Genomic DNA, 56,824 nt, shown 5'->3' with positions numbered 1-56,824 from the left:
ACAGCCGTACGGCCTGCTGCACGGGGGTGCCTCCGCGGTGCTGGCGGAGACCCTCGGGTCGGTCGGCTCGATGCTGCACGGGGGCGTCTCGAAGATCGCCGTGGGTGTCGACCTCAACTGCACCCATCACCGCGGCGTGCGCTCCGGCCTGGTCACGGGCGTGGCCACGCCCGTGCACCGGGGCCGGTCCACGGCCACGTACGAGATCGTGATCAGCGACGAGGAGGGGCGGCGGGTGTGCAGTGCGCGGCTGACCTGTCTGCTGCGCGACGCCGGCCCCCAGGCCCCCCAGGACGCCGAGCGGGCGGGCTCCGCCGGCTGAGGCGTCTCCGCGGCCGCACCCACGGGCCCCGCCCCTGCCGGGCGCCCGAAGCCTATTGGGCCTCCCGGGCCTTCCGGGTTCCCGACCTCCCGGGTTCCCGACCTCCCGGGTTCCCGGCCCTCTGGCTCCCCGGCCTTCAGGGTTCCCGGCCCTCGGGCTCCCCGGCCTTCAGGGTTCCCGGCCCTCGGGCTCCCCGGCCCTGCGGACCTCCCGGCGGGCGCCGGCCACCCCGCGTCCGGTGGTCGGCCGCAGCGCCGTCGCGGCGGGTCGCGCAGTGGCCCGCGCCCCTTCGAGGGCGCTGCCGGACCGCAGCGGACTCCGCCCGGCCCGCCCGGGCCGGGCGAAGCCGGCAGCGCGGGCCCGACACCGCCGGTTCCGGGGCCGGTCGACTCCGTGTCCCCCGGCCCCGAGCGCGGTTGATCCCGTACGCGCGGGGCCTTACCGTCGGGACATGAGTACGGGAGGGCACCTCTCGTGGGGGCACCGGCCTCGGACGACGGCCGGCACGGCGGCGGCCTGCACGGCGGCGGCCTGCACGGCGGCGGCCGATGCCGCGGCCCCCCGCGCGGCCCGCCACGAGGCGCCCGCTGCACGGGAGTCGACCTTGCCTCAGCCGCCGTACCGCGGCACGGGAATGCCGACCGGCCGGCGGCTCCCCGTCGGCGCCGGCAGTCCCGTCGGCGGCTCCGGGGCCGGTCCCGCCACATCCCGCGCCGCCGGCCGCCCCCGCCCGCCGCACCTCGTCGGCGTCGGCGTCGTCGTCGGCGGCGGCAACCCGGCCCGGGGACAACGGAGTTGAGCGGCATCGGCCCGGTGGAGCCGGGCGCGGGAACCCATGAGCACGACCCGCTGGAGGCACGCGCCGGCCGAGCGGGCGGGCCGGGGCGCCGCCCTCCGCGCCCCCTGCGCCCGCCGAGCCCCCGCAGGCGCCGGGCCGTGCTCGCGGGGACGGCCGCCGGGGCCCTGCTCGCCGCGGGCGGGGTGCTCCACGCGACGCGGCCGAAGCCACCCCCCGAGGCCCCTCCGCCCTACCCGTCGCAGGCGGTGGACGTCGGCTACCTCGGCCCCGCCCCCGCCGGCACCCCGGGGGGCGACGGCTTCCGCTTCCTGCTCTCCCTGACCGCGCTGACCGGCCCGCCGATCACGGTGACACGGATATCGCAGCCGTACGCCGGCCTTTCGCTGACCGCGATTCCCCGCCCCCCGTTCCGGACGAGGACCGGAATCCCCCACAAGATCGTCATCACGCTGCACGTCACGGAATGCGGGAAAGTGCCACGGAACGCCGGACTCCCTTTCCTGGACGTAACTCTGCGTAATGTGCGTGCAATGCAAACGCACAGTTTCATCCTCGGCACCCCGTATGCGCGAGACCTCTCGGAGGCGCTGCAGGTAGCCTGCAGCAACGAGTTCGCGACATCACCAAAACGCTAGAACACTACTGAACGCAACCGAGTCCACCCTGCGCGTCTCACGATGCAGACTGCGCGAATCGGCCAGAATTCCGCGCTTCCCCCCGGCAAGTACCGCTCTGCATTACGACGTGTCATAACAAGAGCGTCACAGCCTTCGTCAGACTCTCCTCGATGTTCCCCACCCGCGCTTAGAGTCACGGCCAGTCACCGCGCCACCGGAATCGAAGTCTCTTCGGCCCCAGCGCTCGACTCGGCCACTCCTACCGGGGAGGGCCGCGCCAGGGAAAGGACTGATCGTGCGTCAACGTTCGCTCATCGCCATGACCGCCGCTCTGGCGGCGGGAGCGCTCACCCTCACCGCCTGCGGCTCGCGCGACGACGACGGCGGCTCCGACAACGGCGGCTCGGGCACCACCAAGGTCGTCATCGGTATCGACGCCCCGCTCACGGGTGACCTGTCCGCGCTCGGTCTCGGCATCAAGAACTCCGTGGACCTCGCCGCCAAGACCGCCAACAAGGAGAAGTTCGTCGAGGGTGTGACCTTCGAGGTCCAGGCCCTGGACGACCAGGCCCAGCCGTCCTCGGGCCAGCAGAACGCCACCAAGTTCGTCGCCAACAAGGACGTCCTGGGCGTCGTCGGCCCGCTGAACTCCTCCGTCGCCGAGTCCATGCAGAAGGTCTTCGACGACGCCAAGCTCGTCCAGGTCTCCCCCGCCAACACCAACCCGGCCCTCACCCAGGGACCGGACTGGCAGAAGGAGCAGTCGCGCCCGTACAAGTCGTACTTCCGCACCGCGACCACGGACGCCATCCAGGGCCCGTTCGCCGCGCAGTACGTCTACAACGACGCCAAGAAGAGCAAGGTCTTCGTCATCGACGACAAGAAGACCTACGGCGCCGGCCTCGCGGCCACCTTCTCCGCGGAGTTCAAGAACCTCGGCGGCAAGATCGTGGGCACCGAGCACATCGACCCCGAGACCAAGGACTTCTCGGCGGTCGCCACCAAGGTCAAGAGCAGCGGCGCGGACGTCGTCTACTACGGCGGCGAGTACCCGCAGGCCGGCCCGCTCAGCAAGCAGATCAAGGCCGCGGGCGCCAAGATCCCGCTGGTCGGCGGCGACGGCATCTACAGCGCCGACTTCATCTCGCTGGCCGGTTCCTCCGGCACCGGCGACCTCTCCACCTCGGTCGGCGCGCCGGTCGAGCAGCTGCCCTCCGCCAAGGAGTTCATCGCGAACTACGACGCGGCCGGCTACAAGGAGGACTACGAGGCGTACGGCGGCTACTCCTACGACTCGGCCTGGGCGATCATCGAGGCCGTGAAGCAGGTCGTCGAGGCCAACGACGGCAAGCTCCCCGAGGACGCCCGCGCCAAGGTCACGGAGGCCATGCAGAACGTCTCCTTCGACGGAGTGACCGGAACGGTCTCCTTCGACGAGTTCGGTGACGCGACCAACAAGCAGCTCACCGTCTACTCGGTCGAGGGCGGCGACTGGAAGTCGGTCAAGTCCGGCACCTACACCGGCTGACCTCTTCACCCGCACACCCCCCTGAGCCGCGCGGGGCGCTGCACCACTGGCGCCCCGCGCGGACTCGCATCCGGTCACATCCGTCGATTCATCCGAAACGTCTCGGAGGACATGCGGTGAACGAACTGCCGCAGCAGCTGGTCAACGGCCTGCTCCTAGGATCCATGTACGGGCTGATCGCCATCGGCTACACAATGGTCTATGGCATTGTCCAGCTCATCAACTTCGCCCATGGCGAGATCTTCATGATGGGCGGCTTCGGAGCCCTCACTGTCTACCTCTACGTGCTGCCCGACGGCACGTCCATGTGGGTGGCTCTCCCCCTGATGATCGTCGGCGGCGTCATCGTCGCCGTTCTCGTCGCCATGGGAGCGGAACGATTCGCCTACCGCCCCCTCCGCGGCGGCCCCCGCCTCGCCCCGCTCATCACCGCCATCGGCCTCTCCCTCGCTCTCCAGCAGGCCGTGTGGGCCTGGTACCCCGACGCGCGCTCCGCGATCACCTTCCCGCAGATCGACGGCGGGCCCTTCGAGATCGGCAGCGTCACCATCCAGACCGGCGACGTGTTCCTGCTGCTCGCCGCCCCGCTCAGCATGGCGGTCCTCGCCTACTTCGTGATGAAGACCCGCACCGGCCGCGGCATGCAGGCCACCGCGCAGGACCCCGACACCGCCAAGCTCATGGGTATCAACACCGACCGCATCATCGTGGTCGCGTTCGCCCTCGGCGCGGCGTTCGCCGCCGTGGGAGCCGTCGCGTACGGCCTGAAGTACGGCGAGGTCCAGTTCCGCATGGGCTTCATCCTCGGCCTGAAGGCCTTCACCGCGGCCGTCCTCGGCGGCATCGGCAACATCTACGGTGCCATGCTCGGCGGTCTCGTCCTCGGTGTGGCGGAAGCCCTGTCGACGGCCTACATCTCGGACATCCCCGGCATGGAGCAGTTCGGCAGCCAGTCCTGGGCGAACGTCTGGGCCTTCGTACTCCTCATCCTCGTACTGCTGGTCAGGCCCCAGGGTCTGCTCGGCGAGCGCGTCTCGGACAGGGCGTGAGACCGATGACCACACAGACCACCGCACCCGAGACCCCGCGCGCGGCCGCACCGGCGAAGCACGCCGGCCTGATCGATCTGCCCGAGCCCGTCGCCCGGGCGCTGGCCACCGGGGGCGGCGCGCTCGCCGTCGTGTCCACCTTCATGGCCTGGACGTGGACGTCCGAGTTCCCCGGCAACCTCACCGTCTACGGCTACCCGGGCGGCCTTCAGGTGCTCGTCCTCGTCGGCGGCCTGCTCACGGTGCTGTTCGGCCTCTCGTCCTACGGCGTCAAGGGCCTGGGCTGGCTCACCCCCGCGGGTGCCGACAGCGCGCTGCGGCTCGCCGCCCTGGGCACGTTCGCCACCGCCTGGTACACGGTCCTCGCGATCAGCAACGAACTGGGCGGTCTGGTCAACCTCGAACCCGGTGGCTGGGTCGTGGCCGTCGCCACCCTCGCCGCCGTGACCGGCGCCCTCGCCGTCCCGTTCGACCGGCCGGAGCCGGAGCCGATCGACCCCGACGACTCGGCCGGCGCGCAGCTGCGCCACCGGCTGCGCGACCGGGGTGCGGTGCTGAAGGCCATGCTGGCCGGCGGCACCCCCGCTCCGGCCCGCAAGCTCCCGGCGTACGCCGAGATCCTGGTGATCATCGCGACCCTCGCGGTCGGTCTGACCGTCTTCACCTACGGCATCGGCACCGAGTACGACGAGCTGTTCATCGGCTTCATGATCACCGCCGGGTTCGGTTTCGCGGCGCTCGCCAAGGCCGGTCTCGTGGGCCGGGTCTCGGCGCTCACCGCAAAGCACCGCACGGTGACGATGGCCGGAGCGTTCGCGGCCGCCGCCGCGTTCCCCTTCACCCAGTCCGACGACCAGTACGCGACGATCGGCGTCTACATCCTGATCTTCGCCACGGTCGCCCTCGGCCTGAACATCGTGGTCGGCCTCGCGGGTCTCCTCGACCTCGGTTACGTCGCCTTCCTCGGCGTCGGCGCCTACACCGCGGCCATGGTGTCCGGCTCTCCCTCCTCGCCGTTCGACCTGCACCTGCCGTTCTGGGCGTCCGCCCTGGTCGGAGCGGCCGTCGCCATGGTGTTCGGAGTCATCATCGGCGCGCCGACCCTGCGTCTGCGCGGCGACTACCTCGCCATCGTGACGCTGGGCTTCGGTGAGATCTTCCGGATCACCGTCCTCAACCTGGACGGCACGTCCGGACCCGACGTCACCAACGGCTCCAACGGCATCTCGTCGATCCCCAACCTGAACATCCTGGGCTTCCACTTCGGCGAGGAGCACACGTTCCTCGGCTTCACCATCGCGCGGTTCGCCAACTACTTCCTGCTGATGCTGCTCATCACGCTGGTCGTCGTGGTGGTCTTCCGCCGCAGCAGCGACTCCCGCATCGGCCGCGCCTGGATCGCCATCCGCGAGGACGAGACCGCGGCGCTCGCCATGGGCATCAACGGCTTCCGCGTCAAGCTCATCGCGTTCGCCCTCGGTGCGGCGCTCGCCGGCCTGGCCGGCACCGTCCAGGCCCACGTCACGTACACCGTGACGCCGGAGCAGTACCAGTTCGCCCACGTGGTCCCGCCCAACTCGGCCTTCCTGCTGGCCGCGGTCGTCCTCGGCGGCATGGGCACCATCAGCGGACCCCTGGTCGGCGCCGCACTGCTCTACCTCATCCCCGCCAAGCTCCAGTTCCTGGGCGACTACCAGCTCTTCGCGTTCGGTCTGGCACTGGTGCTGCTGATGCGCTTCCGTCCGGAGGGCCTGATCCCCAACCGCCGCCGCCAGCTGGAGTTCCACGAAGGCGACGACGCTCCCGCAGTCCTCGGCAAGGCAGGGGCCTGAACCACATGACCACCGAAACCACCACCCAGGACGCCGTCGCCCCCGGCACGGCCGTGCTCGACGCCCGCGGCGTCACCATGCGCTTCGGCGGCCTCACCGCCGTACGAGGCGTCAACCTCCAGGTCAACAGCGGAGAGATCGTCGGGCTCATCGGCCCCAACGGCGCCGGCAAGACGACCTTCTTCAACTGCCTGACCGGGCTGTACATCCCCACCGAGGGCGAGGTCCGCTTCAAGGACCGGGTCCTGCCGCCGAAGTCCTTCAAGGTCACCGCGGCCGGCATCGCCCGCACCTTCCAGAACATCCGGCTGTTCGCCAACATGACCGTCCTGGAGAACGTCCTGGTCGGCCGGCACACCCGGACCAAGGAGGGCCTGTGGTCGGCGCTGCTGCGCGGCCCCGGCTTCCACAAGGCCGAGGCCGCCTCACGCGAACGCGCCATGGAGCTGCTGGAGTTCGTCGGGCTGGCGCCCAAGGCCGAACACCTCGCCCGCAACCTGCCCTACGGTGAGCAGCGCAAGCTGGAGATCGCCCGGGCCCTGGCCAGCGAGCCCGGTCTGCTGCTCCTCGACGAGCCGACGGCCGGAATGAACCCGCAGGAGACCCGGGCGACGGAGGAACTCGTCTTCGCCATCCGGGACAGGGGTATCGCCGTGCTCGTCATCGAGCACGACATGCGGTTCATCTTCAACCTGTGCGACCGCGTCGCGGTGCTCGTCCAGGGCGAGAAGCTCGTCGAGGGCGACCCGGCGACCGTGCAGGCCGACGAGCGGGTCGTCGCCGCCTACCTGGGCGAACCGTTCGAGGGCGCGCCCGGCACGTCCGAGGCCGCCGAGGTGGCGGCCGCCGAGGCCGAGGCGGCCGGCGCCAAGGCTGCTGCGGCCGAGGCGCCCGACACCGAGGCGCCCGGGGCCGGAGCCGCCGGCGAGGCCGACGAGGCCGAGACCGGGGCCGAGGACGCTGAGACCCAGGCCGGCGAGGCCGCCGAGGCAGGAGAGACCGCCGGGGTCGAGGCCGCCGAGGCCGGCTCCGAGGCCGGGGCCGCCGGCACCGAGGCTCCCGAGGCCGAGACAGCCGAGGCGTCCGCCGACACCCCGTCCGGCAAGGAGAACGACCGATGACCGCACTGCTCGAAGTCGAGGACCTCCGGGTCGCCTACGGCAAGATCGAAGCCGTCAAGGGCATCTCCTTCAAGGTCGACGCCGGCGAGGTCGTCACCCTCATCGGCACCAACGGCGCCGGCAAGACGACGACCCTGCGGACACTGTCCGGTCTGCTGAAGCCGGTCGGCGGGCAGATCAAGTTCGACGGCAAGTCGCTGAAGAAGTTCCCCGCCCACAAGGTCGTCTCGCTGGGGCTGGCCCACTCCCCCGAGGGGCGGCACATCTTCCCCCGCATGGCGATCGAGGACAACCTCCGTCTCGGTGCCTTCCTGCGCAACGACAAGGCGGGCATCGAGCAGGACATCCAGCACGCCTACGACCTGTTCCCCATCCTCGGGGAGCGCCGCAGGCAGGCCGCCGGCACGCTCTCCGGCGGTGAGCAGCAGATGCTCGCCATGGGCAGGGCGCTGATGTCCCGGCCGAAGCTCCTGATGCTGGACGAGCCCTCCATGGGCCTGTCGCCGATCATGATGCAGAAGATCATGGCGACCATCGCGGAGCTGAAGTCCCAGGGCACCACGATCCTGCTCGTGGAGCAGAACGCGCAGGCCGCGCTGTCCCTGGCCGACCACGGCCATGTGATGGAGGTCGGCAGCATCGTCCTGTCCGGTACCGGGCACGACCTGCTGCACGACGACTCGGTGCGCAAGGCGTACCTGGGCGAGGACTGAGGCTTTCGCCCGCTCCCCTCGCGAACGGCTGAGGCCCGCGCTCCGGTGATCCGGGGCGTGGGCCTCACGCACGTGCACCGCGGGCGGCCGCCTCCTCACGCCGCACGCGGCGGAAGCCCGCGGCGGGCCTCCGGCGATGCAGGGCGGGACCGGTCGGTATCCGGCGTCACGCAAGCGTCCGGGCGGGTGTCCGCACGGGTGTCCGCGCAAGCGTCCGGGCGAGTCTCCGCACGGGTCTCCGCACGGGTGTCCGAGAGAGCGCGTCCGGGCGGTGTCAGCCCTGGTCGCCCGCCTTGGCCGCCTTCTTCTCCTCGGCGTCCTGGATGACGGCCTCGGCGACCTGCTGCATCGACATGCGCCGGTCCATGGAGGTCTTCTGGATCCACCGGAACGCGGCCGGCTCGCTCAGCCCGTACTCCGTCTGCAGGATCGACTTGGCGCGGTCCACGAGCTTGCGCGTCTCCAGGCGCTGGGTGAGGTCGACGACCTCCTTCTCCAACTCCTTGAGCTGCGTGTACCGGGAGACGGCCATCTCGATCGCCGGGACGACGTCGCTCTTGCTGAACGGCTTCACCAGGTACGCCATGGCGCCGGCGTCACGGGCCCGCTCCACGAGGTCGCGCTGCGAGAACGCGGTGAGCATGAGGACCGGCGCGATCGACTCCTCGGTGATCTTCTCGGCGGCGGAGATGCCGTCGAGCCGGGGCATCTTGACGTCGAGGATGACGAGGTCGGGCCGGTGCTCGCGGGCCAGTTCGACGGCCTGCTCACCGTCTCCCGCCTCGCCCACGACCGTGTAGCCCTCCTCCTCCAGCATCTCTTTGAGATCGAGCCGGATCAGGGCTTCGTCCTCGGCGATGACGACACGGGTCGTCAGCGGAGGCACGTGCGACATGTCGTCGTCGGGCGCGTCTGCGGGCTGGGGCGACTCGGGCGCGGTCACGGGTGCTCCTTGTTCCGGGCAGGGGTGCTGCTGACAAGAGCCTACCCAGCTGCGGTATGGTGGTGACACAGCGGGTAACCGCTGACCTTCATATCGAAGGGGCCCCGGTAGCCCAGCGGTAGAGGCCATGGATTCAAAACCCATACAGCGTCGGTTCGAATCCGACCCGGGGTACTTTTCCTTGGATTTCAAGGTCACCATAAAGAGCGGATGTCCACCTTCTCGTGAACATCCGCTTTTTGCTGCGCGTCGTCGCGCATTCCGCGGCGGCCCTCCGAAGGGCGCACGGCGAATTCCGGGCATGCCCCATGCCTCAAGGCCCGCGCGCACGACACGGCACGGCGACTCGGTCGGCGGTCGGCGGTCGAGTGGCCGGCGTGGCATGCGGCCCGGCACACCGCCGGCATGCGCCACGACCGCGTACGCCCCGGAGCCGGGTCACCGCCCGGACCTGCCGGGTGCCCGGACCAGGGCACCGGCTTCCGCGCCCGCTACGCGGACGTCTCGCCGATGTGGTGCACCCGCACCAGGTTGGTCGTCCCGGAGACACCGGGGGGTGAACCGGCCGTGATGACGACGGTGTCCCCCGGCCGGCAGCGGCCGAACCTCAGCAGCAGCTCGTCCACCTGGGCGACCATCGCGTCCGTGGAGCCGACCCGGGGGCCGAGGAAGGTCTCCACGCCCCAGGTGAGGCTGAGTTGGGAGCGGGTCGCCGGGTCGGGCGTGAAGGCGAGCAGCGGGATCGGGGACCGGTAGCGGGACAGGCGGCGGGCGGTGTCGCCGGACTGGGTGAAGGCGACCAGGAACCTGGCCCCCAGGAAGTCGCCCATCTCGGCGGCGGCCCGCGCGACCGCTCCGCCCTGGGTGCGCGGCTTGTTGCGCTCGGTCAGCGGCGGCAGGCCCGTGGCCAGCATGTCCTCCTCGGCGGCCGCCACGATGCGGGCCATGGTCCGGACCGTCTCCACGGGGTACTTGCCGACGCTGGTCTCGCCGGACAGCATCACCGCGTCCGTGCCGTCCAGCACGGCGTTGGCGACGTCGCTGGCCTCGGCCCTGGTGGGGCGGGAGTTCTCGATCATCGAGTCGAGCATCTGCGTCGCCACGATCACCGGCTTGGCGTTCCGCCTGGCGAGCTTGACCGCCCGCTTCTGGACCATCGGCACCTGCTCCAGCGGCATCTCCACGCCGAGGTCGCCGCGGGCCACCATGATCCCGTCGAAGGCGGCGACGATGCCGTCGACGTCCTCCACGGCCTGGGGCTTCTCCACCTTGGCGATGACGGGAAGGCGGCGCCCCTCCTCGGCCATGATCCGGTGCACGTCCCGCACGTCGCGGCCGCTGCGGACGAAGGACAGGGCGACGACGTCGACACCGGTGCGCAGCGCCCAGCGCAGATCCTCCTCGTCCTTCCCGGACAGGGCGGGGACGGAGACCGCGACGCCGGGCAGGTTGAGGCCCTTGTGGTCGGAGATCACGCCGCCCTCGACGACGGTGGTGCGCACCCGGGGCCCGTCGACGGCCGTGACCTCCAGGCAGACCTTTCCGTCGTCGACGAGGATCCGCTCCCCCTCGGCGACGTCGGCGGCGAGGCCCGCATACGTCGTTCCGCACTGCAGGCGGTCGCCTTCGACGCCGTCCTCCACGGTGATGGTGAAGGCGTCGCCGCGTTCGAGGAGTACGGGTCCTTCGGTGAAGCGGCCGAGTCGGATCTTCGGGCCCTGAAGGTCGGCGAGGACGCCGACGCTGCGGCCGGTCTCGTCGGCGGCCTTGCGGACGCGCCGGTAGCGCTCCTCGTGATCGGCGTGGGTGCCGTGGCTGAGGTTGAGGCGGGCGACGTCCATTCCGGCGTCGACCAGCGCCTTGATCTGGTCGTACGAGTCGGTGGCGGGGCCCAGGGTACAGACGATCTTCGCTCGGCGCATACGTCGAGCCTATGCCTTACCGGCGGGTAGAGAATTGGCCCGGCATGACCACTCAACAACACTTGAGTGAAGGAGCGTTGACAACTGTTGAATTGTGCAGGCCCTCGCTCCGATGAGCATTCCGGAGTGCGTCGTCCTCCCTTTCGGACGGCCCCCGGTCCGCTTATTCGAATTCCGAAGCAGTGAATGGATCTCTACAGCCGGGGCGGGTTCATCGTAAAGCGGGCGTTGACGCCGGCGTAGACGTGCTGGCGCTCGGGTTCGAGGTCCAGGGGCGCCGCGGCGTCGGCCTCCGGGACACCGTAGGCGGCGGAGCGCATCCGGCCGGGCGGCGGCGGGTAGCCGCCCCGGTCCTCCGCGCCGACGTCGGCGAGTTCGACCAGGGCGGCCACGGTGGTGCCGAGGGCGTCGGCGTACTCGCGGGCGCGCTGGACCGCCTCCCGGACGGCACGGGTGCGGGCGTCGCGGTGGGCGGGTGAGCCGGGGCGCAGCGCCCACCACGGGCCGTCGACCCGGGTGAGGTCCTGGTCGGCGAGGCGGGTGGTGAGTTCTCCCAGGACGGTGAAGTCGGCGACCTCGACGGTGAGGCGTACGGCGCCGTGGTAGGTGCGGACGCGTTCGCCCCGCCCGTGCCGGGTCAGTTCGGGGGTGAGGGCGAAGGTGCCGGTCTCCAGCCGTTCGACGGCCTCGCCGTAGGACGTGACGAGGTCGAGGACGGCGGCGTTGCGGCGGGTGAGGTCGTCGAGCGCGGCGCGCCGGTCCCGGCCGCGGGCGGAGACGGTGACGCCGAGACGGGCGACCTCCGGGTCGACCTCCAGGTGGGCCTCGCCGCGGACGGCGATGCGGGGCGCGGCGGGGGTGCCGTAGGGCACGGGCGGCTCGGAGCCGGCGGGTTCGGTTGCGGTCATACGCCCCACTCTGTCACCGACCGGCCGGGGCAGGGGGGTTGACGCACACCCCGGGACACCCGATCGCAACCCGCAAGGCCTGTTCCGTTCCACCCCGCACGGGTCAGAATCTACGCGCGTTGTGAACGTCTGCCGTCTCCGAGGAGAGAACGAACATGGGGCTGGACCGCCGGAAGTTCCTGAAGAAGTCGGCCGTGACCGGGGCGGGGGTGGCACTGGCCGGCGGTGCGGTGGCACCGGCGGCCGAGGCCGCGCCGCACCGGCCCGGCCCCGCCCGGGGCCGGGAGAAGCGCTACGCGCTGACCGTGATGGGCACGACCGACCTGCACGGAAACATCTTCAACTGGGACTACTTCAAGGACACGGAGTACTCCGACGCCCAGGGCAACGCCAAGGGCCTGGCGCGGATCTCCACCCTGGTCGAGCAGGTGCGCGCGGAGAAGGGCCGCGCCAACACGCTGCTGCTGGACGCGGGCGACACCATCCAGGGCACGCCGCTGACGTACTACTACGCCAAGGTGGAGCCGATCACGGCCCGGCGCGGTCCGGTCCACCCGATGGCGCAGGCGATGAACCGGATCGGGTACGACGCGGTGGCGCTGGGCAACCACGAGTTCAACTACGGCATCGAGACCCTGCGCAAGTTCGAGGAGCAGTGCGACTTCCCGCTGCTGGGCGCGAACGCGGTGGACGCGAAGACCCTCCGGCCGGCCTTCCCGCCGTACTTCATGAAGACGTTCCGGGTGCGGGGGGCACGGCCGGTGAAGGTGGCGGTGCTGGGTCTGACCAACCCGGGCATCGCGATCTGGGACAAGGCCTACGTGCAGGGCCGCCTGAAGTTCCCGGGGCTCGAGGAGCAGGCCGCGAAGTGGGTGCCGAAGCTGAAGTCCATGGGCGCCGACGTGGTGATCGTGTCGGCGCACAGCGGCTCCTCGGGCACGTCGTCCTACGGCGACCAGCTGCCGTACGTGGAGAACGCGGCGGCCGACGTGGCCCGGCTGGTGCCGGACATCGACGCGATCCTGGTGGGGCACGCGCACGTGGAGATCCCGGAGCTGAAGGTCGTCAACGAGCGGACCGGCAGGACGGTCGTGCTGTCGGAGCCGCTGTGCTACGCGGAGCGGCTGACGCTGTTCGACATCGACCTGGTGTTCCGCAGGGGCCGCTGGCACGTCGAGTCGGTCAGGGCGTCGCTGCGCAACTCCAACACCGTCGCCGACGACCCGAAGATCTCCCGGCTGCTCGACGACGAGCACGACAGGGTCGTACGGTACGTCAACCAGGTGGTCGGTACGGCCACGGAGACGCTCACCACGGCCGAAGCGCGCTACAAGGACGCGCCGATCATCGATCTGATCACCAGGGTCCAGGAGGACGTCGTCAAGGCCGCGCTCGCGGGCGGCGCGTACGCGTCGCTGCCGGTGGTCGCGCAGGCGTCGCCGTTCTCCCGCACCTCGCAGATCCCGGCGGGCGAGGTGACCATCCGGGATCTGTCGAGCCTGTACGTGTACGACAACACGCTGGTCGCGAAGCTGATGACGGGTGCGCAGATCAGGGCGTACCTGGAGTACTCGGCCGGGTACTTCGCGCAGACGGCCCCGGACGCCGCGGTGGACGTGGAGAAGCTGACCAACGCGGGCGGACGGCCGGACTACAACTACGACTACGTGTCCGGACTGTCGTACGAGATCGACATCGCCCGGCCGGCCGGTTCGCGGATCCGGAACCTGAGTTACGGGGGTGCGCCGCTCGACGACGCCCGGCAGTTCGTCCTCGCGGTCAACAACTACCGGGCGAACGGCGGCGGCGCGTTCCCGCACGTCGCGTCGGCCGAGGAGCTGTGGTCGGAGTCGACGGAGATCCGGACCCGGATCGCGGAGTGGGTCACGGCCAAGGGCGTGCTGGACCCGGAGGAGTTCGCGTCGGTGGACTGGAAGCTGACGCGTGAGGGCACACCCGTGTTCTGAGTCCGGCGCCGGTCCGGCGGGTTCCGGCCCGTCGGGCCCGGTCCGGGGATTGGGGCGGGCGGCGGCCTCAGGTCCCGTCCGTGAGCGGGGTCAGCACCCGCGGCCGCCGTGCGGACGGGACCCGGGGCTGCGGCTGTTCCAGCCCGAAGGTGGTGAACGCGGTACGGCCCGGCAGGGGGTAGAGCTCCTTGCCGGTCAGGGTGTTGAGGATGGTGGCGCTGCGCCAGGCGGCCAGGCCGAGGTCGGGAGCGCCGACTCCGTGGGTGTGGCGCTCGGCGTTCTGCACGTACACGGTGCAGCCCGCGCCGCCGACGGCAGGGTCCAGGACGAGACGGAAGTGCTCGTCGACACGGGGGCGTCCGGCGCCGTCCCGGCGCAGGTAGGGGTCGAGAGCGGCGAGCAGGCTGCCGAGCGGGCGCTCGCGGTAGCCGGTGGCCAGGACGACGGCGTCGGTGGTGAGACGGCTGCGGCTGCCCTGCTGGAGGTGCTCCAGGTGGAGTTCGACCCTGGTGGTGGCGATGCGTCCGGCGGTGCGCACGTGCACTCCGGGGGTGAGGACGGCGTCGGGCCAGCCGCCGTGCAGGGTGCGGCGGTAGAGCTCGTCGTGGACGGCGGCGATGGTGCCGGCGTCGATGCCCTTGTGCAGCTGCCACTGGGCGGCGACGAGCCGGTCGCGGACCGGTTCGGCCAGGGCGTGGAAGTAGCGGGTGTAGTCGGGGGTGAAGTGCTCCAGCCCGAGCTTGGAGTACTCCATGGGCGCGAACGCCCCGGTGCGGCCGAGCCAGTGCAGGCCCTCCCGGCCGGGCGGGCGGTTGCGGAGCAGGTCGAGGAAGATCTCGGCGCCGGACTGCCCGGACCCGATGACGGTGACGTGCCCGGCGCGCAGCAGCGCCTCGCGGTGGTCCCGGTAGTCGGCGGCGTGCAGGACGGGGACGCCCGGGGCGTCGGCGAGCGGTCTGAGGGGCTCGGGCACGTACGGTTCGGTGCCGATGCCGAGGACGATGTTCCTGGTGGTGGTGCGGCCGAGCGCCTCGGCCTCTCCGTTGCCGTCGAGCTGGGTGTGGTCGACCTCGAGGACGTCGCGTTCGGGGTTGAAGCGGACGGCGTCGATCTGGTGGCGGAAGTGCAGGCCGGGCAGGTGGTCGGCGACCCAGCGGCAGTAGGCGTCGTACTCGGCGCGGTGGATGTGGAAGCGCTCGGCGAAGTAGAACGGGAAGAGCCGCTCGCGGGCCTTGAGGTAGTTCAGGAAGGACCAGCGGCTGGCGGGGTCGGCGAGGGTGACCAGGTCGGCGAGGAAGGGCACCTGGACGGTGGCGCCGTCGATGAGCAGGCCGGGGTGCCAGTGGAAGGCGGGGCGCTGCTCGAAGAAGACGGCGTCGAGTCCGGCGAGCGGCTGGGCGAGCGCGGCGAGGGAGAGGTTGCTGGGGCCGATGCCGATGCCGACGAGGTCGCGCGGGGTGTCGCCGGCCGGGCGGGGCGGGTGAGTCATGGCGAGGTGTGTCCTTCCACGGTGGTGAGCAGGGCCGTCAGGTCCTCGGGCCCGAGGTGGGGGTTGAGCAGGGTGGCCTTCAGCCAGAGGCGTCCGTCGAGCCGGGTCCGGCCCAGCACGGCGCGGCCGTCGGTGAGCAGGCGGCGGCGTACGGCGGCGACGGTGTGGTCGGCGGCTCCCGCGGGCCGGAACAGGACGGTGCTGATGACCGGCCGGCCGCGCAGTTCGAAGGCGGGGTGTGCGGCCACGAGGGAGGCGAACTGCCGTGCGTGGTCGCAGACCTGGTCGACGAGGGCGCCCAGTCCGCGGCGGCCGAGGGTCTTGAGGGTGACGGCCGCCTTGAGGATGTCCGGGCGGCGGGTGGTGCGCAGGGAGCGGCCGAGGAGGTCGGGCAGCCCGGCGTCGGTGTCGTCGGCGGCGTTGAGGTAGTCGGCGCGCTGGTGCAGCGCGGCGAGGTCGCCTGCGTCGCGGACCGCGAGGAGTCCGGCGGCGACCGGCTGCCAGCCCAGCTTGTGCAGGTCGAAGGCGACGGTGTCGGCGGCGTCCAGCCCGGCCAGGAGCGGGCGGAGGCGGTCGCTGAACAGCAGGGGCCCGCCGTAGGCGGCGTCCACGTGCAGCCGGGTGCCGTGGCGGCGGCACAGCGCGGCGATCTCGTCCAGGGGGTCGATGAGGCCCGCGCCGGTGGTGCCGGCGGTGGCGGCGACGAGGCGGGGGCCGGTGAGGGACCTCAGGGCGGCGTCGAGCGCGACCGGGTCGAGGACGCCCGCCGGGGCGGGTACGGCGACGGGTGCGGGCAGGCCGAGCAGCCACGCGGCGCGGGTGAGCGAGTGGTGCGCGTTGGTGCCGCAGAGCAGCCGGACGGTGCGGCCGTGTGTCTCACGGGCGAGCAGCAGGGCGAGGAGGTTGGCCTCGGTGCCTCCGGTGGTGACCAGGGCGTCGGACGCGGGCCGTCCGGGGCGGCGGGGGTAGGTCTCGGCGGCGAGGGCGCGGGTGACGAGGGCTTCGAGGGCGGAGCCGGACGGCGCTTGGTCCCAGGAGTCGAGGGACGGGTTGAGGACGCTCGCGGCGAGGTCGGCGGCGGCGGCGACGGCGAGCGGCGGGCAGTGCAGATGCGCGGCGCACAGCGGTTCGGCGGGGTCGGCCGCGCCCTCGGCGAGCGCCCGGACGACGGTGTGCAGGGCCTGCGGGTCGCCCTCCTCGGGCAGCACGGTGCCGACCTCCGCCGCCAGCCGCGCGGTGACGGCGTCGGGTCCGCCCGCGGGCACGGGTCCGCCCCGGGCCCGGCGGCCCTCGTCGAGGGCGTCGAGGACCGTGCCGAGCAGCGGCCGCAGGGCACCGGAGCCCTGGGGGCCGGAGGCGAGGGGTGGGGTGCTCACGGGCTTCCTCCTCGGCACGTCGCGGCTGCGGGTCCGCGGCCCTGGGGGTGTCGGACACCTCCGGGGCCCAGCTTGTACGGGGAGGGAGCGACGCGTCCGCAATGCTCAACGAGCTGAACCCGAAAGGGGGTACTGCCGGGCGGGCAGGACCGGCCCGGCCCCGGCCGGGGAGGGCGGGGCGGCCCGCGGCGAGCGGCAGGCAGCGGGCGGCAGGCAGCAGGCAGCAGGCGGCGGGCGGCGGGCGAGCGCGGCAGGGCGGGGCCGGTTCGGGGCCGGGGGGCACGCGGCGGGGCCCGTTCAGGGCCAGCGCTGCGCGGCGGGCCGGAAGCGCACGGCGGGCCCGGTCCGGGGCGGAGCGGGCACGGCGCGACCAGGCCGGGCGAGCACGGCAGGCCGCGAGGACGGGCACGGCAGGGAGAGCACGGCGGGCCCGGTCCGGAGCGGGCCCGGCGCGACCGGGCCGGGCGAGCACGGCAGCACGGGCACGGCAGGCCGCGAGGACGGGCACGGCAGGGAGAGCACGGCGGGCCCGGTCCGGAGCGGAGCGGGCACGGCGCGACCGGGCCGGGCGAGCACGGCAGCACGGGCACGGCAGGCCGCGAGCACGGGCACGGCAGCGCGACGCGGTAGGCCGCGAGGACGGGCCCGGCAGGGAGAGCACGGCGGGCCCGGTTCGGGGCGGGGCGGCCCGGTCCGGGGTGCCCCGCCCCCGCGGTCACTCCCCGCCGCGGACCCGCAGCGCGCGGGCGAGGTCGTCGAGCTGGTCGACGAGCTTGCGGCGCAGGGCGGGGAGGAGACCGGCGTCGGCGAGGCACTCCTCGCCGAGGCGCAGAGTCCCGGTGTCGACGGCGTGGGCGGGGAAGGCCCAGCGGCCGGCCGCCTCGGCGATGGCGGGGCCCCGGCGGGCGGCGAGGGCGGCGGCGTCCTCGAAGTAGCGCGGGATGTAGTCCCGTACCAGGTCGGCCTGTTCGGGCTGCCAGAAGCCCTGAGCGGTGGCGGTGAACAGGTAGTTGGACAGGTCGTCGCCGCCGAACATCGCTTCCCAGGCGCGGGCCTTGGCGTCGGGGTCGGGCAGGGCGGCGCGGCAGCGGGCGGCGCCTTCGCGGCCGGTGGCGCTGGGGTCGCGTTCGAGTTCGGCGGCGATGGCGGTCTCGTCGGTGGCGCCGAGGACGGCGAGGCGGCCGAGGACCCGCCAGCGCAGCTCGGGGTCGAGTTCGGGTCCGCCGGGCACGGTGCCGTCGGCGAGCCAGGCGGCGATGCCGTCGGGCTGGGCGGCGACGTCGATGGCGTGGCGGACGGCGAGCAGGCGCAGTCCGGGGTGCGAGCCGTCCTCGGTGCGGCGGATGAGGTCGCGGCAGAGCGAGCCGAGGGTGGCCTGGGCGACGGGCCGGGCGTCGTCGCCCAGGTAGCGGCGGGTGATCTGGGTGACGGCGAATCCGAGCACGCCCTGGACGAGGGCCAGGTCGGTCTCGTGCGGGAGGTGGGCGCGGGCGGTGTCGAGGTGGGCGGAGGGCGGGAGTTCGCCGTCGCGGACGGCGTCCCTGAGGGCGTTCCAGACGACCGCGCGGGTGAGGGGGTCGGGCAGGCCGGACAGGCCGGTGCGCAGGGTCTCGAAGGACTCCGGGTCGAAGCGGATCTTGGCGTAGGTGAGGTCGCCGTCGTTGAGCAGGAGCAGCGCGGGGCGCTTGCCGATGGGCAGCGCCTCGCTCTGCGGGACGTCGAGGCGGAGGCTTTCGCGCAGGGCGAGCCGGCCCTCGTCGGCGTGGTCGACGTCGTAGAGGCCGACGGCGATGTGGTGGGGGCGGCTTCCGGCGCGGTCGACGGTGAGGGCGCAGACGCCGTTGCCGCCGGGGGCGATGCGGGGGGTGAGCGTGTCGACTCCGGTGGTGCGCAGCCAGGCGTCGGCCCAGGCGGGGACGTCGCGGTCGGTGACGGCGGCGAGCGAGTCGATGAAGTCGGCGAGGGTGGCGTTGCCGAACCGGTGCCGGGCGATGTGGTTGTTGATGCCGGCGAGGAAGTCCTTCTCGCCGAGCCAGGCGACGAGCTGGCGCAGGGCGGAGGCGCCCTTGGCGTAGGAGATGCCGTCGAAGTTGAGCAGGGCCGCGGCGGTGTCGTCGACGGCGTCGGGTGCGACGGGGTGGGTGGAGGGGCGCTGGTCGGCGTCGTACCCCCAGCCCTTGGTGACGACGCCGAACTCGGTCCAGGTGCCGGTGAAGCGGGTGGCCTCGGTGAGGGTCTGGTAGCCCATGTACTCCGCGAACGACTCGTTGAGCCAGATGTCGTCCCACCATCTGAGGGTGACGAGGTCGCCGAACCACATGTGGGCCATCTCGTGCGCGATCACCATGGCGCGGGTCTGGCGCTCGACGTCGGTGACGGCGGAGCGGAACACGAACTCGTCGCGGAAGGTGACGAGGCCGGGGTTCTCCATGGCGCCCGCGTTGAACTCGGGGACGAACGCCTGGTCGTAGGAGTCGAAGGGGTAGGGCTCGTCGAACTTCTCGTGGTACCGGTCGAAGCACGCGCGCGTGATGTCGAGGATCTCGTCGGCGTCGGCGTCGAGGTGGGGGGCCAGCGAGCGGCGGCAGTGCAGGGCGAAGGGCAGGCCGCGGTGCTCGGTGCGCACGGAGTGCCAGGGGCCGGCGGCGACCGCCACGAGGTAGGTGGAGATCAGGGGCGTGGAGGCGGCCTGCCAGCGGCCCTCGCCGAGGTCGCGGGTGATGCTGTTGGCGAGGACCGTCCAGCCCTCGGGGGCCCGCACGGTGAGGTCGAAGACGGCCTTGAGGTCGGGCTGGTCGAACGCGGCGAAGACGCACTGGACGTCGCCGAGGAACAGCTGGGTGTAGAGGTAGGTCTCGCCGTCGGTGGGGTCGGTGAAGCGGTGCATGCCCTCGCCGGTGTGCGAGTAGCGCATGGCGGTGTCGACGACCAGTTCGTGGCTGCCGGGTGCGAGGCCGTCCAGGGGCAGCCGGTTGCCGTCGAGGGCGCCGGGGTCGAGGGGGTGTCCGTCGAGGGTGGCCGAGCGCAGTTCGGCGGGCTTGAGCTCGACGAAGGTGTCCGTGCGGTCCCGGCCCTCGCGCACGGTGAAGCTGATCGTCGTGCGGGAGTCGAACGTGTCGTCTCCGGTGGTGAGATCGAGGTCGACGCGGTACCGGTGGACGTCGAGGAACTGGGCACGGGTCTGCGCTTCGTCGCGCGTGAGAACGGACATGGACGACATGCTGCCTGATGGCTCCGACAGGGCACAGAGGCGGTCGGCTTCGTGAGCGCTCCGTGACGCGCCGCGGTGCGCCGGGCGCGCTCCCGTGCGCCGTTCCGCGTCCGTGATGCCGGGGACGGCGCGGCCCGTTGCGGCCTGCCTACGTCTGTTCCTGCGGGAGTCCGGTGACGCCCGACCCGGCGGGAGGGCCGCTGCGCCCGCCTCGCGTGGTGTCGCGCTGCGAGGTGTCGCGCTGCGAGGGGACACGGGCGTCCTTCTGCGCGAGGCGGGCCTCGCGGTGTGCCGGGGCGACGGGGGCGCCGGCCCGGGCGCGCAGTTCGCGCAGCTGGCCCTGGAGGGCGAGCTGGCGCTGATGGGCGTCGTAGAGGTAGCGGACCTTGGTGCGCAGGGACCACGGGTCGACGGGTTTGGTGACCAGGTCGGCGACACCGAGGCCGTAGGCGGCGGCGGTCAGTTCGTGGTCCAGGCCGAAGCCGGTGAGCAGGACGACCGGGATGTGCTGGGTCTGCTCCAGGCCGTGCATGCAGCGCACGATGTCGAGGCCGCCGGCCCCGGGGGCGCTCACGTCGAGCAGGAGCAGGCCGACCCGGCCCCGCAGCACCTGTTTGAGGGCCTCGTCGCCGCTGGTGACGCGGGCGATCCTGCGGCCGAGCGGGGCGAGAGCGCTCTCCAGGGCGTACAGCGTGCCCTCGTGGTCGCCGACGACGAGGATCCCGGCCTCCGACAACACCATGACCGGTCCTCCCTCCCGCTGGGTCCGCCGGGGCAGTCGCGGACTGACGCGCTGTGCCCGTCGGCTGACGGGGAGTGCTCAGCGCAGCATGCACCGCGCCGGGCGCCCTGTCACGCCCGGGGGGCGTTTCCGGTCAGTTCGCCGTGGCTCGCTGTCCGCCGACGGTGTCCTCGGCGATGCTCTCGTGGTGCCGGATCACCTCGGCGATGATGAACGTGAGGAACTTCTCCGCGAAGGCCGGGTCGAGCTTGGCGTTCTCGGCGAGCGTGCGCAGCCGGGCGATCTGCCGCGCCTCGCGGGCCGGGTCGGCGGGCGGCAGCTGGTGCACGGCTTTGAGGCGGCCCACCTGCTGGGTGGCCTTGAAGCGTTCGGCGAGCATGTGGACGACGGCCGCGTCGATGTTGTCGATGCTGTCGCGCAGCCGGGCGAGTTCCTCGCGCACGGCGGGGTCGACGTCACCGGTTCCGTGGTGGCTGGTGGTCATGGGTGTCCACCCTACGGGGCGGACCGGGGTCGGATGACCGGCGCACGGGACCAGATCCCGGGCCCTGGCCTGAAGCCGGGGCCCGCCGGGGGCCGGTCGCCCGGCGGCCGGAGCGGTGCCGGGTGCCGTCCGGGAGGTTTGTGTCCGGATCCCGCCGTGCGGGCGGGCAACGGCGCACGGCGGGCGCGTGCCCCGGCGACACCGGCCCACCCGTCCGGCCGGTTCCCGCGCACGCTCCGGCCGGTTCCCCGCGCTCGGGTGGGTTTCCTGCGCTCCGGCCGGTTCTGCCGCACCCGGATCTCCCGCCGGGATCCTCCGGACCCGTTCCCCTCGTACAGTGGAAACCGGTTTCGGTGTGTCAGGGGTGCTGGGGGTGCGACGTGGCCGACGGCGGACCGGTCGAGCACGGCTTCCCGCATCTGGAGACGGTGCGGGAAGCCGTCACGGCGCTGTACCGGCGGCTGTCGTGCGACACCGTCCGGCAGTTCGCGACGAGTGTCGCTCCGGCCGATGTGGCGTTCTGCGACACCGACGACCTCTACCTGGGGACGCAGCGGGTCGCGCACGAGCTGGTGCGCCACTTCCGTCTGCCGGACGCCCGGATGATCGTCGGCTTCCGGGGGATGACGCACGCGGCGAACGTCGAACTGACCGCCGGACCGGAGTACTTCATCGAGCTGAACGACCGATTCCGCACGCACCGCCGGGACATCGGTGCGGCGCTCGCGCACGAGATCATGCACGTGTACCTGCACCGGCTCGGGCTGTCCTTCCGCGGGATGCGGGACAACGAGATCCTCACGGACACGGCGACGACCTACCTGGGTGCGGGCTGGCTGCTGCTGGACGCCTACCGGGAGGACGGGGCGTCCTCGCAGAAACTCGGATACCTCACCCCGGAGGAGTTCGGGTACGTACTGGCGAAGCGGTCGCTGGCGTTCGGCGAGGACCCGTCCGTCTGGTTCACCAGTGCCCAGGCGTACACGGCGTACGGCAGGGGTATGGCGCGGGCCCGCCGCGACGCGCAGCAGCCCCCGCTGACCGCGGCGGGCTGGGCCGGCCGCCGCCGCTACGCGCGCGACCGGCGGCACGCCGGGGAGCACGCCCCCGCCGCGGTGCCCGGCACCCCGTACGCCTTCACGGCGCGGGAGGGGGGTCCGATGGCGGTGTCCTTCCCGTGTCCGACATGCCTTCAGCGGATCAGGGTGCCGGTGCGGGGGCGGGTGACGGCCCGGTGCGGGCTGTGCGGGACGCTGCTGGAGTGCGACACCTGAGCGGGCGCGGAGCCCGGCCGGCCCGCGCCGCGGCGCCTGCCGGACCGGGGCGGCCGGCGGCGCCTGGGCCCGCCGGGCGGGTCGGACCGGGCGGGTCGGGCGAGCCGGGCGGGCCGGACCGGGCCGGGCGGGTCGGCTCAGGTCCCGGTGCCGTGGACGGGCAGGGGTTCGGCGGCCTCGGTGAGCAGTTCGCGGACCGTCGCGCCCGCCTCGGCCGGGGTCCGGCGGGCCGCCGTGTCGGCGGCGGGTCCCGGCCGCCAGCCCTCCATGACGGTGATCCGCCCGCCCTCGGACGCGAACACACGCCCGCTCACACCGGCGCAGTCGGCCGAGCCCAGCCAGACCACGAGCGGGGAGACGTTCTCCGGCGCCATGGCGTCGAAGCCCTCGGCCGGTGCCGCCATGGCCGCGGCGAACGTCCGCTCGGTCATCCGGGTCCGGGCGGCCGGTGCGACGGCGTTGACCTGCACGCCGTAGCGGCGCAGCTCGGCCGCCGCGACGAGGGTCAGTGCCACGACACCGGCCTTGGCCGCGCTGTAGTTGCCCTGCCCGAGCGAGCCGGCCAGCCCGGCGCCGCTGGCGGTGTTGACGACCCGGGCGGCTCCCGCGTGTCCCGCCTTCGACCGGGCCCGCCAGTGCGCGGCCGCGTGCCGCAGCGGCAGGAAGTGCCCTCTGAGGTGGACCCGCACGACCGCGTCCCAGTCGTCCTCGCCCAGGTTGACCAGCATCCGGTCCCGCAGGAAGCCCGCGTTGTTCACGAGCGTGTCCAGGGCCCCGTACGCCTCCAGTGCGGTGCGGACGAGCGAGGCGGCGCCGTCCGGCGCGGCGACGTCGCCGAGGTGCGCGACGGCCTCGCCGCCCGCCGCACGGATCTCCGCCACGACCTGCTCGGCCGGGCCGGGGAGCGTGCCGCGGCGCGACGTCCCGCGCCCCGCTGCGCCGCCGCCGTCGGCCGTCCGGGTGCCGTCGAGGGCGACGCCGAGGTCGTTGACGACGACCCGGGCGCCCTCGGCGGCGAAGGCCAGGGCGTGGGCGCGGCCGAGGCCGCGGCCCGCGCCGGTGACGGCGACGACCCGGCCCTCGCAGATTCCGCTCATCTCAGCTCTCCTTCGGGACGGTTGCCGCGTCCAGGAACGCCGGCCGCTCCCCGCCGCCGTGCACGAGCAGCGAGGCTCCCGTGACGTACGCGGCGGCCGGGGAGGCGAGGAACACGGCCGCGGCCCCGACGTCGGACGGCTCGGCCAGGCGGCCCAGCGGGACGGTGCGGGCGACGGCGGCGGTTCCGGCGGCGTCGCCGTAGTGCGCGGCGGCCCGCTCGGTGCGGACCATGCCGACGACGAGGGTGTTGACGCGGATGTCGGGCGCCCACTCCACGGCCATCGAGCGGGCGAGGTTCTCCAGGCCCGCCTTGGCGGCGCCGTACGCGGCCGAGCCGGGTGAGGGCCGGCCGCCGCTGACGCTGCCGACCATGACGACGCAGCCGTGCGCCCGGCGCAGGTGCGCGTGGGCGGCGAGCGACACGGTCAGCGGGGCCAGGAGGTTCAGTTCCACGACTCGGGCGTGCCGCTCCGGCGGTGCCTCGGTCAGCCTCCGGCCGGGGGTGCCGCCCGCGTTGTTGACCAGGACGTCCAGCCGGGGCAGGGTCGCGAGGAAGCCGTGCACGGCGGCCGTGTCGCGCACGTCGAGCCGCCGGAACCCGATGCCGGGGAGCGGGACTTCGGGGGGTCGCCGGGCGCAGACCAGTACCTCGGCCCCGGCGTCGGCGAGGGCTCGTGCGATGCCCGCCCCGACGCCCCGGGTCCCCCCGGTGACAAGGGCCGTCCTGCCGCGCAGCGAGTTTTCCACAGGCCCTCCCGCCCGGATGCGGCTGCTGCTAGCTTCGAAGCCTCACACCTAACAAACGTTTGGTGGAAAGGTAGCTGATGCGGCCATGGGTGTCTCCACCTCGTCCCCGGAAAAGGGGATTCAGCTCGTCACGGTCGACGTCCCGCCGGTGAACGCCCTTCCGGCGGCCGGCTGGTTCGCGCTGGCCGGCGCCGTGCGGGAAGCGGGCCGCGACCCGCGGACGCGGTGTGTGGTGCTGGCCGCCGAGGGCCGCGGGTTCAGCGCGGGCGTGGACCTGAAGGAGATACAGGCGCGGGGCGGCGGGGCGCTGCTCGGCGCCAACTCCGGCTGTGCGCGGGCCTTCGCCGCGGTGTACGAGTGCGAGGTGCCGGTCGTGGCGGCGGTGCAGGGCTTCTGCCTGGGCGGCGGCATAGGCCTGGTGGGGAACGCGGACGCGATCGTGGCGAGCGACGACGCCTCGTTCGGTCTCCCGGAGCTGGACCGGGGCGCGCTGGGGGCGGCCACGCATCTTGCCCGGCTGGTCCCCGCGCATCTGATGCGGACGTTGTACTTCACCTCGCGCACGGTGGGTGCGGCCGAGCTGCGGGCGCACGGCGCGGTGTGGCGGGTGGTACCGCGGGCGGAGCTGCGGGCGGCGGCGCTGGAGCTGGCGCGGGAGATCGCCGCGAAGGACGGCACGCTGCTGCGGATGGCGAAGGCGGCGATCAACGGCATCGATCCGGTGGACGTGCGCCGCAGCTACCGGTTCGAGCAGGGCTTCACCTTCGAGGCGGCGCTCAGCGGGGTGGGAGACCGGGTCCGGGACACCTTCGGGGCGGCGTCCGAGGCAGGGCCCGCGGCGGGGCCCGCGGCCGGCACCGGGTCAGCGGCCGGTTCCGCGACAGGGGCCGGTTCCGCGACAGGGGCCGCGACGGAGACGGAGACGGCCACGGCCACGGCCACAGGAACGGGAACGGGAACGGGAACGGGAACGGGAACGGGAACGGAGGTGGCGTAGGTGGGTGACAAGAGGATGACCGCCGACGGGGCGGTGTCCCGCCTGGAGAGCGGCATGACCGTCGGCATCGGCGGCTGGGGTTCCCGCCGCAAGCCGATGGCCCTGGTCAGAGCGCTGCTGCGGACCTCGGTCACCGACCTCACCGTGGTCTCCTGCGGCGGTCCGGACGTCGGCATGCTCGCGGCCGCGGGGCGGGTGCGAAGACTCGTCGCCCCGTTCGTGACCCTGGACTCGATCCCCCTCGAACCCCATTACCGCGCGGCCCGGGAGCAGGGTGGGCTCGCTCTCACCGAGTTCGACGAGGCGATGTTCCTGTGGGGGCTTCGGGCCGCCGCCGCCCGGCTGCCGTTCCTGCCGCTGCGGGCCGGACTGGGCTCGGACGTCATGCGGGCCGCGCCCGCCCTCAGGACGGTGGTGTCGCCGTACGAGGACGGCGAGACCTTCGTCGCGGTGCCGGCGCTGCGGCTGGACGCGGCGCTGGTGCACGTCAACCGGGCCGACCGGCACGGCAACGGCCAGTACCTGGGCCCCGACCCGTACTTCGACGACCTGTTCTGCGAGGCGGCCGACAGCGCGTACGTCTCCTGCGAGCGGATCGTCGGCACGGCCGAGCTGGGCCGGCCGGGCGCGCCCCAGACGCTGCTGATCGGACGCCACGCGGTCACGGGAGTGGTGGAGGCGCCGGGCGGGGCGCACTTCACCTCCTGCGCCCCGGACTACGGCCGGGACGAGGTCCGGCAGCGGGAGTACGCGAGCACGCCCTGGCCGCAGTTCGCGGCCCGGTACGTCGACGCGGTGGAAGGGAGCGGGGCATGACGGTCACTCGTGCCGAGTACTGCGTGGTCGCCTGCGCCGAGGCCTGGCGCGGGGCGGGCGAGGTCCTGGCCTCCCCGACGGGCGTCGTGCCCTCCGTCGGCGCGCGGCTGGCCCGGCTCACCTTCGCGCCGGACCTGCTGCTGACCGACGGTGAGGCGCTGCTGGTCGACGCCGGCGGCGCGGTGGAGGGCTGGCTGCCGTACCGCCGGCATCTGGACCTTGTCCTGGGCGGGCGGCGGCACGTGATGATGGGCGCGAGCCAGATCGACCGGTTCGGCAACCAGAACATCTCCTGCGTCGGCGACCGGGAGAGACCCCGGCGGCAGCTGCTGGGGGTCCGGGGCGCTCCGGTCAACACGCTGAACCATCCGACGAGCTACTGGATACCGCGGCACTCCCGGAGGGTGTTCGTGGAGAGGGTGGACCTGGTGTGCGGGGTGGGGTACGACCGGGCGGCCGGCTCTCGCCACCACCGCCTGGTGCGGGTCGTCTCCGACCTCGGTGTGTTCGACTTCGCCACCCCGGACCGTTCGATGCGGCTGGCGTCGCTGCATCCCGGGGTCGGGGTCGAGGAGGTCCGCGCGGCGACCGGGTTCGGGCTGGTCGTCCCGGAAGAGGTGCCCCGCACCCGCACCCCCTCGGCGCACGAGCTGCGGCTGATACGTGAGGTGCTCGACCCGGAGAACACGCGGGCACGGGAGGTGGACCACTGATGCCGCCGTCGGCGGGACCGCTCGCCCGGACCCTCGCCCGGGCCCTCGCCCGGGCCGGCGGGAGGGGCGGCCGGCGGGGCAGCGGCCCGACTCCCCGGCGCTGCTGCCGGGCGGCCCCGGGACGGAAGCGGCCGCGGGACGAGCGGTGGGGGCCGTGATGGAGACCGGGCTGACCCGGCTGGCCGGGGTGCGGCACCCGGTCGTGCAGACCGGCATGGGCTGGGTCGCGGGCCCCCGCCTGGTCTCGGCGACGGCGAACGCGGGCGCGCTCGGCATCCTGGCCTCCGCCACGATGACCGTGGACCGGCTGCGTGAGGCGGTCCGGGAGGTCCGCTCACGCACGGACGCCCCGTTCGGGGTGAACCTGCGTGCGGACGCCGCCGACGCCGGCGACCGGGTCCGGGTGATCGTGGAGGAAGGGGTGCGGGTCGCCTCCTTCGCTCTGGCTCCCTCCCGTGAGCTGATGGCCGAGCTGAAGGAGGCGGGGGTGGTCGTGGTGCCGACCGTCGGGGCCCGGCGGCACGCCGAGAAGGTCGCCGCGTGGGGTGCGGACGCGGTGATCGTGCAGGGCGGTGAGGGCGGCGGGCACACCGGCGAGGTGGCGACGACGGTGCTGCTGCCGCAGGTGGTGGACGCCGTGCCGATCCCGGTGATCGCCGCGGGCGGCTTCTTCGACGGCCGGGGGCTGGTCGCGGCCCTGGCCTACGGGGCGGCGGGCATCGCCATGGGCACCCGCTTCCTGCTGACCTCCGACTCGGCGGTCCCGGACGCGGTGAAGGCCCGCTATCTGGCGGCGACGGTGCGGGACGTCACCGTGACCCGTGCCGTCGACGGGCTGCCGCACCGGATGCTCCGCTCGGACCTGGTCGCGTCCCTGGAGCGGGCGGGCCGCGCCGGGACCCTGCTCCAGGCGCTGCGCCGGGCGGCCCGGTTCCGCCGGCTGTCCGGCCAGTCCTGGCGGCAGCTGCTCCGGGACGGGCGGGCCCACCGGCGCGGCGCGGACCTCGGCTGGGGCCAGGTGCTGCTCGCGGCGAACACGCCGATGCTGCTCAGGGCGGCGATGGTGGAGGGCCGTACGGATCTCGGGGTGATGGCGGCGGGGCAGGTCGCCGGGGTGATCGACGACCTGCCGTCCTGCGCGGAACTGGTCGGGCGGATCATGGCCGAGGCGGAGCGGACGGTGTCCCTGCTGGGGCCGGCCGGGGGCGGCCCGCGCGGCGGCTCAGCGGGACGCTGACAGGCTCTCGATGATGGTGACGTTGGCCTGACCGCCGCCCTCGCACATGGTCTGGAGGCCGAACCGGCCCCCGGTGCGCTCCAGTTCGTGCAGGAGGGTCGTCATCAGGCGGGCTCCGGTGGCGCCGAGGGGATGGCCGAGGGCGATGGCGCCGCCGTTGACGTTGACCCGTTCGGGGTCGGCGCCGGTCTCCTTCAGCCAGGCCAGGACGACCGGCGCGAAGGCCTCGTTGATCTCGACCAGGTCGATCTCGTCGATGGTCAGGCCGGTCCGCCGCAGGGCGTGGGCGGTGGCCGGGATGGGCGCGGTGAGCATCCGCACGGGGTCCTCGCCGCGCACCGAGAGATGGTGCACGCGGGCGCGCGGGGTGAGGCCGTGCTCGCGTACCGCCCGCTCCGAGGCGAGCAGCAGCGCCGCCGCGCCGTCGGAGACCTGTGAGGAGCAGGCGGCGGTGATGGTGCCGCCGTCGAGGACGGGCGCGAGTGCCGCCATCTTCTCCGGGGAGGTGTCCCGGCGGGGCCCTTCGTCGGCGAGGACGTCGCCGTAGGGTGCGAGCTCGCGGTCGAAGCGGCCCTCGTCGGCGGCCCGCAGGGCTCTGCGGTGCGAGCGCAGCGCGTACTCCTCCTGGTCCCGCCGGGTGATCCCCCACTGGGCGGCGATCATCTCCGCCCCGGCGAACTGGTTGACCGGCCGGGTGCCGTACCGGGCCCGCCAGCCCTCGCTGCCCGCGAAGGGTCCCTGGGTGAGGCCGAGCGGTTCGGCGGCCTGGCGGGTGGCGAAGGCGAGCGGGACCATGGTCATGTTCTGCACGCCGCCGGCCACCACGAGGTCCTGCGTCCCGGACAGCACGCCCTGGGCCGCGAAGTGCACGGCCTGCTGGGACGAACCGCACTGGCGGTCCACGGTCACCCCCGGTACCTCCTCCGGCAGGCCGGCCGCCAGCCAGCAGGTCCGGGCGATGTCGCCGGCCTGCGGCCCGACGGCGTCCAGGCAGCCGAAGACGACGTCCTCGACGGCGGCCGGGTCGACCCCGGCCCGGGCGACCAGTTCCTTGAGGACGTGCGCGCCGAGGTCGGCCGGATGCACGCGGCCGAGCCCTCCCCCGCGCCGCCCCACGGGCGTACGGACGGCTTGGACGATGTAGGCCTCGGTCATGGCGGCGACTCCTTCGTGCTGGGCGGATGGTGACGGCGTGCCGGAGGCGTGTCCGCGCCGCGGCCAGAGGCACGCCGGTCCTCGGGCCCGGTGCGGGGCCGGGCGAGGTCCACCGCGGTGCGGCAGCGCCCGGAGGCGGGGACGGCTCGGCCGGCCACGACGGCGCCACGGCCGGCCGGGCCGTACCGCGGCGCTTCCGCCGGAGCGCTCAGTGCCGCGCCGGGCGCACGGCGATGCCGTCCAGCACCATCGACAGGTACTGGCGGGCGATCTCCTCCGGGCTGTGCTGCCCGCCGGGCCGGTACCAGGACGCGGCGACCCACACCGTGTCCCGCACGAACCGGTAGGTGAGCCGGATGTCGAGGTCGGCCCGGAAGGAGCCGTCCTCGACGCCGCGCTCCAGCGTGGCGAGCCACGCCTCCTCGAACCGGCGCTGGGAGTCGGCGAGGAACGCGAAGCGTTCCTGCGCCGCCAGCTGGCGGCTCTCCTTCTGGTAGATCGCGACCGCGGCGCGGTGCCGGTCGATCTCCCGGAACGACTCGGTGACCAGTGCGGCGAGGGTCTCCCGCGGTCCGAGCCCGGCGTCCAGGACGGTGTCGTAGCCGTCCCACAGCTCGTCGAGGAAGGTGCGCAGGATCTCCTCCAGCATCGACTCCTTGGAGTCGAAGTGGTAGTAGAGGCTGCCCGCGAGCATGCCCGCGTGGTCGGCGATCTTGCGTACGGTGGTGGCGTTGTAGCCCTGTTCGGCGAAGACCTCGGCCGCGGTGCCGAGGAGTTCGAGCCGGCGTGTGCGGGCGGCGGCCGCGGGACCGCCGGCCCGGTGGCGCTCCTCGGGGTCCTCCGAGCGGCCCGGCCGGCCGCCCTCCGAAGGGTTCTGCGCGCGGATCTTCCGGCCGCCCTCGGCGCGGCTCCCCGGGGCGGCGGCCCCGGCGCGGCTTCTGCGGGCGGGCCGGGGACGGTCGGGCTCGGTCACCTGGGGCTTCTTCTCGGTCGGCACGCACACATTGTGGTCCCCCGCCGGGCCGGGCGGCCGCGGCCGCGGTGCCGCACCGGGCGCCGCTCCGGGACGGGCGAGCGCCGCCTGCCGCGACACCGGTGCCACGGCGGGCGACGTCCGCCCCGTCACGACGCCCGGCACGCACGCGCGCCGCACCGCCCGGATACCCGAGTACGTCCGGTACGAGGGCTTCCGGCCGGCCCGCCGAGAGCACGCACCGGACGCCGCTCCTGGACGGGCGGACGCCGCCTGCCGCGACACTAGGCATGCTGGCTGCTGACGGAGACGACCTCGCCGGTGAGGTACGACGCGTAGTCCGACGCCAGGAACACGATCACGTTGGCCACCTCCCACGGCTCGGCGTGCCGGCCGAAGGCCTCCTTCGCGGTCAGCTCCGCCAGCAGTTCCGGGGTGGTCACCCGGACCAGGTGCGGGTGCAGGGCGAGGCTCGGGGACACCGCGTTGACGCGCACGCCGTACGCGGCGGCCTCGATCGCCGCGCAGCGGGTGAGGGCCATGACGCCCGCCTTGGCGGCGGCGTAGTGCGCCTGGCCCGCCTGGGCGCGCCAGCCGGCGACCGAGGCGTTGTTGACGATCACCCCGCCGCCGCCGTGCCGCATGGCGCGCAGGGCGGCCCGGGTGCAGCGGAAGGTGCCGTTCAGGGTGACGTCGAGGACCTTCGTCCACTGCTCGTCGGTCATCTCCACCAGCGCCGAGGTGCCGCCGAGCCCCGCGTTGTTGACGACGATGTCGAGCCGGCCGTGCCGGGCCACGGCGGTGTCGACGAGGTGCGCCACCTGCCGCTCGTCGGTGACGTCGCAGGCCACGGCCGTCACCGCGCCCGGGAACGCACGGCCGAGCGCGGCCTCGTGCTCGGCGAGCCGACGCGTGTGCGTGTCGCTGATCAGCACGTGCGCCCCTTCCTCCAGGAAGCGGCGCGCGGTGGCGCCGCCGATCCCGGCGCCCGCGGCGGCGGTGATGACGGCGGTCCGCCCGGCCAGCAGCCCGTGTCCGGGCACGTACGCCGGACTCTCGACGCCTGTCATACCGTCACGCTAACCTACCAAACACTTGTTAGGGAAGGACGGTTCGCCGATGGATCTCGCCTTCACGGCGCAGGAGGAGGCGCTCCGGGCCGAGGCCCGTTCGTGGCTCGCCCGGCATGTGCCGCGTGAGCCGCTGCCCTCCCTGGAGACGGAGGAGGGCTTCGGGGCCCACCGGGCCTGGGAGGCCGAGCTGGCCGCGGACCGCTGGTCGGTGGTCGACTGGCCGGCGGCCTTCGGCGGCCGGGACGCGGGCCTGACGGGGTGGCTGGTCTTCGAGGAGGAGTACTGGGCGGCAGGGGCACCGGGACGCGTCGGACAGAACGGCCTCAGCCTGCTCGCCCCGACGCTGTTCGAGCACGGCACACCCGAGCAGCGGGCCCGGGTGCTGCCGCCGATGGCGACCGGGGAGGTGGTGTGGGCGCAGGCCTGGTCCGAGCCGGAGGCCGGGTCCGATCTGGCGTCGCTGCGGGCCAGGGCGGTCCGCACCGGGGGCGGCTGGCTGCTGAGCGGGGTCAAGACGTGGTCGTCGCGGGCCGCGTTCGCCGACCGCGCCTTCGGCCTGTTCCGGAGCGACCCGGACGCTCCCCGGCCCCACCGGGGGCTGCTCTGCGCGATGTTCGACCTGCGCGCCGCCGGGGTCACCGTCCGCCCGATCGCACGGCTGGACGGGAAGCCCGCCTTCGCCGAGCTCTTCCTGGACGAGGTGTTCGTGCCGGACGAGGACGTCGTGGGCGCGCCCGGCGACGGCTGGCGGATCGCGATGTCCACGGCCGGCACCGAGCGGGGCCTGATGCTCCGCTCCCCCGGCCGCTATCTCGCGGCCGCCGCCCGGCTGCACCGGCTCTGGCGGGCCGGGGGACGCCCCGGCGCCACGGCGGCCAGGGTGGCGGACGCCCTGATCGGCGCCCGCGCCCACCAGCTGTTCACCTACGCGGCCGCATCCCGGGTCCTCGACGGGCACCCGCCCGGCCCGGAGTCCAGCCTGAACAAGCTGTTCTGGTCGGAGTACGACATCGCGCTGCACGAGACGGCCCTGGACCTGCTCGGCGAGGACGGCACGGGCGCGGACGGCCCCTGGGCGCAGGGCTGGGTCTTCGCCCTGGCCGGGCCGGTGTACGCGGGCACCAACGAGATCCAGCGCGACATCGTCGCCGAACGGCTGCTGGGCCTGCCGAAGGGACGCCGCTGATGCGCTTCCTGCTGGACGCGGAGCAGCGCGCGTTCGCCGAGTCGCTGTCGGCGCTGCTGACGGCCTCCGGCACCCCGGCGGTCGTCCGGGCCTGGAGCCGCGGCGACCCGTCCGGCGGGCGCGTGCTGTGGCGGCGGGTCGCCGCGGCGGGCGTGGTCGGGCTGGCCGTGCCCGAGGAGCGCGGCGGGCTGGGCCGCCGCCCGGTGGAACTGACCGCCGCGTTCGTGGAGCTGGGGCGTCACGCGGCACCCGGCCCGCTGGCGGAGACCGTCGCGACGGCGGCGCTGCTGGCGGACGCCCCCCTCGCCCAGCCCCTTCCGCGGGACCCCGCCGAACCGGTCGCACCGGCCGCCCCCGGCGCCGTCGGCCCCGACGCCCTGCTGCCCTCCCTTCTGGCCGGGACCACGCTCGCCACCCTCGCCCCCGAGGGCGGTCACGCGCTGGACGGGGACACCGCCGACCTGCGCGTGTCCTTCACGTCCGGGGGAGCGCGCCTGGCTCCCGGTCACGGCCCGGTGCGCCGCGGTCTGGACCCGGCCCGCCGCAGCGCGCCGCTCTCTTCGGGCGGCCCACCCCTCACGGCCGGCCCGGAGGCCGTCCGGACCGCCGTGGCCCTGGCCCGGCTCACCACCGCCGCGCAGGCCCTCGGCGTCGGAGAGGCGCTGCTGGCCAGGACCGTCGCCCATGTGCGCCGGCGCACCCAGTTCGGCGTGCCGGTGGGCTCCTTCCAGGCCGTCAAGCACCGGCTGGCCGACACCAGGCTCGCGCTGGAGTTCGCCCGGCCGCTGGTGTTCGGGGCGGCCGTCACGCTGAGCGCGGCGGACGTGGCCGCGGCGAAGGTGACCGCGGGTGAGGCGGCGTACGGGGCGGCGCGTACGGCACTGCAGTGCCACGGCGCGATCGGCTACACGGCGGAGTACGACCTGTCGCTGTGGCTGACCAGAGCCCGCGCGCTGCGTTCCGCCTGGGGCGACCCGGACACCTGCCGCACGGAGCTGCTCCGGGCCCACGACGGGTGAACCGGTGCCGCGCCGCGGCGGGTCCGGGCCGGGCTCCGCGCCCGGACGACGGGACCGCCGGGGTGTCGGGCCCGGCCGGCCCCCCGCGCGCGCCGCCGGGCCGGCGCGGGAGCTCCCCCGCCGGCCCGGCGGGTGCTGAACCTCACGTTCCGCGGACAGGATGGGGTCATGACCAGACTGTCGTCGAAGCGTTCCGCCTCCTCCCGTTCCGTGCTGTCGCTGTGGTCGCGGGACTCGGTGCTGTCGATCGGCTCGGTGGGGTCGGTCCTGTCCGTGGGGTCCGTCGGCTCGTTCCTGTCCGTCGGGTCCGTCGGCAGCGCCCTGTCGGCCGGCTCGATCGGTTCCGCCCTGTCGCTGATCTCGGCCGGCTCGTGGCTGAGCACGGGATCGGCGCTGTCCGCCCGGTCGCGCTGGTCGGTGCTGTCCTCGCGTTCCTCTCGCGCCGTCCTGTCCGCCGGGGCGGTGGCCGGCGCCGGCCTGCTCCTGGCCCGTACGATGCGGGAGGCCGGGCCGGGGCGCTGACCGGGCGCGGAGCCCACGGACGGGACGGCCGGGCGGTCGGGGGACGGAGCCCACGGACGGGACGGACGGGCGGCCGGGGGACGGAGCCCACGGACGGGACGGATGGGCGGCCGGGGGACGGAGCCCACGGACGGGACGGACGGGCGGCCGGGGGACGGAGCCCACGGACGGGACGGACGGGCGGCCGGGGGACGGAGCCCACGGACGGGACGGACGGGACGGGCCGTACCGTGGTGGCCATGAAGAAAGCCGTCCTGCTGTTCGCCGCCGTTCCCGTGGTCGTCACCGCGTCGTGGTACTTCCTCGCACCCGTGGACTCGGATGCCCCCGCGCCGCGCACCACCACGGCCGTGGAGCAGCTCTCCCGGGAGCAGGCCCGGGCCAAGGCGCAGCGGGACGCGGACGCCGCCGAGCGGGCCGCGGACGACAAGGCCGTGGCCGCGCTGCCGGCCGGCCTCGCCGCGCCGGACAAGAAGGAGCTGGCCCAGCGGCTCGTGGCCAGCGCCGAGAACTCCACGCTGAGGTGGCGCGAGACCTACGGCTACATCGAGGATCTGGGCGACGGCCAGGGCTACACGGCGGGCATCATCGGCTTCTGCACCGGTACCCACGACCTGCTCGGCCTGGTCGAGCACTACACCGAGGCCCACCCGGACAACGGCCTGGCCCGCTATCTGCCGGCGCTGCGCAGGGTGGACGGCACCGACTCGCACGAGGGCCTGGACCCGGGTTTCACCGCGGCCTGGCAGGCGGAGGCGGCGGTCCCGGCGTTCCGCAAGGCCCAGATCGCCGAGCGGGACCGGGTCTACTTCCGGCCCGCCGTGCGGCTGGCCAAGCTCGACGGTCTGGGCACCCTGGGCCAGTTCATCTACTACGACGCGATGGTCCTGCACGGCCCCGACACCGACGAGAACGGCTTCTACGGGATACGCGAACGCGCCCTGCGGCTGGCCGAACAGCCCTCGGCGGGCGGCTCGGAGCAGGCGTACCTCGCCGCCTTCCTGGATGTGCGGCGCGAGGCCATGAAGGCGAGGCGGCCCGGAGCCGACACCGACACCAGCCGGATCGACACCGCGCAGCGGCGGTTCCTCGACGCCGGCAACCTCGGTCTCGACACGCCGCTGCAGTGGCAGGTGTACGGCGAGACCTACCGGGCGCCCTGAGTCCCCCACCTCTCGCGCAGCACCCGCTCGGCGGGTTTGCCGTGCGGGGTGTAGGCCAGTGCGGCGGGGGTCTCCCCGCTGTCGGGCCAGTCGTCCCACATCCACCAGCTGACCCCGGCCCACCAGCGGCGCCCTTCGAAGGAGTCCAGCAGCGCCCGGTAGGCGGCGGCCTGCTCGGCGTCCGCGGGCTCGGTGCTGATCTCCCAGGAGTACGGCGCGGTGGTGGTGCCGCGCTGGCTGACGTAGCCGGCCTCGGTGAACAGGATCCGCCGGCCGGTCCGCTCGGAGTACGCGGCGAGCCGCTCCCGGATCGGGGCCCAGGCCGCGCGCAGCCGGGCGGGGTCGTCGGTGGCGGTCTCGGTGAGCGGCCAGTAGGCGTCGACGCCGATGACGTCGAGGTGCTTCCAGAAGCCGATCCGGTCGTACTCGTCGTAGTTGGCGGCGTAGGTCAGCGGGCCGTCGTAGCGGTCACGGACGGCGTCGATGGTGCGGGTCCAGGCGGCGAGGTCGCCGGAGACGCCGGCGAGTTCGGTGCCGACGGCGAACTGCTCGGCGCCGGTGTCGGCGGCGAGAGCGGCGTAGTGGGTGATGAACCGCCGGTAGGCGGTGAACCAGGCGGCCCGGCCGGCCGGGCGGATCTCCGCGCGGTCACCTCCGTCGGTGAGGTCGACATGGGGTTTGATCATCACCTTGAGTCCGGCGGTGTGCGCACGGTCCACGATCCGGCGCAGGCTCGCGTCGGAGGCGGTCTCCTCGGTGGCGCGCATCGTGTCGTCGGAGCGCCGGTTCTGGTACCAGGTCGGGGTCAGGGTGACCCAGCGGGCGCCGGTGGCCCTGATGTCCTTCAGATACCGGGCGGCGGCGGGGCTGTCGTAGTCGGTGCGGTACCAGGAGGGCAGGGTCATGCCCCGCAGGACGGCCGGGCGCGCGGGGGCGCCCGTCCCTCCCGCGGGGCCGCCCGTGCCGGAGGCCTGGGTGCACCCGGTCACGGCGAGGAGGGCCGCAGCCGCGGCGACGGCCCTCCCCCTCAGGCGCGGTGCCCTCACAGGTCCGCCGGGCTGACGAAGGTGTAGCCGAGGGCCCTGATGCCGTCGACGGTGTCCTTGAGCGGCTGGACCGGGAAGTACGGGTGGTAGAAGAAGCTCGCGAACCCGTCCCGGACGGCGAGGTTGGCCCGGGCCGAGGCGACGAGGTCGGCCGGGAGCCTCGGCGGGTGGTTGTTGTATTCCTCCGGCTCGTAGTTCCCGATGTTCTCCGGAATCACCTTGGTCCCGTACACGTCACGCACGACGTACGGGAAGAACTGTCCGATGAACAGGTTCGGATCGGCGGCCGCTCCGGTGAGCGTGCCACCGAAATACAGCGACCGTTCGAGCCGGGCGTCGAAGTTCGCGCTGAACACCTGGTAGTCGGTGCGGGAACCCGCGTAGTGCGGGGTGGTCCACAGATTCGGGCGGGGCAGTCCGGCGAGGGCGAACTCGCTCAGGGCGGCGGTCACGCGGGACTGGGCCCAGACGGCGGAGTCCTCGGGGACCGGCCCGTCGTAGACGACGCTGTCCGCCGCGTCCAGGTGCGCCCGGTAGAACTCGAAGTCGTCGCCGCTCACCCCGTTGTAGGGGTTGTCGGCGTTGCCGTACTGGTGGGTGTAGCCGTGGTTCATCAGGACCGCGCCACGGGCCAGCATGTACTGCAGGGTGTCGACCAGTTCGGGCCGCTCGGACAGCCGGAGAATCTCCGGGACGCCGTTGTTGTAGGCGCCCTCGGGATCGGTGTAGACGGGGATCACGTTGATGCCGTAGGGAATGCCCTCGGAGTACAGGTAGTCGGCGATGGCCCGCAGTTCGTCCGGGTCGGACTGGGGGCTGATGTCCTCCAGCCGCACCAGCGCGCGGTGCCGCTCGGCGGTGCCGGGGGCGAGCGCGTCGAACAGCAGGTCCTCGAAGGCGATGACGCGGTCGCTCTCGGACACGTAGGCGAACGGGATCTCACCGATGTAGGTGAGGTTGGCGGAGCGGATCGCCCAGCCGAAGGTGTTGCCGCTCTGGGTGTCGAGGCCCTCGGCGAGGCGGGTGACCTCGGGGTAGCCGGGCCCGGTCAGCACGGTGGGGCGCAGCACGCCGCCGTCCTGGCCGGCCGGGATCTTCCGGGTCAGGGTCTGCCCCCGGTAGGTCACCTGGGTGACGGTGCCGACCGAACCGCCGTCCCAGTAGTAGGAGTTGGTCGGGTCCCAGCCGTACCTCCGGGTGAACTGGGCGATGCCGACGGAGTGGGCCATGCCCCAGATGTTGGAACCCATCCAGGTCACCGGCTTGGTGGTGGTCAGGACGTCCTGGTGGAAGGCGGCCGGGATCTGGTCCGGGACGGAACCGCCGTAGTAGGTGGAGCCGATGTAGATCACCGCGGTGTAGCCGTCGAGCAGGCCCGCGGTGTACTCCTGGACGGGCTTGGCCGTGACGGCGCCGAAGTGGCCGGCGAGGTTGGCGGCGGCCATGGCGTACAGCTCGCCGAGGTGCCCGTAGGGGCCGGCCGTGTCGAACAGGACGAGCGTCTCCGGACCGGCCGCGGCCGCCTCGGCCGGGGCGAGTGCGGCGGCCTGGCGGACCAGGGTGGAGGCGGCGAGGGCGACCCCCTCCGCGGGGTAGGCGAGCGCGGTCCCCGCGGGACGGGCGAGCGCGGTCTTCACCACTCGCCCCCGGTCGCGGCGGGCCCGGTCCGCCGCGCGCTGCGCCCTGGCCCAGTCGGCCAGTTCGGCGCGGTGGAGCCCTGACTGCACGCCGACGGCGTCCCCGGGATGCCGCCGGCCTCCCGCCGCCTCCGCGCCGGAGGACAGGAAGGCGCCGCTCAGCAGAGCGGCCAGAAGCATCAGGACGACGGAAATTCGAAAACTTTCCCGACGTCGGAACGGAATCACTGGTCTCACAGTCTTCCCCCCACTTCCCCCCACTTTGCCGGCGACGGCAAAGGATTTCGCTGGTACGAAGGCACCGATTCTTGTGATGATCAAGAAGCCTGTCAACGAGCGGTGCGACGCATACCAGGATGCCCTGTCGGACCCTTCCGCAAGTCCCGTCCCGGCCTTTTTTCCGATCAACTTCTTGACCGCCGTCCGATTCTGCTACGTTCACACTCGCGCGCTGGGGACGCGCCGTGAAATGTGGGGAACGTGGGGGGAGAAGATGTACGGACGACCGGCCCTGGGCGCCCTGTTGCCTCTTGCGGGGGCGATGGCCGCCCCCGAGGCACTACCCGGCCTGCCTTTGGCCAAAGCCCTGCAGGCAGCCGCGGGAGCAGGATTCCTGCTCTACTGCCTGAGCGCCGGCCTGATACTGCTGGCGCGCGCGAAACTGCGCCACCAAGCCCACAGAAGGACGGCTTCGCCGCAGCTCAGCGCCGGGAGCATCCATGATCACTGAAATGCTTCTGTGGGCCAGTATCACCCTCATCGTGCTGGCCGGCTGCTACAACACGGCCCTGTTCCTGCTGTCCCGGCGCAGAATTCGCCGTGTCCGGACGGAGAGAAGGGAACGCTTCTACGTATTCCTTCTCGCATGTCTGAACGAGGAGAAAGTGCTTTCCGAGAGCCTGGCGCGCATCACGGCACTGCCCGCCCGGAATTTCATGGCACTGGTGATCGACGACGGCTCGGACGACCGGACCGCGGAGATCGCGCTGGCCGCCGGCCCCGAGCGGGTCCGGCTGCACCGGCGCACACCGCCCGACGCGCGCCGCGGCAAGGGTGCCGCGCTGAACGACGGCGTGCGGCATCTGAGGGAGTCGGGCCTGCTCTCCGGGTACGACCCGGAGGACGTGATCCTCTGCGTGGTCGACGCCGACGGCCGCCTCGACCCGCACATCATGCAGTCCGTGGACCCCTGCTTCGACGACCCCCGCACGGGCGCGGTGCAGGTCTGCGTGCGGATGTACAACCGGCGGCTGGGGCTGCTGGCCCGGATGCAGGACATGGAGTTCGTCGTCTACGGCGACGTCTTCCAGAGCGCGCGCCGCTTCATCGGCAGCGTCGGCATGGGCGGCAACGGCCAGTTCATGCGGCTGTCCGCGCTCAACACCCTGGACGGGGACGGTCCGTGGAGCGACAGCCTCACGGAGGACCTCGACCTCGGGGTGCGGCTCATCGCCAAGGGATGGGCCAACCAGCACTGCACCACCGCGGCGGTCTCCCAGCAGGCCGTGCTCAGCCTGAAGCGGCTGGTCCGGCAGCGCTCGCGCTGGTTCCAGGGACATCTGCAGTCCGCGAACCTGATCCCGCTGATCCTGCGCGACGTGCCCACCCGTCCGGCACTGGACCTGCTGTACCACCTGTCCAGCCCGGTACTGATCCTGCTCACCTCGCTGCTGCCGCTGTCCTTCGCCCTCGCGCTGGTCGCGACGCTGGTCGGCTCCGTACAGGCCGGGCGGCCGCTGGTCTCCCCGATGTGGCTGCTGGGCCCGTACCTGCTGTCGTTCACCGCGGCCTACGCCTACGGCTTCGTCTACGCCAAACGCGAGCGCGAACTGGGCCTGGTGCGCTCGGTGCTGCTCGCCCACGTCTTCGTCCTCTACGGCTACATATGGTTCGCCGCCGGCTGGTGGGGGTTCTGGCGGATGCTCACCGGCAAGCGGACGTGGCTGAAGACCGCGCGCACCTGAGCAGCCCGCGCGCCTGAGCCGGTCACGCCCCGGCTCCGGGCCTACGCGGCGCACGGCGGGGCCCGTCCGGGGGCGGCGCACCCGGCAGTGTCCCCGGAGGCCGGCGCGGCCCACCCGGTGGACCGGGCGGGCACCCGGTGGTCCGCGCCGGCCTCCGGGCCACGCAGCCGCCGGCCGCCCGGCACCGCCCGCCCGGTCCGCCCGGCCGGCCGCCGGGTCCGCACGGTCGTCCCCCGGGTCCGCCCGGCACACGCGTCCCGGCCGGCCGCCGGTTCTCCGGCCCGACCCGACGTCGCCGCCGAGCTCTGCCGAACCACCGCCGGTCCTCCCCGCACACCGCCGCACACCGCCGTCGCGCCAGCTCCGCGCCCCGGCTCGCCCGGCACGCCCCGGACCCCGCCGGCCGGCGCCCTCCACCGCCCCGCCAGCCCACCTCCGCCTCCGCCTCCGCCTCCGCCTCTGCCTCCGCCTCTGCCTCTGCTGTCGCTCCTGCCACCTCCTCACGATCCCGTCCCGTCACGCCCCGGCTCGTCCCCGGCGCGACGCACCCAGCCGTCCGGGCGCGCGCACCCGTGTGCGTCCCGGCGTTCATCACCCTGCTCATCCGCCCGCGGTCGTGCGACCGCGTGTGCCCTAGGGGGGCTCTTCCATGTCCACACACACCTCCGTACACACCTCCGTCGTGCCCGTACGCGCCATGCTGGTGCTCGGTACCCGGCCCGAGGCCATCAAACTGGCGCCGGTGGCCCGCGTCATGGCCGACTCGGCGCAGTTCGACCCGGTCGTGGTGACCACCGGCCAGCACCGCGAGATGCTCCACCAGATGCTCGGGCTGCTCGGCGTCGACGTCCGGATCGCCCTGGACGTGATGCGTCCCCGGCAGCAGCTGTCCGACCTCACCTCGCGCCTGGTGCAGGAGCTGGGCGACGCGATGCGGGCCGAGCGGCCCGACCTGGTCGTGGTGCAGGGGGACACCACGACCGCGCTGAGCGGTGCGCTCGCCGCGTTCTACGAGAAGATCCCGGTCGCGCACGTGGAGGCGGGGCTGCGCACGGGTGTCATGGACAACCCGTTCCCCGAGGAGCTCAACCGCTGCCTCATCGGCCGGATCGCGCGCTGGCACTTCGCCCCGACCCCGCGCGCGGCCCGGCACCTGACCGCCGAGGGCGTCCCGGCCGAGCAGGTGTTCACCACCGGCAACACCGTGATCGACAACCTGCTGTGGGTGCTCGCCGAAGGCAGCGGCGCGTCCGCCTTCCGCACCCCGGCCCGCCGCATCCTGGTGACCCTGCACCGGCGCGAGAACCAGGGCGAGAGAATGCGCGGCATGGGCCGGGCGCTGCGACGGCTCGCCCACCGCGGTGACGTGGAGATCGTGCTGCCGCTGCACAAGAGCCCCGCCGTGCGGGACGCGCTGCTGCCGGAGCTGGACGGGCGCCCCGGGGTCGAGCTGGTCGAGCCGCTGGACTACCTGGACTTCGCGGCCACCCTCGCCGAGTGCGACCTGGTGCTCACGGACTCCGGCGGCATCCAGGAGGAGGCGCCGAGCCTGAGCAAGCCCGCGCTGGTGCTGCGCACCACCACCGAGCGCCCGGAGGCGGTGGAGGCCGGCGCGGCACGGCTGATCGGCACCGACCCGGACGCCATCGTCAGCAGTGCCGAGCGGCTGCTGGACGATCCGCGGGAGTACCGGCGGATGGCGGACGCGGGCAACCCGTTCGGAGACGGCCGGGCCGCCGCCCGCGTCCTGGCGCAGCTGGCCGAGGACTTCGCGGCCGATGTGCCTGTCGGGGCGTCGGTGCCGGGGCCGTACTCGACGGCATGACCTCGTCCCCGGTGCGCCCCCGCCGGCAGCCGCCGGGTCCCCCGCCGGAACGGCGGGGGCGTGCCCGCGCCGCACTGGCCGCCCTGGCGCTGGCAGCGCTGCTCGCGGTCGCGGTGAGCCGGTGCGCCGCGCACGCCCCGACGCCCGCGCCGGGGCCCTGGGCCGACGGCACCGCGCACGGGCGCTGGCTGTCGGTGTTCGACGGGCACGGCACCAACACCGGCGACGACGACTCCCTCCGGCTGTCCCCGCGGGCCGCGAACGGCCCCGACAGCACGCACGCCGGGCTGGTGGTGTCGACCACGACGTACACGGACGTGACGTTCGAGGCCCGGATGCGGACGGTGCGGCAGCTGCGGGAGCCGGCCCCGAACCCGTGGGAGGTGCCGTGGCTGGTGTGGGCGTACTCCGACCCGGAGCACTTCTACTACGTCACCCTCAAGCCCAACGGCTGGGAGCTGGGCAAACGCGACCCCGTCTACGAGGGCGGCCAGCGGTTCCTCGCCACCGGGCACGGCAGGTACGCGGTGGGCGACTGGCACCGGGTGCGGGTGGTGCAGCAGGGCGCGCTGATCAGCGTCGCGGTGGACGGCCGTCCGCTGGTGAGCTTCACCGACACCGAACGGCCGTACCTGATCGGCTCGGCCGGGGCGTACACCGAGGACGCGACGGTGGAGTTCGAGGGGCTGCGCGCGCGGTGACCCGACCGCAGGGCCGGGGCACCGGGCGAGCCCGGGACGCCTCGCCGGGGCGCCGTCGCCGCGGTCCCGTGGAAGGGGCTCGGGCGGCGCCGCCCGGCCGGGGCACCGCGGAAAAGGCGGCAGCGCCTGCCCGGGTCCGGTCGGGGACGGGGCAGGCGCCGCCAGTGTTCCGCACGCCTTTGTGCGGGACGTCTTGTGAGCCGGATCAGACCGTCAGCGCGCGGTCCGTCGGGCGGATCGGTGCCGGCAGCTCGCTGACTCCGGTCAGGAAACGGTCGACGCCGCGGGCGGCCGAGCGGCCCTCCGCGATCGCCCACACGATCAGGGACTGGCCGCGGCCGGCGTCGCCGGCGACGAACACCCCCGGCACGTTCGTCTGGAAGTCGGCGTCGCGGGCGATGTTACCGCGTTCGTCGAGCTCCAGCGCGAACTGGTCCACCAGACCGTTCTCCCGGTCGGGGCCGGTGAAGCCCATGGCGAGGGTGACCAGCTGGGCGGGGATCTTCCGCTCGGTGCCCGGCTTCTGGGTGAGCCCGCCCTGGGTGAACTCGACCTCGACCAGGTGCAGCCACTGCACGTTGCCGTCCTCGTCGCCCTCGAAGTGGGTGGTGGACACGGAGTAGACCCGCTCACCGCCCTCCTCGTGCGCGGAGGTCACCTTGTACAGCATCGGGAAGGTCGGCCACGGCTGGTGCGCCGCCCGCTCCTCGCCGGGCCTCGGCATGATCTCCAGCTGGGTGACGGAGGCCGCGCCCTGGCGGTGGGCGGTGCCCACGCAGTCGGCGCCCGTGTCGCCGCCGCCGATCACGACGACGTGCTTGCCCTCGGCCGAGATCGGGGAGGAGACGTAGTCGCCCTCCTGCACCTTGTTGGCCAGCGGCAGGTACTCCATCGCCTGGTGGATGCCCTTGAGCTCGCGCCCGGGGACGGGCAGGTCGCGGGCGGTGGTGGAGCCGGCGGCGATCACCACGGCGTCGTAGCGCTTGCGCAGGTCCGTGGCCTTCAGGTCGCGGCCGATCTCGATCCCGGTGCGGAAGCGGGTGCCCTCCGCGCGCATCTGCTCGATACGGCGGTTGATGTGCCGCTTCTCCATCTTGAACTCGGGGATGCCGTAGCGCAGGAGGCCTCCCACCCGGTCCGCGCGCTCGTAGACGGCGACGGTGTGACCGGCCCGGGTCAGCTGCTGGGCGGCGGCGAGACCGGCGGGGCCGGACCCGATGACCGCGACGGTCTTCCCGGACAGCCGCTCCGGCGCCTGCGGGGCGACGTCACCGGTCTCCCACGCCTTGTCGATGATCGAGACCTCGACGTTCTTGATGGTGACGGCGGGCTGGTTGATGCCCAGCACACACGCCGACTCGCAGGGCGCCGGGCACAGGCGGCCGGTGAACTCGGGGAAGTTGTTCGTGGCGTGCAGCCGCTCGGAGGCGGCGCCCCAGTCCTCGCGGTAGGCGAAGTCGTTCCACTCGGGGATCAGGTTCCCCAGCGGGCAGCCGTTGTGGCAGAACGGGATGCCGCAGTCCATGCACCGGCTGGCCTGCCTGCTGATGACCGGCAGCAGCGAGCCGGGGACGTAGACCTCGTTCCAGTCCTTGAGCCGCACGTCGACGGGGCGGGACCGGGCGACCTCGCGGCCGTGGTGGAGAAAGCCCTTCGGGTCAGCCATGGGTCGCCGCCTCCATCATCTTCTCGGTGATCTCGGACTCGGAGAGTCCCGCCTGCTCGGCGGCGTCCTTGGCGGCGAGCACTGCCTTGTACGTGCTGGGGATGATCTTGCTGAAGCGCTCCACCGAGGTGTCCCAGTCGGCGAGCAGCTTCTCGGCGACGGTGGAGCCGGTCTCCTCGGCGTGGCGGCGCACCACGTCGTGCAGCCACTGCCGGTCGGTCTCGTCGAGCGGCTCGATCGCGCCGACGTTGCCGGCGTTGACGTTGTCCCGGTTCAGGTCGACGACGTAGGCGATGCCGCCGGACATGCCGGCCGCGAAGTTGCGGCCGGTCTCGCCGAGGACGACGGCGTGGCCGCCGGTCATGTACTCGCAGCCGTGGTCGCCCACGCCCTCGGAGACCACCAGCGCGCCGGAGTTGCGGACGCAGAACCGCTCCCCGGTGCGGCCGCGCAGGAACAGCTCGCCGCCGGTCGCGCCGTAGGCGATGGTGTTGCCCGCGATGGTCGAGTACTCGGCGAGGTGGTCGGCGCCGCGGTCCGGGCGGACGATCACGCGGCCGCCGGACAGGCCCTTGCCGACGTAGTCGTTGGCGTCGCCCTCCAGGCGCAGCGTCACGCCACGGGGCACGAACGCGCCGAAGGACTGGCCCGCGGAGCCGGTGAAGGTGATGTCGATGGTGTCGTCGGGCAGGCCGGCGCCGCCGAACTTCTTCGTCACCTCGTGGCCGAGCATGGTGCCGACGGTGCGGTTGATGTTGCGGATGGCGACCTGGGCGCGGACCGGCTGGGCGCTGGTCGCGGAGTCCGCGGCCAGGGCGTCGGCGGCGAGCTTGATCAGCTCGTTGTCGAGCGCCTTCTCCAGGCCGTGGTCCTGGGCGACGGCCTGGTGACGGACCGCGCCGTCGGCCAGCTCGGGCACGTGGAACAGCGGCTCCAGGTCCAGACCCTGCGCCTTCCAGTGGTCGACGGCGCGCTGCACGTCGAGCACCTCGGCGTGCCCGACGGCCTCCTCGATCGAGCGGAAGCCGAGCTCGGCGAGCAGCTCGCGCACCTCCTGGGCGATGAACTCGAAGAAGTTCACCACGAACTCGGCCTTGCCGGCGTAGCGGTCGCGCAGGACCGGGTTCTGGGTGGCGATGCCGACGGGGCAGGTGTCCAGGTGGCAGACGCGCATCATGACGCAGCCGGAGACGACGAGCGGCGCGGTCGCGAAGCCGAACTCCTCGGCGCCCAGCAGGGCCGCGATGAGCACGTCCCGGCCGGTCTTGAGCTGGCCGTCGGTCTGCACGACGATCCGGTCGCGCAGGCCGTTGAGCAGCAGGGTCTGCTGGGTCTCGGCGAGACCGAGCTCCCAGGGGCCGCCCGCGTGCTTGAGCGAGGTCAGCGGGGAGGCGCCGGTGCCGCCGTCGTGGCCGGAGATCAGGACCACGTCGGCGTGCGCCTTGGAGACGCCCGCGGCGACCGTGCCGACGCCGACCTCGGAGACGAGCTTCACGTGGACGCGCGCGGCCGGGTTGGCGTTCTTCAGGTCGTGGATCAGCTGCGCCAGGTCCTCGATGGAGTAGATGTCGTGGTGCGGCGGCGGCGAGATCAGGCCGACACCCGGGGTGGAGTGCCGGGTCCTGGCGACCCACGGGTAGACCTTGTGGCCGGGCAGCTGGCCGCCCTCGCCGGGCTTGGCGCCCTGCGCCATCTTGATCTGGATGTCGTCCGCGTTGACCAGGTACTCGCTGGTCACGCCGAACCGGCCGGAGGCGACCTGCTTGATGGCGGAGCGCCGGGCCGGGTCGTAGAGGCGGTCCGGGTCCTCGCCGCCCTCACCGGTGTTGGACTTGCCGCCCAGCTGGTTCATGGCGATGGCGAGTGTCTCGTGCGCCTCCTTGGAGATGGAGCCGTACGACATGGCGCCGGTGGAGAAGCGCTTGACGATCTCGGAGACCGGCTCGACCTCGTCGACGGGGATCGAGGGGCGGTCGCTGGTGAAGCCGAACAGGCCGCGCAGCGTCATCAGGCGCTCGGACTGCTCGTTCACGCGGTCGGTGTACTGCTTGAAGACGTCGTAGCGCTTGGTGCGGGTGGCGTGCTGGAGGCGGAAGACCGTCTCGGGGTCGAACAGGTGCGGTTCGCCCTCGCGGCGCCACTGGTACTCGCCGCCGATCTCCAGCGCGCGGTGCGCCGGGGCGATGCCGGAGGCCGGGTAGGCCTTGGCGTGGCGGGCGGCGACCTCCCGGGCGACGACGTCGATGCCGACACCGCCGATCTTGGAGGTGGTGCCGTTGAAGTACTCCTCCACGAAGTCCGCTTCGAGACCGACGGCCTCGAAGACCTGGGCGCCGCGGTAGGAGGCGACGGTGGAGATGCCCATCTTGGACATGACCTTCAGCACGCCCTTGCCGAGGGCGTGGATGAGGTTTCTGATGGCGGCCTCGGGCTCGATGCCGTTGAGGAAGGTGCCGGCCCGCAGCAGGTCCTCGACCGACTCCATCGCCAGATAGGGGTTGACGGCGGCGGCGCCGTAGCCGATGAGCAGGGCGACGTGGTGGACCTCGCGGACGTCGCCGGCCTCGACCAGCAGGCCCACGTGGGTGCGCTGCTTGGTGCGGATGAGGTGGTGGTGGACGGCGGCGGTGAGCAGCAGCGACGGGATCGGCGCGTGCTCGGCGTCGGAGTGCCGGTCGGAGAGCACGATCAGGCGGGCGCCGTTGTCGATGGCGGCGTCGGCCTCGGCGCAGATCTCCTCGATGCGCGCGGCGAGGGCGTCGCCGCCGCCGTGCACCCGGTACAGGCCGGACAGCGTGGCGGCCTTGAAGCCGGGCATGTCGCCGTCGGCGTTGATGTGGATGAGCTTGGCCAGCTCGTCGTTGTCGATGACCGGGAAGGGCAGGACGACGGACCGGCAGGACGCGGCGGTCGGGTCGAGGAGGTTGCCCTGCGGACCGAGCGCGCTGCGCAGCGAGGTGACCAGCTCCTCGCGGATCGCGTCCAGCGGCGGGTTGGTGACCTGCGCGAACAGCTGCGTGAAGTAGTCGAAGAGCAGTCGCGGGCGCTCGGACAGCGCGGCGATCGGCGAGTCGGTGCCCATGGAGCCGATCGGCTCGGCGCCGGTGCGGGCCATCGGGGCGAGGATGATCCGCAGCTCTTCCTCGGTGTAGCCGAAGGTCTGCTGGCGGCGGGTGACGGAGGCGTGCGTGTGGACGATGTGCTCGCGCTCGGGCAGGTCGCCCAGCTCGATCTCACCGGCCTCCAGCCACTCGGCGTAGGGCTGTCCGGCGGCGAGCTCCGCCTTGATCTCGTCGTCCTCGATGATGCGGTGCTGGGCGGTGTCGACGAGGAACATCCGGCCGGGCTGCAGGCGGCCCTTGCGGACGACCCTGGCCGGGTCGATGTCGAGGACGCCGACCTCGGAGCCGAGGACGACGAGGCCGTCGTCGGTGACCCAGTAGCGGCCGGGGCGCAGGCCGTTGCGGTCGAGCACGGCGCCGACCTGGGTGCCGTCGGTGAAGGTGACGCAGGCGGGGCCGTCCCAGGGCTCCATCATCGTGGAGTGGTACTGGTAGAAGGCGCGCCGGGCCGGGTCGAGGGAGTCGTGGTTCTCCCAGGCCTCCGGGATCATCATCAGCACGGAGTGCGGCAGGGAGCGGCCGCCGAGGTGCAGGAGCTCCAGGACCTCGTCGAAGGAGGCGGAGTCGGAGGCGTCCGGGGTGCAGACGGGGAAGACGCGCTGCAGCGCCTCGCCCTCCGTGCCGCCCGTGCCGAACAGGTCGGAGGCCAGCTGCGACTCGCGGGCGCGCATCCAGTTGCGGTTGCCCTTGACGGTGTTGATCTCGCCGTTGTGCGCGACGAACCGGTAGGGGTGGGCGAGCGGCCACGACGGGAAGGTGTTGGTGGAGAACCGGGAGTGCACGAGCGCGATCGCGGAGGCGAAGCGGCGGTCGGACAGGTCCGGGAAGAACGGCTCCAGCTGGCCGGTGGTCAGCATGCCCTTGTAGACGATCGTCCGGGCGGACAGCGACGGGAAGTAGACGCCGGCCTCGCGCTCGGCGCGCTTGCGCAGCACGAAGGCCGAGCGGTCCAGGGCGATGCCCCGCAGCGCGGTCCCGTCGGCGGAGGCGGTGCCGGCGACGAAGAGCTGCCGGAAGACCGGCATGGTCGAGCGGGCGGTGGCGCCGAGCAGCGCGGGAGCCACGGGGACCTCGCGCCAGCCGAGGACGTCGAGGCCCTCCTCGGATGCGATGGTCTCGATCCGTGAGACGGCGTCCTGGGTGCCGTCCTCCGGCAGGAAGGCGGTGCCGACCGCGTACGCGCCGGCCGCGGGCAGCTCGAAGCCGGCCACCTCGCGGTAGAAGGCGTCGGGCACCTGGGACAGCAGGCCCGCACCGTCACCGGAGTCCGGCTCGGAGCCGGTGGCACCGCGGTGCTCCAGATTGCGCAGGACCGTCAGGGCCTGCTCGACCAGAGTGTGGGACGCCTCGCCGGTGAGGGTGGCCACGAAGCCGACGCCGCACGCGTCGTGCTCGTTGCGGGGGTCGTACATACCCTGCGCAGCAGGGCGAGCATCCATGAAGGACCAGTTCCGGCCATTCGCGGAATGCTGGGACGGCTGGCGCGGCGTACGCATCGGCTCTCCCGTCGTCGTCATGTGGCATGTGCAGGTGCCGAGGGACGACGTTGGCCCTCTGCGTGGAGTGCAAAATTTCGTGCAGGTTACATGATGGAACGGTTCTCGGGAAGCGGGATAGACCGTTCCAGCATGTGGACGCCGGGGGTTTCGGCGCAGGTGCCGCGCTCGGCGGCGAAAGCCTGTGATCGACCGGCACGGACAGATCCATGTCCGCCGGACCGAGAGGGCGGGTGGGCTTCGTCGCCCGTCCCGCGGGCGCGCCGCAGGCCTCATTGCCCACAGCGCTTACGGCTCATGCCCCGTGGTCATGCATCCGAAACCAGCGGGTAACGGGTTACTTATGCAGCCGTTCGCATACGTACCGGCGGGTCATCCTACGGCGATGCCGAACAGGCTGCCCAGGAGGTACGTCACACCGGCCGCGGCGCCGCCGAGGGCGAGCTGCCGCAGCCCGCTGAACCACCAGCTGCGGGCGGTGACCTGGGCGACCACGGCGCCGCAGGCGAAGAGCCCGAGCAGGGCCAGGACGACCGCGGGCCACAGTGCGCTCGCACCCAGCAGGTAGGGCAGCACGGGCAGCAGGGCGCCCAGCGCGAAGGAACCGAACGACGACACGGCCGCGACCAGCGGAGAGGGCAGGTCGCCGGGGTCGATGCCGAGTTCCTCGCGGGCGTGTATCTCCAGGGCCTGCTCGGGGTCGCGGGAGAGCTGCGCGGCGACCTGACGGGCCAGCGCGGGCTCCACACCCCGCGCCACGTAGAGTGCGGCCAGCTCGGCCTCCTCGTCCTGGGGGTGCCGCTTGAGCTCGTGCCGTTCGACGGCCAGCTCGGCCTCGACCAGCTCCCGCTGGGATGCGACGGAGGTGTACTCTCCGGCGGCCATGGAGAACGCGCCCGCCGCGAGCCCGGCGAGGCCGCTGAGCACCACGGTCTGCTGACCGGCGGCTCCGCCGGCCACACCGGTCATCAGGGCGAGGTTGGAGACGAGACCGTCCATCGCGCCGAACACGGCCGGGCGCAGCCAGCCGCCGTTCACATCGCGGTGGGTGTGGTTGTCGCGGTGCGCCTCGTGCAGCGCCGCCCCGGTCTCGATGATGGCCATCCGGAACTCCCCCAGTAAGCTGAGCCAAAGCTAAGTTTGGATCGGATCTACTTCTTGACGGGGCTTACGCTACGTCGCGCAAGGCCCGCCCGCCAGCGAGGAAAGGCTGCTCTAACCTGCGGTTTTCCCCGTCGGACGACAGGCCGGCGAGCACCCGCGCCAGAACCGCCGCAGGCCGGCACCCGGTCCGGCGGCCTCGTGCCGCAAGCCCGGACCGGATCTCCAGCGGGCCACCGCCGGCTCACCGGCGGATCCCGGTCCGGCCTCCGGCGGATCCCGGTCCGGCCTCCGGCCGGCCGGGAGCCGTCGGCGAACAGGGCTCCGGCCGGCCACCGGTTCCCCGCGACGCGCCCCGCCGGCGACGCACCCCGCGGGCCCGTCCCGTCCTGCCCGCCCGCACCCGGCGCACCGCGAGAGGGTCCGGGGAACGCGCCGGGTCGGGGGAACCCGCGGAACCGGCTGCCGGGGGGGATGATGCGGGGCATGACGCACGACCGCTTGGAGGCACTGAGCCCATGACGCACATCGCCGTCCTCGGCAGCACGAACATGGATCTCGTCGTGTACGTCGAGAAGGCCCCGCTGCGCGGGGAGACCGTGACCGGCCGGGAGTTCCGCACGGTCCCCGGCGGCAAGGGCGCCAACCAGGCCATCGCCGCCGCACACGCCGGAGCCACCGTCTCGATGATCGGCGCGGTCGGCACCGACTCCTTCGGGGCGCGGCTGCGCTCGGTGCTGGAGCACTCGGGCGTGGACACCGACCTGCTGCGGACCGTCGAGGGGCCGTCCGGGACCGCGCACATCGTGGTGGACGGCGAGGGCGGCAACGCCATCGTCGTGGTGCCCGGCGCCAACGGCACCGTCGACCACCTCGCCCCGGGCGACGAGGGCCTGATCGCCAGCGCCGACGCGCTGCTGCTCCAGCTGGAGATCCCGCTGCCGGCGGTCGTCGCGGGAGCGCGGGCGGCCCGCGCGCACGGCATCCGTACGGTCCTCACCCCCGCACCCGCCCGGCCCCTGCCGGACGATCTGCTGTCCGCGGTCGATCTGCTGGTGCCCAACGAGCACGAGGCCGCCGCGCTGACCGGCCGTGCGGACGCCCGCTCGGCCGCCCTCGCCCTGCTGGAGCAGGTCCCCGAGGTGGTGGTGACGCTCGGTGCGGCGGGCTGTCTGTACGCCGCACGGGGCACGGAGCCGGTGACGGTGCCCGCCCCGCAGGTCGCCGCGGTGGACTCGACCGGTGCCGGTGACACGTTCGTCGGCGCGCTCGCGGTGGCCGTCGGTGAGGGCCGGCCGATGCCGGAGGCGCTGCGCTGGGCCGCCCAGGCGGCGGCGCTGTCGGTGCAGCGGGAGGGGGCGTCGACGTCGATGCCCTACCGGTCGGAGATCGACGCCCGGTTCGGCGCCTGAGCCGGACGGCGAGGGCCTCCCCCACCGGTGCCCCGGGCGCCGACCGCGACCGGCGGGCGGCGTCCGCGGTGCCCCGTACCTGCCGGTGCGGGGCGCGGCCCCGGCACCCGCGTCCGCGGGGCGCCCCGTCGACTCGACTCGGGGCGCCCCGCGGGTGCGCTGTGCTCCTGAGGGAAGGCTCAGGCCTTCTTCGCGGACTCCGGCTCCGCCCCGCCCTCGCGCGCGGTGCCGGCCTCCGCGTCGCCGTCGCCGGCCGCGTCACCGCCGGGCTCCGCGGTCGTGCTCCCGTCGCCGCCGGTACCGGAAGCGGGCCGGCCGTCGCCGGACCCGGCGCCCCCGGTGTCCCCCGCCCCCTCGGGCTTCCCGGCGTCATCGGTCCCGGCGTCACCGGACTTCCCGGCGTCACCGGTCCCGGCGTCACCGGTCCCGGCGCCACCGGACTTCCCGGCGCCCTCGGTGTCCCCGTCCCCCGAGGGCTGGGCCCCGGGCTCGACCACCGGTTCCCGTCCGGGCCGCAGCCGCGCCGACACCACGATGTAGACCACCGCCAGCACGAACACCAGCAGCGAAGTCCAGTTGTTCAGGCGCAGTCCGAGGATGTGGTGGGCGTCGTCGACCCGCATGTACTCGATCCAGAAGCGGCCCGCGCAGTACGCCGCGACGTACAGCGCGAACGCCCGCCCGTGTCCGAGCCTGAACCGCCGGTCGGCCCAGATCACCAGGACGGCGACACCGATGCACCACAGCGACTCGTACAGGAACGTCGGGTGGTAGTAGCCGGGCACACGGCCGCCCGTGGAGGACGTGATGTGCAGGGCCCACGGAAGGTCCGTCTCCCGGCCGTACAGCTCCTGGTTGAACCAGTTGCCCCAGCGGCCGATGGCCTGCGCGAACGCGATGCCGGGGGCGACCGCGTCGGCGTAGGCGGGCAGCGGGATGCCACGGCGGCGGCAGCCGATCCACGCGCCCACCGCGCCCAGGGCGACCGCGCCCCAGATGCCGAGGCCGCCCTCCCAGATCTTGAAGGCGTCCACCCAGTCGCGGCCCTCGCTGAAGTACAGCTCGTAGTCCGTGATCACGTGGTAGAGCCGGCCGCCGACGAGGCCGAACGGCACCGCCCAGACGGCGATGTCGGCGACCGTGCCGGACCGTCCGCCGCGGGCGATCCAGCGCTTGTTGCCGAGCCAGACGGCCACGAAGACGCCGATGATGATGCAGAACGCGTAGCCGCGCAGCGGGAGGGGGCCGAGGTGCAGCACCCCGCGTGACGGGCTGGGAATGTAGGCAAGTTCCATGGCAAGGTCGACGCTACCCTGCCGGGCGGGCCCGGCGCCGGGCGCCCCGGCTACGGCTCCATAACGGGGCGGTGCGGCCGCTCACTGCTGCGCGGCCTCCACCATCTGCTTCAGCTTGGCGGGGGTCATCGTCTGGTCCTGGTAGATGTTCTCTCCGTCCAGCAGCACCGTCGGCGTGCCGGAGAAGCCGCCGCTGCGGAACGCGTCGTTGGACTTCTCGACCCAGCTGTTGTGACTGCCCTCGCGCACACAGGTGCGGAAGGCGGGCGTGTCCAGGCCGTCGACCTTGCCGGCCAGCTCGATCAGCCTGTCCTCGTCGGCGAAGGCGTCGTCGGTCTCCGGGGGCTGGTTGTCGTAGAGCACGTCGTGGTACGGCGTGAACTTTCCGGCGTCCTGGGCGCAGGCGGCGGCGTTGGCGGCCTTGCGGGAGCCGGTGCCGCCCAGGTTGCCGTCGATGAGGGTGGCCAGGCGGTACTCGACTCTCAGCTTCCCGGCGTCCGTCAGCTCGTGGATCGTCGGGCGGTACGCCGTCTCGAAGCCCTTGCAGGCAGGGCAGCGGAAGTCCTCCCAGACGGTGAGCGTGGAGGCGGCGCCGTCCTCGCCGACCGGGATGGCCAGGCTGTCCTTGCCCTGGGCGCCCGAGGGGGCCACGACCGGGCCGGCGCTGTCGCTCCCGTCGTCCTTGCCCGCGTTCGCCGCGATCACGCCGATCACCGCGGCGAGGCCGAGGACGCAGACCACGCTCGCGCCCACGATCAGCGCGCGCCGCCGCTTCTCGGCGGCCTTCTGCTTCTCCCGCTCGGCCGCCAGCCGCTCGCGGGCCGTCCGCTTTCCGTCACGATTCTTCTCGCTCACACCCCGGAAACGAACCGGGGAGGCGCAGCGCGCCTCCCCGGTCCCAGGTCCACCCGTTCGAGTGATGCCCGCACTCCGCGGCGGCCGGCGGCCGCCGCGGGCGGTCAGGCCCGGCCGCGCACGCCCTCGGCGAGTTCGCCGGCCAGCGCGCGGACCGCCTCGATCCCGGCCGCGTGGTCGGGGGCGTCCAGCATCCGCTTGACGAACGCGGAGCCGACGATCACCCCGTCGGCGAAGCCGGCGACCTCGGCGGACTGGGCCGCGCTGGACACCCCGAGCCCCACGCAGACGGGCAGGTCGGTGGTGGCGCGGGTGCGCCCGACCAGGTTCCGCGCCTCGGTGCCCACGGACGCGCGGGTGCCGGTGACACCCATCAGCGAGGCGGCGTAGACGAAGCCGCTGCCCGCCGCGGTGATCGCGCGCAGCCGCTCGTCCTTGCTGCTGGGGGCCACCACGAAGACCGTGGCCAGCCCGTGCTTGGCGGCGTGCTCCCGCCACAGCGCGGACTCCTGCACGGGCAGGTCGGGCAGGATGCAGCCGGCGCCGCCCGCCTCGGCCAGCTCGGCGGTGAACCGCTCGACGCCGTAGCGGTCGACCGGGTTCCAGTAGGTCATCACCAGCACCGGCTTGCCGGTCGCGGCGAACGCCTCGCGGACCGTGCGCAGCACGTCGGCGATGCGCACCCCGCCGCGCAGCGCGATGTCGTCGGCGGTCTGGATGACGGGGCCGTCCAGGACCGGGTCGCTGTGCGGCAGGCCCACCTCGACGACGTCGGCGCCGCCGTCGAGGACGGCGGTGATCGCCTCGATGCCGCCGTCCACGGTCGGGAACCCGGCCGGGAGGTAGGCGATGAGGGCGGCACGGCCCTCGGCGCGGGCGGCCGCGAGGGTGTCGGTCAGCAGCTGGATGTTCCCGCTCATACGGCGTCCCCCTCGATCTCGGCGGTGTCCGCGGCGTCGGCCGCGACCTCGGCGTCGGTGTCGTACAGGCCGAAGTAGCGCGCGGCGGTGTCCATGTCCTTGTCGCCGCGGCCGGACAGGTTGACCACGATCAGCCCGTCCCGGCCGAGTTCCCGGCCGATCTCCAGAGCGCCGGCCAGGGCGTGGGCGCTCTCGATGGCCGGGATGATGCCCTCGGTGCGCGACAGCAGGCGCAGTGCCTGCATGGCCGCGTCGTCGGTGACCGCGCGGTACTCGGCGCGGCCGGTGTCCTTGAGGTAGGAGTGCTCGGGGCCGATGCCGGGGTAGTCCAGTCCGGCGGAGATGGAGTACGGCTCGGTGATCTGGCCCTCGTCGTCCTGCAGCACGTAGGAGCGGGAGCCGTGCAGGATGCCGGGCTCGCCCGCGGTCAGGGTCGCCGCGTGCTCGCCGCTGTCCACCCCGTGTCCGGCGGGTTCGCAGCCGACGAGGCGGACCCCGGTGTCCGGGATGAAGGCGTGGAAGAGGCCGATGGCGTTGGAGCCGCCGCCGACGCAGGCCACGGCGGCGTCGGGCAGGCGCCCGGCGCGCTCCAGGAGCTGGCGGCGGGTCTCCACACCGATGACCCGGTGGAAGTCGCGGACCATGGCGGGGAACGGGTGCGGGCCGGCGACGGTGCCGAAGAGGTAGTGCGTGTGGTCGACGTTGGCGACCCAGTCGCGGAACGCCTCGTTGATGGCGTCCTTGAGGGTGCGGCTGCCGGACTTCACGGCGACGACCTCGGCGCCGAGCATGCGCATCCGGGCCACGTTGAGGGCCTGGCGCCGGGTGTCGACCTCACCCATGTAGACGGTGCAGTCGAGGCCGAAGAGCGCGCAGGCGGTGGCGGTGGCGACGCCGTGCTGGCCGGCGCCGGTCTCGGCGATCACCCGGGTCTTGCCCATGCGGCGGGTCAGCAGCGCCTGCCCGAGCACGTTGTTGATCTTGTGGGAGCCGGTGTGGTTGAGGTCCTCGCGCTTGAGGAACACCCGGGCGCCGCCCGCGTGCCCGGCGAACCGGGGGACCTCGGTGAGGGCGCTGGGCCTGCCGGTGTAGTGCACCAGCAGGTCGTCGAGCTCGCGGGCGAACTCGGGGTCGTTCCTGGCCTTGTCGTACTCGACGGCGACCTCGTCGACGGCGGCGACGAGGGCCTCGGGGATGAATGCGCCGCCGAACGCGCCGAAGTAGCCGTCGGGGTCCGGTACCCGGCCTTCCGGGTCGGGCACGAAGAAGTTGCTGGGCATGCGTGAGCCTCACGGTGAGTGGGGTGAACGGTCACGGTGCGCCGTGGGGCGGTGCCGGGGGTCCGGTGCCGGACGCCTGTCAGACGGTGCGCACCGTGCGGTGCGCGCACGACGGCGGCCGCGTCCCGGACCGGGCTCCGCGTCCCGGGCGGGCCTGCTGCCATCGGCGGCCGTTCACCTGGCCGGGCTCGTCGCCGATGACGTAGCGCACCCGGCGGCCGTGCACCCGGCGGGCGGGCGCGCGGCAGCCCCGGGGACGGCAGCCGCGCGCGAGGCGGGCGTGCGGGTCCCTGGGGGGCGGGGTGGTCGTCGGAGGCATCGCGGCTCAGCCTAGCGGGGGGTCAGCCCCGGCCGTGCCGCAGCGCGGGGTGCTCACCGGCCGCGACCAGGTCGGCGACGGCGCCCTTGGGGTCCTTGCCGGTCACCAGGGACTCGCCCACGAGGACCGCGTCGGCGCCCGCGTTGGCGTAGGCGATGAGGTCGTGCGGGCCGCGGACGCCGGACTCGGCGACCTTGACGACACTGCCGGGGATCTCGGGGGCGACGCGCTCGAAGGTCCCGCGGTCGACCTCCAGGGTCTTCAGGTTGCGGGCGTTGACGCCGACGACCTTGGCCCCGGCGGCCACCGCGCGCTCCACCTCGTCCTCGTCGTGGACCTCGACGAGCGGCGTCAGGCCGATGGACTCGGCGCGCTCGATGAGCGACTCCAGGGCCGGCTGGTCGAGGGCGGCGACGATCAGCAGCGCCAGGTCGGCGCCGTACGCACGGGCCTCCCACAGCTGGTACGACGTGACGATGAAGTCCTTGCGCAGCACCGGGATGTCGACGCGGGCGCGGACCGCCTCCAGGTCGGCGAGGGAGCCGCCGAAGCGGCGCTGCTCGGTGAGGACGGAGATGACGGCCGCACCGCCCGCCTCGTAGTCCGCGGCGAGTCCGGCCGGGTCGGCGATCGCGGCCAGCGCGCCCTTGGACGGGCTGGAGCGCTTGACCTCGCAGATGACCTTGACGCCCTCGCCGCGCAGCGCGGCCGCGCCGTCCTTCGCCGCGGGAGCCTTCGCCGCGCGCTCCTTGAGCTCGTCGAGGCTGACGCGCGCCTGCCGCTCCGCGAGGTCGGCTCGGACTCCGTCGATGATCTCGTCGAGCACACTCACGCGAGCGGCCCCCTTCCAGACGGTTGACAGTTCGTGCGACCAGGGGTGAAGCAATGGTCACTGCGATGGTATCCGGAAGGGGGCGAAGCCCTCGCATCCGGTTGACGGCGGTCCCAGAACCTGGACATTCCGTGACCGGTCAGGGAAGCAGCCAGGCGCCGAAGGGCAGGTTCCGGACAACCGTGAAGACCAGCAGCAACGTGCCCACGGCCCACAGCTGCGCCCGGCCGAGCTCGATGCGCAGCGGCCGTCCGCGCGCCGCGCGGACCACCCATACGGTCCACAGCACGGCGAAGCCGACGTAGGCGGCGACGGCCGGCGCGTTGGCGTGCAGGGCGGCGGAGAGGTCGCCGTGCA

At 73.4% G+C, this 56,824-nt stretch carries 46 protein-coding genes, 1 tRNA gene and 1 pseudogene (2 of these 48 cut by a window edge); 23 read left to right on the top strand and 25 right to left on the bottom strand.

What is annotated here, in order from left to right:
- The 7 genes from AC5K6T_RS06215 to AC5K6T_RS06185 all read left to right on the top strand — a co-directional run.
- Positions 1 to 322, top strand: the 3' portion of a protein-coding gene (locus AC5K6T_RS06215) for a PaaI family thioesterase (protein ID WP_493206345.1). Its footprint begins 176 nt before the window's first position; 322 of the gene's 498 nt are visible here — the last part of the coding sequence; the start codon falls outside the window, past its left edge; its stop codon occupies positions 320 to 322.
- A 1,044-nt stretch (positions 323 to 1,366) separates the two neighbouring features.
- The gene (locus AC5K6T_RS06210) at positions 1,367 to 1,756 is read left to right on the top strand and encodes a hypothetical protein (RefSeq protein WP_493206344.1); all 390 of its coding nucleotides are present in this window, start codon (positions 1,367 to 1,369) and stop codon (positions 1,754 to 1,756) included.
- A 277-nt stretch (positions 1,757 to 2,033) separates the two neighbouring features.
- Positions 2,034 to 3,266, top strand: a complete 1,233-nt coding sequence (locus AC5K6T_RS06205) for a branched-chain amino acid ABC transporter substrate-binding protein (protein ID WP_493206342.1) — start codon at positions 2,034 to 2,036, stop codon at positions 3,264 to 3,266.
- 116 nt (positions 3,267 to 3,382) lie between these two features.
- Positions 3,383 to 4,315, top strand: coding sequence for a branched-chain amino acid ABC transporter permease (locus tag AC5K6T_RS06200; RefSeq protein WP_493206340.1), 933 nt, complete (start codon positions 3,383 to 3,385; stop codon positions 4,313 to 4,315).
- 5 nt (positions 4,316 to 4,320) lie between these two features.
- Positions 4,321 to 6,147: a branched-chain amino acid ABC transporter permease gene (locus AC5K6T_RS06195; RefSeq protein WP_493206339.1), complete on the top strand. Its 1,827-nt coding sequence runs from the start codon at positions 4,321 to 4,323 to the stop codon at positions 6,145 to 6,147.
- Between the two features lie 5 nt (positions 6,148 to 6,152).
- Positions 6,153 to 7,268, top strand: coding sequence for an ABC transporter ATP-binding protein (locus AC5K6T_RS06190; protein ID WP_493206337.1), 1,116 nt, complete (start codon positions 6,153 to 6,155; stop codon positions 7,266 to 7,268).
- Complete coding sequence (locus AC5K6T_RS06185; RefSeq protein ID WP_493206336.1) at positions 7,265 to 7,981, top strand: ABC transporter ATP-binding protein; 717 nt, start codon at positions 7,265 to 7,267, stop codon at positions 7,979 to 7,981. Before AC5K6T_RS06190 ends, AC5K6T_RS06185 begins: the two co-directional genes overlap by 4 nt.
- 274 nt (positions 7,982 to 8,255) lie before the next feature.
- Here the strand turns inward: AC5K6T_RS06185 and AC5K6T_RS06180 are convergent, their stop codons facing one another.
- A complete protein-coding gene (locus tag AC5K6T_RS06180) occupies positions 8,256 to 8,924 on the bottom strand; it encodes an ANTAR domain-containing response regulator (RefSeq protein ID WP_493206334.1) in 669 nt (222 codons plus the stop codon).
- Between the two features lie 101 nt (positions 8,925 to 9,025).
- On the opposite strand from AC5K6T_RS06180, the gene AC5K6T_RS06175 reads away from it, so the two are divergent.
- Positions 9,026 to 9,098, top strand: a tRNA-Leu gene (locus AC5K6T_RS06175).
- 317 nt (positions 9,099 to 9,415) lie between these two features.
- Here AC5K6T_RS06175 and pyk read toward each other — a convergent pair.
- Positions 9,416 to 10,846, bottom strand: a complete 1,431-nt coding sequence (gene pyk, locus AC5K6T_RS06170) for a pyruvate kinase (protein ID WP_493206332.1) — start codon at positions 10,844 to 10,846, stop codon at positions 9,416 to 9,418.
- Positions 10,847 to 11,040: 194 nt separating this feature from the next.
- Positions 11,041 to 11,754, bottom strand: a complete 714-nt coding sequence (locus AC5K6T_RS06165; RefSeq protein ID WP_493206330.1) for an SIMPL domain-containing protein — start codon at positions 11,752 to 11,754, stop codon at positions 11,041 to 11,043.
- A 155-nt stretch (positions 11,755 to 11,909) separates the two neighbouring features.
- On the opposite strand from AC5K6T_RS06165, the gene AC5K6T_RS06160 reads away from it, so the two are divergent.
- Positions 11,910 to 13,721: a bifunctional metallophosphatase/5'-nucleotidase gene (locus AC5K6T_RS06160; RefSeq protein WP_493206328.1), complete on the top strand. Its 1,812-nt coding sequence runs from the start codon at positions 11,910 to 11,912 to the stop codon at positions 13,719 to 13,721.
- 67 nt (positions 13,722 to 13,788) lie between these two features.
- Here AC5K6T_RS06160 and AC5K6T_RS06155 read toward each other — a convergent pair whose 3' ends face one another.
- From AC5K6T_RS06155 to AC5K6T_RS06135, 5 genes are all read right to left on the bottom strand, one after another.
- Positions 13,789 to 15,210: a lysine N(6)-hydroxylase/L-ornithine N(5)-oxygenase family protein gene (locus AC5K6T_RS06155; RefSeq protein WP_493206326.1), complete on the bottom strand. Its 1,422-nt coding sequence runs from the start codon at positions 15,208 to 15,210 to the stop codon at positions 13,789 to 13,791.
- The gene (locus AC5K6T_RS06150) at positions 15,207 to 16,586 is read right to left on the bottom strand and encodes a pyridoxal phosphate-dependent decarboxylase family protein (RefSeq protein WP_493206324.1); all 1,380 of its coding nucleotides are present in this window, start codon (positions 16,584 to 16,586) and stop codon (positions 15,207 to 15,209) included. Before AC5K6T_RS06150 ends, AC5K6T_RS06155 begins: the two co-directional genes overlap by 4 nt.
- Before the next feature lie 715 nt (positions 16,587 to 17,301).
- Entirely contained in the window at positions 17,302 to 19,797 is a 2,496-nt protein-coding gene (gene pepN, locus AC5K6T_RS06145; RefSeq protein ID WP_493206322.1) for an aminopeptidase N, read from the bottom strand.
- Positions 19,798 to 19,945: 148 nt separating this feature from the next.
- Positions 19,946 to 20,536 carry a response regulator gene (locus AC5K6T_RS06140; protein WP_493207375.1) on the bottom strand — a complete coding sequence of 197 codons (591 nt, stop codon included), beginning with the start codon at positions 20,534 to 20,536 and terminating at the stop codon, positions 19,946 to 19,948.
- A gap of 136 nt (positions 20,537 to 20,672) precedes the next feature.
- Positions 20,673 to 21,023, bottom strand: coding sequence for a chorismate mutase (locus AC5K6T_RS06135; RefSeq protein ID WP_493206320.1), 351 nt, complete (start codon positions 21,021 to 21,023; stop codon positions 20,673 to 20,675).
- Positions 21,024 to 21,403: 380 nt separating this feature from the next.
- On the opposite strand from AC5K6T_RS06135, the gene AC5K6T_RS06130 reads away from it, so the two are divergent.
- On the top strand, positions 21,404 to 22,297 hold the full coding sequence (locus AC5K6T_RS06130; RefSeq protein WP_493206319.1) for a hypothetical protein: 894 nt from the start codon (positions 21,404 to 21,406) through the stop codon (positions 22,295 to 22,297).
- 137 nt (positions 22,298 to 22,434) lie between these two features.
- Here the strand turns inward: AC5K6T_RS06130 and AC5K6T_RS06125 are convergent, their stop codons facing one another.
- Both AC5K6T_RS06125 and AC5K6T_RS06120 read right to left on the bottom strand, forming a co-directional pair.
- Positions 22,435 to 23,394 (bottom strand): SDR family oxidoreductase, encoded by a 960-nt coding sequence (locus tag AC5K6T_RS06125; protein WP_493206317.1) that lies wholly within the window; start codon positions 23,392 to 23,394, stop codon positions 22,435 to 22,437.
- Between the two features lies 1 nt (position 23,395).
- The gene (locus tag AC5K6T_RS06120; protein WP_493206315.1) at positions 23,396 to 24,142 is read right to left on the bottom strand and encodes an SDR family oxidoreductase; all 747 of its coding nucleotides are present in this window, start codon (positions 24,140 to 24,142) and stop codon (positions 23,396 to 23,398) included.
- Positions 24,143 to 24,227: 85 nt separating this feature from the next.
- Between AC5K6T_RS06120 and AC5K6T_RS06115 the strand changes: the two genes are divergently transcribed.
- The 4 genes from AC5K6T_RS06115 (at position 24,228) to AC5K6T_RS06100 (ending at position 27,905) form a co-directional block, all read left to right on the top strand.
- Positions 24,228 to 25,139, top strand: coding sequence for an enoyl-CoA hydratase family protein (locus AC5K6T_RS06115; RefSeq protein WP_493206313.1), 912 nt, complete (start codon positions 24,228 to 24,230; stop codon positions 25,137 to 25,139).
- Complete coding sequence (locus tag AC5K6T_RS06110) at positions 25,140 to 25,955, top strand: CoA transferase subunit A (protein WP_493206311.1); 816 nt, start codon at positions 25,140 to 25,142, stop codon at positions 25,953 to 25,955.
- Positions 25,952 to 26,668 carry a CoA-transferase subunit beta gene (locus tag AC5K6T_RS06105; RefSeq protein ID WP_493206309.1) on the top strand — a complete coding sequence of 239 codons (717 nt, stop codon included), beginning with the start codon at positions 25,952 to 25,954 and terminating at the stop codon, positions 26,666 to 26,668. Before AC5K6T_RS06110 ends, AC5K6T_RS06105 begins: the two co-directional genes overlap by 4 nt.
- A gap of 157 nt (positions 26,669 to 26,825) precedes the next feature.
- The gene (locus AC5K6T_RS06100; protein WP_493206308.1) at positions 26,826 to 27,905 is read left to right on the top strand and encodes an NAD(P)H-dependent flavin oxidoreductase; all 1,080 of its coding nucleotides are present in this window, start codon (positions 26,826 to 26,828) and stop codon (positions 27,903 to 27,905) included.
- On the opposite strand, the gene AC5K6T_RS06095 is transcribed toward AC5K6T_RS06100, so the two are convergent.
- The 3 genes and pseudogenes from AC5K6T_RS06095 to AC5K6T_RS06085 form a co-directional block, all read right to left on the bottom strand.
- Positions 27,891 to 29,060 carry an acetyl-CoA C-acetyltransferase gene (locus tag AC5K6T_RS06095; protein ID WP_493206307.1) on the bottom strand — a complete coding sequence of 390 codons (1,170 nt, stop codon included), beginning with the start codon at positions 29,058 to 29,060 and terminating at the stop codon, positions 27,891 to 27,893. The two genes, AC5K6T_RS06100 and AC5K6T_RS06095, sit on opposite strands and share 15 nt — an antisense overlap.
- A gap of 208 nt (positions 29,061 to 29,268) precedes the next feature.
- Positions 29,269 to 29,862: pseudogene (locus AC5K6T_RS06090) on the bottom strand (TetR/AcrR family transcriptional regulator); the annotation flags it as partial.
- Positions 29,863 to 30,317: 455 nt separating this feature from the next.
- Positions 30,318 to 31,103, bottom strand: a complete 786-nt coding sequence (locus AC5K6T_RS06085) for an SDR family oxidoreductase (RefSeq protein WP_493206305.1) — start codon at positions 31,101 to 31,103, stop codon at positions 30,318 to 30,320.
- 49 nt (positions 31,104 to 31,152) lie between these two features.
- Between AC5K6T_RS06085 and AC5K6T_RS06080 the strand changes: the two genes are divergently transcribed.
- From AC5K6T_RS06080 to AC5K6T_RS06065, 4 genes are all read left to right on the top strand, one after another.
- Positions 31,153 to 32,292, top strand: coding sequence for an acyl-CoA dehydrogenase family protein (locus tag AC5K6T_RS06080; RefSeq protein ID WP_493206303.1), 1,140 nt, complete (start codon positions 31,153 to 31,155; stop codon positions 32,290 to 32,292).
- A complete protein-coding gene (locus tag AC5K6T_RS06075) occupies positions 32,292 to 33,311 on the top strand; it encodes an acyl-CoA dehydrogenase family protein (protein WP_493206302.1) in 1,020 nt (339 codons plus the stop codon). Before AC5K6T_RS06080 ends, AC5K6T_RS06075 begins: the two co-directional genes overlap by 1 nt.
- 168 nt (positions 33,312 to 33,479) lie before the next feature.
- Positions 33,480 to 33,833, top strand: coding sequence for a hypothetical protein (locus AC5K6T_RS06070; RefSeq protein ID WP_493206301.1), 354 nt, complete (start codon positions 33,480 to 33,482; stop codon positions 33,831 to 33,833).
- A 239-nt stretch (positions 33,834 to 34,072) separates the two neighbouring features.
- Complete coding sequence (locus AC5K6T_RS06065; RefSeq protein ID WP_493206299.1) at positions 34,073 to 34,996, top strand: chitosanase; 924 nt, start codon at positions 34,073 to 34,075, stop codon at positions 34,994 to 34,996.
- On the opposite strand, the gene AC5K6T_RS06060 is transcribed toward AC5K6T_RS06065, so the two are convergent.
- Together AC5K6T_RS06060 and AC5K6T_RS06055 are read right to left on the bottom strand one after the other, a co-directional pair.
- Complete coding sequence (locus tag AC5K6T_RS06060; protein WP_493206297.1) at positions 34,981 to 35,901, bottom strand: glycoside hydrolase family 113; 921 nt, start codon at positions 35,899 to 35,901, stop codon at positions 34,981 to 34,983. The genes AC5K6T_RS06065 and AC5K6T_RS06060 overlap by 16 nt on opposite strands.
- Before the next feature lie 137 nt (positions 35,902 to 36,038).
- The gene (locus AC5K6T_RS06055; protein WP_493206295.1) at positions 36,039 to 37,859 is read right to left on the bottom strand and encodes a DUF2334 domain-containing protein; all 1,821 of its coding nucleotides are present in this window, start codon (positions 37,857 to 37,859) and stop codon (positions 36,039 to 36,041) included.
- Positions 37,860 to 37,992: 133 nt separating this feature from the next.
- Here AC5K6T_RS06055 and AC5K6T_RS06050 point away from each other — a divergent pair, with 133 nt between their 5' ends.
- The 4 genes from AC5K6T_RS06050 (at position 37,993) to AC5K6T_RS06035 (ending at position 42,169) form a co-directional block, all read left to right on the top strand.
- Positions 37,993 to 38,409 carry a hypothetical protein gene (locus AC5K6T_RS06050; RefSeq protein ID WP_493206294.1) on the top strand — a complete coding sequence of 139 codons (417 nt, stop codon included), beginning with the start codon at positions 37,993 to 37,995 and terminating at the stop codon, positions 38,407 to 38,409.
- Positions 38,399 to 39,643 carry a glycosyltransferase family 2 protein gene (locus AC5K6T_RS06045; RefSeq protein ID WP_493206292.1) on the top strand — a complete coding sequence of 415 codons (1,245 nt, stop codon included), beginning with the start codon at positions 38,399 to 38,401 and terminating at the stop codon, positions 39,641 to 39,643. Before AC5K6T_RS06050 ends, AC5K6T_RS06045 begins: the two co-directional genes overlap by 11 nt.
- Before the next feature lie 649 nt (positions 39,644 to 40,292).
- The gene (wecB, locus tag AC5K6T_RS06040; protein WP_493206290.1) at positions 40,293 to 41,468 is read left to right on the top strand and encodes a non-hydrolyzing UDP-N-acetylglucosamine 2-epimerase; all 1,176 of its coding nucleotides are present in this window, start codon (positions 40,293 to 40,295) and stop codon (positions 41,466 to 41,468) included.
- Positions 41,465 to 42,169 carry a LamG domain-containing protein gene (locus AC5K6T_RS06035; protein WP_493206288.1) on the top strand — a complete coding sequence of 235 codons (705 nt, stop codon included), beginning with the start codon at positions 41,465 to 41,467 and terminating at the stop codon, positions 42,167 to 42,169. Before wecB ends, AC5K6T_RS06035 begins: the two co-directional genes overlap by 4 nt.
- A gap of 205 nt (positions 42,170 to 42,374) precedes the next feature.
- Here AC5K6T_RS06035 and AC5K6T_RS06030 read toward each other — a convergent pair whose 3' ends face one another.
- The 3 genes from AC5K6T_RS06030 to AC5K6T_RS06020 form a co-directional block, all read right to left on the bottom strand.
- Entirely contained in the window at positions 42,375 to 43,835 is a 1,461-nt protein-coding gene (locus tag AC5K6T_RS06030) for a glutamate synthase subunit beta (protein WP_493206286.1), read from the bottom strand.
- The gene (gene gltB / locus AC5K6T_RS06025; protein ID WP_493207373.1) at positions 43,828 to 48,453 is read right to left on the bottom strand and encodes a glutamate synthase large subunit; all 4,626 of its coding nucleotides are present in this window, start codon (positions 48,451 to 48,453) and stop codon (positions 43,828 to 43,830) included. The genes AC5K6T_RS06030 and gltB overlap by 8 nt, the downstream gene beginning before the upstream one ends.
- Before the next feature lie 372 nt (positions 48,454 to 48,825).
- Positions 48,826 to 49,557, bottom strand: coding sequence for a VIT1/CCC1 transporter family protein (locus tag AC5K6T_RS06020; protein WP_493206284.1), 732 nt, complete (start codon positions 49,555 to 49,557; stop codon positions 48,826 to 48,828).
- Positions 49,558 to 50,072: 515 nt separating this feature from the next.
- Here AC5K6T_RS06020 and rbsK point away from each other — a divergent pair.
- A complete protein-coding gene (rbsK, locus tag AC5K6T_RS06015; protein WP_493206282.1) occupies positions 50,073 to 50,966 on the top strand; it encodes a ribokinase in 894 nt (297 codons plus the stop codon).
- Between the two features lie 179 nt (positions 50,967 to 51,145).
- Here rbsK and lgt read toward each other — a convergent pair whose 3' ends face one another.
- The 7 genes from lgt to AC5K6T_RS05980 form a co-directional block, all read right to left on the bottom strand.
- Positions 51,146 to 52,261 (bottom strand): prolipoprotein diacylglyceryl transferase, encoded by a 1,116-nt coding sequence (gene lgt / locus AC5K6T_RS06010; protein WP_493206281.1) that lies wholly within the window; start codon positions 52,259 to 52,261, stop codon positions 51,146 to 51,148.
- 81 nt (positions 52,262 to 52,342) lie between these two features.
- On the bottom strand, positions 52,343 to 53,116 hold the full coding sequence (locus AC5K6T_RS06005; RefSeq protein WP_493206279.1) for a DsbA family protein: 774 nt from the start codon (positions 53,114 to 53,116) through the stop codon (positions 52,343 to 52,345).
- Positions 53,117 to 53,220: 104 nt separating this feature from the next.
- Positions 53,221 to 54,036, bottom strand: a complete 816-nt coding sequence (gene trpA, locus AC5K6T_RS06000; protein WP_493206277.1) for a tryptophan synthase subunit alpha — start codon at positions 54,034 to 54,036, stop codon at positions 53,221 to 53,223.
- Entirely contained in the window at positions 54,033 to 55,316 is a 1,284-nt protein-coding gene (gene trpB, locus AC5K6T_RS05995) for a tryptophan synthase subunit beta (protein ID WP_493206275.1), read from the bottom strand. The genes trpA and trpB overlap by 4 nt, the downstream gene beginning before the upstream one ends.
- 79 nt (positions 55,317 to 55,395) lie before the next feature.
- Positions 55,396 to 55,635, bottom strand: a complete 240-nt coding sequence (gene trpM, locus AC5K6T_RS05990) for a tryptophan biosynthesis modulator TrpM (protein ID WP_493206273.1) — start codon at positions 55,633 to 55,635, stop codon at positions 55,396 to 55,398.
- A gap of 22 nt (positions 55,636 to 55,657) precedes the next feature.
- Positions 55,658 to 56,467: an indole-3-glycerol phosphate synthase TrpC gene (gene trpC / locus AC5K6T_RS05985; RefSeq protein WP_493206272.1), complete on the bottom strand. Its 810-nt coding sequence runs from the start codon at positions 56,465 to 56,467 to the stop codon at positions 55,658 to 55,660.
- A 139-nt stretch (positions 56,468 to 56,606) separates the two neighbouring features.
- Positions 56,607 to 56,824, bottom strand: the final stretch of a protein-coding gene (locus AC5K6T_RS05980; RefSeq protein WP_493206270.1) for a DUF2752 domain-containing protein. Its footprint extends 235 nt past the window's final position; 218 of the gene's 453 nt are visible here — the last part of the coding sequence; its start codon lies beyond the right edge, outside the window — the gene reads right to left on this strand; its stop codon occupies positions 56,607 to 56,609.

It is taken from the genome of Streptomyces sp. B8-7 (genome assembly GCF_058833805.1).
This window is presented reverse-complemented; position numbering and strand designations above follow the sequence as displayed.

Excerpts from the sequence above, each read along its gene's own strand:
- AC5K6T_RS06195 (WP_493206339.1), top strand. The coding sequence starts at position 4,321 with ATGACCACACAGACCACCGCACCCGAGACCCCGCGCGCGGCCGCACCG.
- AC5K6T_RS06190 (WP_493206337.1), top strand. The coding sequence starts at position 6,153 with ATGACCACCGAAACCACCACCCAGGACGCCGTCGCCCCCGGCACGGCC.
- AC5K6T_RS06185 (WP_493206336.1), top strand. The coding sequence starts at position 7,265 with ATGACCGCACTGCTCGAAGTCGAGGACCTCCGGGTCGCCTACGGCAAG.
- pyk (WP_493206332.1), bottom strand. The coding sequence starts at position 10,846 with ATGCGCCGAGCGAAGATCGTCTGTACCCTGGGCCCCGCCACCGACTCG.
- AC5K6T_RS06165 (WP_493206330.1), bottom strand. The coding sequence starts at position 11,754 with ATGACCGCAACCGAACCCGCCGGCTCCGAGCCGCCCGTGCCCTACGGC.
- AC5K6T_RS06160 (WP_493206328.1), top strand. The coding sequence starts at position 11,910 with ATGGGGCTGGACCGCCGGAAGTTCCTGAAGAAGTCGGCCGTGACCGGG.
- AC5K6T_RS06155 (WP_493206326.1), bottom strand. The coding sequence starts at position 15,210 with ATGACTCACCCGCCCCGCCCGGCCGGCGACACCCCGCGCGACCTCGTC.
- pepN (WP_493206322.1), bottom strand. The coding sequence starts at position 19,797 with ATGTCCGTTCTCACGCGCGACGAAGCGCAGACCCGTGCCCAGTTCCTC.
- AC5K6T_RS06135 (WP_493206320.1), bottom strand. The coding sequence starts at position 21,023 with ATGACCACCAGCCACCACGGAACCGGTGACGTCGACCCCGCCGTGCGC.
- AC5K6T_RS06125 (WP_493206317.1), bottom strand. The coding sequence starts at position 23,394 with ATGAGCGGAATCTGCGAGGGCCGGGTCGTCGCCGTCACCGGCGCGGGC.
- AC5K6T_RS06115 (WP_493206313.1), top strand. The coding sequence starts at position 24,228 with ATGGGTGTCTCCACCTCGTCCCCGGAAAAGGGGATTCAGCTCGTCACG.
- AC5K6T_RS06105 (WP_493206309.1), top strand. The coding sequence starts at position 25,952 with ATGACGGTCACTCGTGCCGAGTACTGCGTGGTCGCCTGCGCCGAGGCC.
- AC5K6T_RS06100 (WP_493206308.1), top strand. The coding sequence starts at position 26,826 with ATGGAGACCGGGCTGACCCGGCTGGCCGGGGTGCGGCACCCGGTCGTG.
- AC5K6T_RS06095 (WP_493206307.1), bottom strand. The coding sequence starts at position 29,060 with ATGACCGAGGCCTACATCGTCCAAGCCGTCCGTACGCCCGTGGGGCGG.
- AC5K6T_RS06085 (WP_493206305.1), bottom strand. The coding sequence starts at position 31,103 with ATGACAGGCGTCGAGAGTCCGGCGTACGTGCCCGGACACGGGCTGCTG.
- AC5K6T_RS06080 (WP_493206303.1), top strand. The coding sequence starts at position 31,153 with ATGGATCTCGCCTTCACGGCGCAGGAGGAGGCGCTCCGGGCCGAGGCC.
- AC5K6T_RS06075 (WP_493206302.1), top strand. The coding sequence starts at position 32,292 with ATGCGCTTCCTGCTGGACGCGGAGCAGCGCGCGTTCGCCGAGTCGCTG.
- AC5K6T_RS06070 (WP_493206301.1), top strand. The coding sequence starts at position 33,480 with ATGACCAGACTGTCGTCGAAGCGTTCCGCCTCCTCCCGTTCCGTGCTG.
- AC5K6T_RS06065 (WP_493206299.1), top strand. The coding sequence starts at position 34,073 with ATGAAGAAAGCCGTCCTGCTGTTCGCCGCCGTTCCCGTGGTCGTCACC.
- AC5K6T_RS06060 (WP_493206297.1), bottom strand. The coding sequence starts at position 35,901 with ATGACCCTGCCCTCCTGGTACCGCACCGACTACGACAGCCCCGCCGCC.
- AC5K6T_RS06055 (WP_493206295.1), bottom strand. The coding sequence starts at position 37,859 with ATGCTTCTGGCCGCTCTGCTGAGCGGCGCCTTCCTGTCCTCCGGCGCG.
- AC5K6T_RS06050 (WP_493206294.1), top strand. The coding sequence starts at position 37,993 with ATGATCAAGAAGCCTGTCAACGAGCGGTGCGACGCATACCAGGATGCC.
- AC5K6T_RS06045 (WP_493206292.1), top strand. The coding sequence starts at position 38,399 with ATGATCACTGAAATGCTTCTGTGGGCCAGTATCACCCTCATCGTGCTG.
- wecB (WP_493206290.1), top strand. The coding sequence starts at position 40,293 with ATGTCCACACACACCTCCGTACACACCTCCGTCGTGCCCGTACGCGCC.
- AC5K6T_RS06035 (WP_493206288.1), top strand. The coding sequence starts at position 41,465 with ATGACCTCGTCCCCGGTGCGCCCCCGCCGGCAGCCGCCGGGTCCCCCG.
- AC5K6T_RS06030 (WP_493206286.1), bottom strand. The coding sequence starts at position 43,835 with ATGGCTGACCCGAAGGGCTTTCTCCACCACGGCCGCGAGGTCGCCCGG.
- gltB (WP_493207373.1), bottom strand. The coding sequence starts at position 48,453 with ATGCGTACGCCGCGCCAGCCGTCCCAGCATTCCGCGAATGGCCGGAAC.
- AC5K6T_RS06020 (WP_493206284.1), bottom strand. The coding sequence starts at position 49,557 with ATGGCCATCATCGAGACCGGGGCGGCGCTGCACGAGGCGCACCGCGAC.
- rbsK (WP_493206282.1), top strand. The coding sequence starts at position 50,073 with ATGACGCACATCGCCGTCCTCGGCAGCACGAACATGGATCTCGTCGTG.
- lgt (WP_493206281.1), bottom strand. The coding sequence starts at position 52,261 with ATGGAACTTGCCTACATTCCCAGCCCGTCACGCGGGGTGCTGCACCTC.
- trpA (WP_493206277.1), bottom strand. The coding sequence starts at position 54,036 with ATGAGCGGGAACATCCAGCTGCTGACCGACACCCTCGCGGCCGCCCGC.
- trpB (WP_493206275.1), bottom strand. The coding sequence starts at position 55,316 with ATGCCCAGCAACTTCTTCGTGCCCGACCCGGAAGGCCGGGTACCGGAC.
- trpM (WP_493206273.1), bottom strand. The coding sequence starts at position 55,635 with ATGCCTCCGACGACCACCCCGCCCCCCAGGGACCCGCACGCCCGCCTC.